A 57,671-nucleotide genomic window follows, 5' to 3' on the forward strand; every position below is an offset into this window, starting at 1 on the left:
TGGAGGCCAATTACGGTAAAAACAGACCGGTATTCGGTGGACAGAAAGTCACATCGCTTCCTGCCGAGCAGCGCGCGCACAGGCTGCCTTATTGGCTCCCGTGCTGCAGGGGCTGGCTTCCTCCGAAAAAGAAGTAATTCGGTACCTTCTCCAGACACCGAGGTGGTATTGCAGTTCATCAATTCCAACGACCTTAACAAGCTTGCACCCATGGGCACCTCCTGTCCGGATCACTTCCACCACGTACCAAGATATCCTTTGGTGCTCGACATCCCAGCAGATGTGGATCTTTCCGATCCCGCTACACCGAGCTGAACTGGAAGTGGAATTCCAGAAGTACAGGGAGATGTATGCCGATTACTATGAAAAACACAAGCACCCCAATTCCCCTGCCATGCGTGAAATCCGGTCATCATCCTGTGGCCGGAGTGTAGGTCTTTTCTCCTTTGCCAAGGACAAGCAGACTTCCAGGGTAGCTTCCGGAATTCCTATATCAACGCCATCAACGTAATGAGAGGGGCAGAGGCCGTATCCTCTTATGTTTCCCTTCCCCTTCAGGAAACTTTCAATATTGAATACTGGCTGCTTGAAGGGGAGCCAAGAAGCTTCAGCGCATGCCAAAGGAAAAACCGCTTAGAAGGATCGCACTGATCACAGGGGTGCCTGGGGGAATCGGCAAAGGCATGCCGAACGATATTTACAGGAAGGTGCCTGTGTGGTGGTCACCGACATCAATGCGGAAAGACTTTTCCAGACCGAAACGGAAATGCAGAAAAAATACAGAGGATGTTTTCTGGGCGTTACCCTGGATGTCACCGATACGAAAGCCTCAAAAGCCATGCAGGAAATTTGCCTGAAGTTCGGCGGACTGGACATCATCGTCAACAATGCGGGGATCCTCATCTCAAACCTTTGGTAGAACATACCGAAGCCGACTGGAACAAACTGCTGGACATCCTGGTCAAGGACAGTTTGATGTCCCAGCCAGGAGTCAAGATCCTCAAGCAGCAGGGACTCGGTGGGGACATCGTCAATATCGTCAGCAAGAATGCTTTGGTGGCAGGGCCTAAAAACGTGGCTTATGGCACCGCAAAGGCTGCACAGCTGCATGTCAAGATTGATGGCTGCCGAACTCGGTGAGGACAAGATCCGCGTCAATGTGGTCAACCCGGATGCAGTCATCGAAAACTCCGCTCAACATCTGGGAAGGTGGATGGGCCGAAAACCGGGCAAAGGCCTATGGAATTAGTGAAGGACCTTCCTGCTTATTATGCAACAGAACCTTACTCAAAGAAGCCGTGAAAACATCCGACATCGCGGATGCAGCTTTTGCTTTCGTTTCCGGAATGCTCAATAAATCAACCGGAAACATAGTCAACGTGGACGATTGGACTGGCTCCGGCTTTCCTAAGATAGAAAACAATGAGTACCCAAACCCAACATAACCCAGAACGCTATGCTTGTCGACAAATCGGAAAGAATCCTTACGGATTCAAGGACCCCTAAGTATTTACAAGTAGTGAATTTGATCCTCGATGAAATTGAAAAAGGAAAACTAAACATCGGGGATCGAATTCCTTCTATTAATGAAACTAGTTTTGACTTCTTACTCTCCCGGGATACCGTAGAGAAAGCTTATAATGAGCTAAAGGACCGAGGTATCATCACATCGGTGAGAGGCAAGGGCTTTTATGTCAGTTCAACAAATGTTGAAAATAAACTAAAAGTTCTCCTTTTGTTCAACAAATTAAGCTCTTACAAGAAAATCATCTACTATTCCATCATAGAGACTCTAGGAGAAAATGCTACGGTAGATATGCATATTCACCATTATAATGTGAACCTGCTGGAAGATTTGCTTCATCAAAGCATGGGGAAATACAATTATTATGTTGTAGCCCCTCATTTCTTTGACAAAGACACACACCCTGTGACTGGATACGAGCTTTTAAAGAAAATTCCAAAGGATAAGATGTTGATCATGGATCGAGCTGTAAAAGGTCATGAAAACGAATTCCCAGGGATTTTTCAGGATTTTGCAAAAGATATTTTCGCTGCACTAGAATCTGGGCTAAGCCATTTAAGGAAGTATAAAAGAATGATCTTGGTGTTTCCAAAAGGGGATATGTATCCTGTGGAAATTGTGGATGGATTCAAACGTTTTTGTTTCTTCCACGATTTTGAAAACCTGATCTTGGATGGGATTGATGATGAGCCTCTTTATGAAGGTGATCTTTTCTTGGTATTAGCTGAGTCAGATCTGGTGAATATCATCAAGAAGTCCAGAGAACAAGGTTTGAACCTGGGACAGGATGTGGGTTTGATTTCATACAATGAAACTCCATTAAAAGAGATTTTAGACAAAGGAATTTCTACCATTTCCACAGATTTTATCCATATGGGAAGGTCTATTGCCAACCAAATTTTAGGAACAGAAGATCGAATGCCAATCAAAAATCCTTTTAGGCTTATCGTCAGAAGATCTCTCTAACAATTATTCAATTTAATGGGTCTTGAACATTCATGAATAAAATTTCAGTAACCGCTATTTTCGATATTGGGAAGACCAATAAAAAATTCTTTCTATTTGATCAAGACTTAGAAGTAGTATATCAAACTTACCACAGACTGGAGCCAGGGGTAGATGAAGATGGTTTCCAATCTGAACCAATTGACGAATTGAAAAGCTGGATGATTGATACATTCAACAAAGCTCGTCAAATGGAAGAGTTCGAAATTACGCGAATTAATTTCACAAGTTATGGAGCTACACTCGTTCATACAGATGAATATGGGCAGCCTGTCACTCCTTTATATGATTATTTAAAACCATTCCCTGAGGAACTTTTAGATCGGTTTTACGAAGAACAAGGGGGCAGAATGGAGTTTTGTACCACTACAGCCTCTCCTCCTTTGGCCATGCTGAATTCAGGTCTTCAGCTTTATTTCCTTAAGATTGAAAAACCTGAACAATTCAAAAATATCAAACATACGTTCCATTTACCTCAGTACCTGAGTTCCATCTTTACTGGAAAATTTGTCTCAGATTTCACCAGCATTGGATGTCATACGGGCCTTTGGGATTTTAGAATGCAAGAGTACCATAAATGGTTGAAAGAAAATGAGGTTCTGGATTTGTTGCTTCCAGCAATGAACAGTTCCTCTATTTTCAAAACATTACCACAGTTTGGAGAAATCCCTTCAGGCATTGGAGTCCATGATTCTTCTTCCGCACTTCTACCCTATTTGAAAAGGGAGAATGAGCCATTTATGCTTTTGTCCACAGGAACTTGGGCGATTAGCATTAACCCTTTCAACAAAAGCCCTTTGACTGAGTCGGAATTATTGAAAGATTGCCTTCAGTTTATCGGGATTACTGGTGATCCCATCAAAATCAGTCGACTATTTATCGGAGAAGAACATAAATACCAAGTAGAAAAGATGTATGAGTTCTTCAAAAAGCCATTGGGTACCTATAAGAAATTGGCCTTTGAAGAGGGTAGATTTAATCAGGTAAAATCTAAACCTAACCGGGTTCGGTTCCATTACCTAAAGCCTGAGGCCTATGGATTAACGCAAGCCGAATCCATGAATTTTGAGGAATTCGAGGATTTTGAAGATGCTTATTACAGCTTTATTCACGAGTTGACGGACCTCCAGATTGCAGCACTTAAATTAGTTTGGGCAAATTCTTCGGTCTCAAGAATGTTTATAGATGGAGGGTTTAATGCCAATGAAATATTCGTAGGAATGTTGAGAAAAATTACCTGAATTGGAAATTCTGACCAGTGATTTTGCCTTAGGAACCGCCTTAGGAGCAGCTTTACTTGTTCAGCCAGATTTTAAACCACCGGTAATTTAATTCTTCCCAAAGCTTAAAAATACTCCTAACTTCATTCTTTGCGATTCTTAAATTCCAAAATTATTTGAATCAATTAATAAAATCCATGGAAGTTGCCCTTTTTATACCTTGTTACATTGACCAGTTCTATCCCCATGTAGGAAAGGCTACTTTAGAATTATTGGAAAAATTGGGGTGTAAAGTAACCTATCCGATGGATCAAACTTGTTGTGGACAGCCTATGGCAAATTCAGGGTTTGAGAGAGATACAGAGGGAACAACAAGGCAGTTTTTAGAGACTTTTAAAGGCTTTGATTACATCGTAGCCCCTTCTGGTAGTTGTGTCTTACATATCAAAGAACACCAACCAGAAATGGGAGATTTGATTGAAACACAAAAGGAGGTTCAATCCAAAATTTTTGAATTAAGTGAGTTTCTCACAGATGTATTAAAAGTAGGCACTATCAAAGGATCCTTCCCTCACCGAATAGGTTTTCACTCCTCTTGTCATGGACAAAGAGGATTAAGGTTAAGCTCCTCCTCAGAATTGAATGAAACTCCATTTAGCAAAGCAATGGACCTTTTTGCAGGAATTGAAGATCTTGAAGTAGTCAATCTTACCAGAAAAGATGAATGCTGTGGTTTTGGTGGAACCTTTGCCGTCTCCGAAGAAGCATTGTCTGTTCAAATGGGAAAAGACAGGCTTTCGGATCATTTGGAACATCAAGTAGAAATCATCTGCGGAGGAGACACCTCTTGCTTGATGCATTTACAAGGAATTGCAGAAAGAACCCATAAACCTGTCAAGTTTATGCATTTGGCAGAAATTTTAAATCAAGCCATCTCATGAGCCATCCAAGTCAAGCCGCAAATTTCTTGAAGGACGAAAAAAGAGCCCATTGGCATGATGAAACTCTTTGGTTTGTCCGTGAGAAAAGAGATCTCGCAAGCAAAAATATCCCTGAATGGGAGGAGCTTAGAAACCTTGCTTCCGGAATCAAAAACCATGTTTTGTCCAAATTAGATGTCTATTTGGAGGAACTGGAAGAAAAAGCCACAGCCAATGGCGTCAAAGTTCATTGGGCCAAAGATGCAAAGGAACATAATGAGATTGTTTTGAGCATTTTGAAGGAAAAGAAATGCAAGGCAATCGTCAAAAGTAAATCCATATTGACCGAGGAATGCCACCTCAACCCCTATTTGGAAGGACATGGAGTAGAAGTAGTGGATACTGACCTTGGAGAACGGATTGTTCAATTTTTAAAGCAACCTCCAAGCCATATTGTCCTCCCGGCCATTCACTTAAAAAAGGGGGACATCTCAGAAATTTTCCATGAGAAACTCCATACAGAGAAAGGAAATGAGGATCCTGTATATTTAACTCATGAAGCCAGACAGCATTTAAGAGACAAGTTTATGGCAGCTAAAGTGGCTGTCACTGGAGTGAATTTTGCCATTCCTGAGACTGGCGAATTTGTAGTATGTACCAATGAAGGTAATGCAGACATGGGAGTTCATTTAGCAGATGTGCATATTGCCTGTATGGGCATTGAAAAAATCATCCCAAGAAGAGCAGATTTAGGTATTTTCTTGAGATTATTAGCCAGATCTGCTACTGGACAATCTATCACCAATTATAATTCTCATTTTAGAAGTCCAGCTCCAGGCAAGGAAATTCATTTGATTTTAGTGGATAATGGAAGAACCAAACAACTGGCTCGGGAGAAATTTAAAAATTCATTAAAGTGCATCCGTTGCGGAGCCTGTATGAATACATGTCCCATTTACAGAAGAAGTGGAGGTTATAGTTACGGAAGTACGGTGCCTGGTCCTATTGGGTCTATACTTTCGCCGGGAATTGATGTAAAAAAATACAGTACATTACCTTTTGCTTCCACCTTATGTGGAAGCTGTTCGGATGTCTGCCCAGTGAAAATCAACATTCATGAGCAATTGTATGAATGGCGGCAAGAAATCACCAAAGCTCAAGGTTGGACTGCTAAAGGAATGTCTATGAAGATGGCTAATGGCATATTCAAAAGCCCTTTGGCTTACAAAATATCAGGGAAATTGCTTCGATCCACGTTGAAGACCCTTCCAAATTCAGTGATCTATAATCCTCTGAATGCCTGGGGTAAAAACCGAGATCTACCTGAAGTCCCCAAAGAATCATTTAAAGAGTGGTATCAAAAAAACAGATCATGAGCAGTAAAGAATTGATACTATCCAGCATTAAAAAGCTTTCGCAAGAAGAGCAGCCACTACCTGCTGTCCCTTCATTTGATGCGGCAGAAAATAATTTAGAGACTTTTCAGCAATCTGTAAAAAACAATAAGGGGACTCTTATCTCCGAGTTGGAATTGGTGGATTTAGTAAATTCAGGAGCCTATCCAAAAGTCTATTCAGGCTCTAAATTAATTCCTGATTTAAAATCTTTTGAGCTACCTGAAAAGGGTACAGATTTAAATGATTTGGACCTTGCAATTATTGATGGCCAACTGGGCGTTGCAGAAAATGCAGCAATATGGCTGGAAGATGAAAACTTAGGTTTAAGGGCTGTTCCATTTATCACCCAGCACTTAGTCATCGTACTGGAAAAATCTAAATTGGTAGGAAACATGCATGAGGCCTACTCTCTCATTGGTCTGCATTATTCAGGTTTTGGAGTATTTATCGCCGGACCTTCCAAAACTGCTGATATAGAACAATCCCTGGTAATTGGTGCCCATGGTGCTAAAAGCCTCAGGGTTGTTTTGGTTTAGATTAGGGGTTTTCGACGATGGTTCGAAAAGTCAGGTTTATTCTGGCTTCAGAGACCTTTTTGGTTGGAGGCAAACGATGAAGCCAATTGCTCTGTGTCTCATCCTTCATTACCAATAAACTGCCATGCTCCAACATCATTTCCACCTTTTGCTTGGTTTCTTTGTGTTTGAATGCAAATTTTCTTTCAGCCCCCAAGCTTAGAGAACCAATTGCTCCATTTCTTTTTAAATCTTTTTCTCCATCACTGTGCCATGCCATCCCTTCTGCTCCGTTATGGTAGAGGTTTAGCAAGCAGGAATTAAAAGTTTCTCCCGTCTTCTCCTCTACTTTATCTTTCAACTCTAATAATGCCTTAGTCCAAGGCAAAGCAGTCTTGGTACTATTGGAGTAGGTATATTCATAGGGATTTTCTGCATACCAGGCTACTTTTCTTTTTGTTATGATTTTTTTACCAAATATGATAGCCTCATCATTCCTCCATTCAATCTCATTTAATAAGATCTGGAAATATTGATCAGCCTCCTTTTGATTGAATAACTTCCCATAATAATGAACCGTACCTCCTTCTGGAAGAAGATTCTTAGCTGGATCAAAATCTAAATCAAACAAACTCATTATTCTATCTATTGAACTTCACTCATTTTCATTCAGGCAAAATAAAACCCCTGAATTCAAAAAAAATCAGGGGTTTGTTATCTTTTAACTTCTAGAGTGAATCGCAATCCTATTCCCCTCAGAATCACTAAACACTCCCATATATCCAATATCTGGAGCGATCATTCTCTTGGGTATCTGAACTTTTCCTCCCGCATTCTCTACTCTTCCTAATTCTATGTCGCAATCATCTGATGAAAAATAAATCAATGGACCAGCTAAATCGCTAATGGCATAAAACTCCTTATGATATACCAAACTGCCACCTGCCCCCTTTTCCATATCCTCCCATGGAAACCAGGCCATTTGAAAATCTCCCATGACTTGCTTATTCAACTTACAATCAAAAACTTTTTCATAAAAAGCAATGGCTCGATCCATGTCAGCAACAGGAATTTCAAACCAACCAACAGTTACATTTTTCATAGGAATTGGATTTAGAATTATGGATATATTACACTCTTGTCAATTTAATCGGATAGGTTTTTCCAGCATTCCACTGGCATACATAGATATTTTCATCCTGATCAATGCACACATCATGGCAATGCTTGAAAATTGGTTGAGACTGAACCATCAACTGTAATTTACCATCCCGATATTCAGGGGCGGTACCTCCTGGATTTGAAACCACTTGATTCTCTTTATTGAGGATGGTCACAAAACCTGAATCTGGAGTTTGCTCCAAATACCTCAATCTTGACCAACATACACCAGCATAGAGGTTATCACCATGAATTACAGGCCTACAAACAAAAGCCCCCGGTAAGAATATAGTCTCTTGGTATTCTCCATCTAAACTGAACCTCTTGAATGAATTATGTCCTCTTGAAGTACATAGAAGGGTAGGTGTTTTTCCACCACGCTGGTCCACTGTAATTCCGTGGGCAGTACTAAATTGAGAATCTCCAGAACCAGGTCCTCCAAATTTTCTTTTAAAAACACCATCCTTATCGTATTGAAGGAAATATTGAGAGCCATACCCATCTGCAATGTACAAATCTCCATTGGGACCTATGGTCGTTTCTGTTGGCACCCAAGACATTTTTTCGGTATAGATCTCTTCTTTCACAGGAGAAACAATCTCACTGACGATGGTTCCATCCAACGTGGTTTTGACCACTCTGCCTCCATTATCACAAATCCATAAATATTCCGCATCTCCCTCATCCACTAAGGTCAACCCATGTGCGCGATCCAAGCCTAAGGTCCAAGTTTTTAAAAGCTTGCCGGATTGATCATAAATGATCACATTATTTTTTGCTTCATCAGTTAACATGATCATTCTACCCTTTCGGTCCATGACCATCTCGTGGCAGTTCACTACTGGCACCTTGGAGGGGTCTAACATACCCCATTTAGCATCTACTTTATATTGAAAATCACCGTGTCCGATAATTTCATCTGTATTGAATCCGAAAGAAAATGAAGGTGTAATACTGATGGCTAATCCCGCAAGGGAGGTTTGTTTGACAAAGTCTCTTCGACTTGTTTTCATAGTTTTAAGTTATTGTTTAATAATTTGAATCCGTACAAAGCCGAACATTCTTCGTAATTTACGAGAATCAATACATTAAACCCATATGAAAAAGCTGATTTATACTATTGCCTTGATAATTTTTGGTTTCCTTCCAATATCATCAAGCTATTCTCAAGAAATAGCCCTTCAACTCTACTCGCTAAGAAACGAAATGAAGGAAGACCCTGTCAAATACCACCAATTAATTTCTGAGTGGGGAATTGAAAACCTCGAAGGAGGTGGCAATTATGGAATGACAGACTTGGAATATGAGAAACTATTAGAGGACAATAATTTAAAATTCGTTGGAGTTGGTGCCGACTATAACCAACTGAGTCAATCATTGACACCTATTATCCAAGAAGCCAAACGGTTTGGAGCAAAATACGTGACTTGCTACTGGATTCCGCATACAGAAGGACCGATCTCCTTAGACGAAATAAAAGTGGCTACAGCACTTTTTAACCAGACTGGAAAAGAATTGAAAAAGAAGGCTTAGTGTTTTTATACCACCCACATGGTTATGAATTTGCTCCCGACCCGGAAGGAAAAGGAGTAATCATGGATTACATGTTGAAAAACGCAAAAGATTTTAAATTCAACATGGATGTTTTTTGGGTTAAAATGGGAGGGGAGATCCATTGAAAATCATGAAAAAACACAAAGGAAAATTCCCCATGCTACATTTGAAAGACCGGTCAATCGGAACACCCGGATCCAATGATGGTCATGGAGACGTGGAAACGAACGTGGTACTAGGAACGGGAGATGTGGATATCGCTGGCATCATCAAAGAGGCCAAAAAGCAGGGCACCGAATACCTAACCATTGAGGATGAAAGTAGCAGGTCAGTGAGTCAAATCCCATTGAGTATTGCTTTTATTAAATCCCAATTAGAAAAATAAACTTATTGATTATCTAACCAATAAGTTTTTAAAAAATGAGGATTGAAACAATCCACTAAAACCAAGGTTAAATTTCATCATCAATTATACACCAAATTTAAATTCAACATCTATCTCATGAACAACAAATCCTATTGCTTGGCAATGATCTTATCTATTTGCCTTGCATTTACCACCCAATCCTTCGCCCAATTACAAGCTCCAGCACCAAGTCCTGCTGCCCATGTTTCCCAAGTCGTTGGTTTTACTAAAATCAGTATTGATTACTCTTCTCCTGCTGTGAAAGGCAGAAAAGTATTTGGAGACTTAGAAAAATTCGGGGTTACCTGGAGAGCTGGCGCCAATAACCCTACCATCATCGAGTTTAGCACTCCAGTAAGTGTGGCAGGAAAAACCTAAACGCTGGAAAATATTCACTATTTATTACTCCCATGGAATCCGGAGAATGGACTGTCCATTTGAACCCAAAAGCAAATGCTGTGTTCGCCTACATGAAAGACGGCAAAATTGATGAAGCTGCAGTGGCTGCTGACGACGCCGTTTCTTTCAAGGTAAAGACCATGACTCCTCCAATGCCCCATGAAAGAATGATGTTTATGATTTCTGCAGAGGACAATAAAGTAGCAAGCATTCATTTTGTTTGGGACCAAACCATGTTTGCATTCCCTGTTGATACCCAGGTAGACCAAAAGATAGAGGGTTTTAAAGGCGTATTTTAACCTTGCTTGATACAAAGACCTTTGAGGTTTTAAACACCTTGAAGGTCTTTTCATTCTTTTAATTTCGAATCTTTGGAAATATATCCTTTTTGATACCCTTTTAAGCAACCCAACCCCTGTCCATTTTTTCCGATAATCGACCAATTTTTCCTAGAGGTTCTTATTCCCCTCCATGAAAGTTTTAGAAAAAAACAAACAAGACACCCCCTAGTACAGGATAGGATTTCTCATAGATTGACTACCTAGCAATACAATTTCCCTTAAAATCCTAAATAGCATCCAATTGACATTTTTAGCTTGTTTAAGCTCCGAATTCTGGCTAAACTTATATTGGATGAATACTTAATTATGAGAAAAATTAATTCTTTTGCGCCAGTGCTGGCTACAGCAATTGGACTTTTAGCTTTTAGCTGTACCCAAGATCAAATAATTGAAGTAAAAAAGGACAGTCACATCATGATGGTCGGAAATAATCTCGGCTCCAGAATGATGAATTTTGGCTATTTCGAAACAGAACTTTACGAAAGATTTCCAGACAATCAACTCATCATTCGAAATATGTCCGACCCAGGGGATACACCTGGATTCAGACCCAGATCTGCCATCAATGACCCATGGGCTTTCCCTGGAGCTGAAGATTTTCAAGAAGAATATGCCACGCCATCAGGAAGTATTGGCTTTTTTGAGAAACCTGACGAATGGTTGACCCGATTAAAAGCAGATGTGATTATCGGTTTTTTCGGTTTCAATGAAAGCTTTCAAGGAGAGGCAGGTTTGGAGAATTATAAGGCTGAGCTAGATGCTTTTATTCGCCATACTCTTGCACAAACCTATAACGACAGCACCGCTCCACAATTGGCAATCGTGTCCCCAATAGCATTCGAGGACTTATCGGACCAATTGGATGTCCCTGATGGAAAAGCAGAGAACAAAAACCTATTGCTTTATACCGAAGCCATGGAAGAAGTGGTGGCCAAGCATGAAAACGTATTATTTGTGGACGCATTTGGCCCTAGTGAGAAATGGTACGCCTTAGAAAACGAACCCTTAACCATTGATGGCTCTCAATTGAATGACAAAGGTTACCGTATGTTTTCTGAGTTTTTGGCTGATGAAATTTTCGGCGGAACCCCAAAAGTCCCAGAGCACGAAGAGCTGATCCATGAAGCTGTGATGGAGAAAAACTGGATCTGGCACAATGATTACAAAATTCCAAATGGAGTACATGTCTTCGGTCGTAGATATGATCCGTTCGGTCCTGACAACTACCCATTTGAATTGGAAAAAATCCGTCAAATGACGGCAATTCGAGACACAGCCATTTGGATGGCGACCAAAGGAGAAAAGAAAGATTTGGCTGCAGCGGATGCATTGACCCGATCACTTCCAGAGGTGAAAACAAATTACAATCCAGATGCCAATGGAGACTTGGAATACAAATATGGAGAAGATGCGTTAAAAACGATTTCAGTTCCTAAAGGATATAAAATCGAATTATTTGCCTCAGAAGAAGAGTTCCCTGAACTAGCCAATCCGGTTCAAATGTCCTTTGATAACAAAGGCAGACTCTGGGTAGCAGTCATGCCAAGTTACCCTCATTACAAGCCAGGCGACTCCAAACCAAATGACAAACTGCTGATATTTGAAGACACAGACAAAGATGGCAAAGCAGATGAGGTGAAAGTTTTTGCAGACGGATTATCCATTCCTGTTGGGTTTGAAATAGCGCCTGAAGGAGTTTATGTTTCTCAAGCTCCAAATTTGGTTTTATTGAAAGATACCGACGGAGATGACAAAGCGGATGAAAAAGAAATCTTGCTGAGTGGATTTGATGATCACGACACCCACCATGCCATCTCTGCCTTTACGACCGACGAAAGTGGCGCGATACATATGGCAGAAGGGGTGTTTCTACATACCAACGTGGAAACTTCCTATGGACCTGTAAGAGGTACAAATGGAGGATTTTATCGGTATGAGCCCAAACGACATAAGTTGGAGCGAGTAAACCAAGTAAGTATTCCAAACCCTTGGGGAATTGCTTTTGATGAATGGGGGCAGAACTTCTATGCAGAAACCTCAGGACCAAATGTCAACTGGATGCTTCCAGGTTCCGTGTATCCTCGCTATGGAAATGCCAATTTCAAAGGCCCAAATTTGATTGAGCAGAAACACATGGTTCGTCCTACTTCAGGCCTGGAATTTATTTATAGCCGACATTTCCCAGAAGAAATGCAAGGAGACTTGATTATCAATAATACCATTGGTTTCTTGGGTACCAAGCAACATAAAGTACATGAAGACACAGTAGGATTTACCACGAATTGGGCTCAGGATTTAATCAAATCTACAGATGGGAATTTTCGACCAGTAGATATGGAAATTGCGCCTGATGGTTCATTGTATGTGGTGGATTGGCACAATATCCTGATTGGGCATATGCAGCACAATGCAAGAGATCCTTTCCGTGACCATGTCCATGGAAGGGTTTACAGAGTAACCTACCCTTCAAGACCTTTAGTTGAACCTGCTAAAATCGATGGAGCAAGCATTCCTGAATTATTGGAAAATTTAAAACTGCCTGAATACAGAACTCGATACAGGACCAGAAGAGAGTTGAGAGGAAGAGATGCAGATGAAGTATATGAAGCCGTAAATAAGTGGCTTTCTGAATTGGATCCTTCTGATCCTAGATATGAACACCATAGACTAGAAGCACTTTGGGTAACCTGGGGAATAAATAAAATCAACCAAGACTTACTTAGACAACTCTTACAATCTGATGATTATAGGGTAAGAGCTGCCTCTGTAAGAGCTTTGAGGTATACAGGACATCAGGTGAAAGACCAGCCGGAATTATTGATGGCCGCAGTTAAAGATCCCCATGGTAGAGTGAGAATGGAAGCCATCGCAGCTGCTTCTTGGCTGCCAAAAGAAATTGGTGTTCCGATTTTAGCAGAGGCAGAAAAACAAGAAAAGGATAATACCTGGATTCCAAGAACCTTAGAAACTGCCATTGCCCATATCAATGGACTATCCGTAGAAGATAAAAAAGTAGAAGACATTAAATCCTCACTGACTGGTTCAGACCGAGAACTCTTTGTATTAGGAAAAGAAATCTATGCTAGAGAAGGATTTTGTAGCACCTGTCACCAGCATGATGGCGGGGGACTTTCTGCTTCCCAATTCCCTCCATTGGCAGGAACTCCTTGGGTTACTGGGAACGAGGAAAGATTAATCAAAATTGTCTTAAAAGGATTATTGGGTCCAATCACCGTATTGGGTAAAGATTATCCAGGACAGGTTCCTATGACGCCATTTGAAGGCATGTTGGATGATTCAGAAGTAGCGGCAGTTCTAACCTATGTAAGAAATTCCTTTGGGAACCAAGCTTCACCTATTTCACCTGAATTGGTCAAAAAGGTAAGAGAGGAAGTCAAAGATTATGAGGGATTCTACAAGCCTGAAGATTTATTGAAAATGCATCCTTTGGAAAAGTAATCCAGAAGTCAGTGGTCAGTCCCGAAAGTTTTCGGATGCAGTGATCAGTTGAGTTTGGAATGATAGCTGTCACCCTGAGCGCCTGCCTGACTGTAGTCAGGGAATCGAAGGGTGATTCACTCTACTCAGCTTGATTCTTGGATTATAAAAAATAAGGGTCATTGCCAGGCAAAGAATGAATCCGTGGTAATGTTGATATCTCAGTTTTTAGACTTCTGACCTCTGACCTCAAATTTTCCATCAATTCTTAGTACTTGGTACTTTGGATAAAAATCGAATAATACCATGAACCCTATCAAACACACGCTTTTCATCCTATTTGCCACAATACCCATGATGGTTACAGCGCAAGAGATGACTGTCAAATTCAAAAAGCAGGTAATCGCTTTTGAAAGCACGGAATCAGTAGGAGTATTTGATGTGAATAATGATGGGATTTTGGATTTGGTCTCCGGTAGTTTTTGGTACAAAGGCCCCGAGTTTATCGATCGATCTCTGATCGGACAGGTGAAACGCTATGGGGAATATTATGAGGATTTTTCCACCATCCCCATGGACGTCAATGAGGATGGGAAAATGGATTTTGTAACGGGAGGATGGTTTGAAGGAACATTGATCTGGAAAGAAAATCCTGGAGATGGGTCTGAGTGGCCCATTCATGAAATTGCAAAAACCGGTAATATAGAAACCACCAGAGGTTGGGATATTGATGGAGATGGAGTATTGGAAATTTTCCCAAATACGCCTAGAAAACCACTCGCTTTTTTTAAGAAAACCGGCCCCGATCAATTTGAAAAGTATCCTGTTACGGACATGCATGGACATGGATTGGGCTTAGGTGATATCAATGGAGATGGAAGAAAAGATTTAGTAATTTCTGAAGGATGGCTAGAAGCTCCCAGTGACTTGAAAAATGGAAAATGGACATTGCATGAAGACTTCAATTTAGGGGATGCCAGTATACCCATGATCATTGCAGACGTCAATGGAGACGGGCTTAATGACATTATAGTAGGACAAGCCCATGCATTTGGCTTGTTTTGGCTGGAGCAACAAAAAACTGGAAATAACCTCAATTTTGTCAAGCATCAAATTGATCCTTATCAATCCCAATACCACACCATGGAGTGGGTGGACATAGATAATGATGGACAAAATGAACTAGTCACAGGAAAACGTCACCGGGCACATAATGGCAAAGACCCAGGAGGTAAGGATTATGTGGGATTATACTATTTCAAATGGAACGGAGAATCTTTTAGTAAAAATATTATCAGTTATGGTCCAGCTGGAGAAGGCAAAGGAAGTGGACTGTATTTTTCAGTTGCTGATCTCAATAAAGATGGCTGGAAGGATATCGCGGTGGCGGGAAAAGATGGTTTGGTGGTATTCCATAATTTGGGAAATGGGAAAAAGTGAAAGGAACATTTAAATCCCTCTACTAATTCTAACTAACTTTTAATAACATCAGGAAACTTTAAATAGGTATCTTTTATCAGAGATGCTTTTTTATATACCTAGACCACAGGACACTTTTTTAATCGGAAGATTACATATTCGAACTTCTTAGCATTCTTAAGATGATCCGTATAAGCCTTTTTTCTATTATTTTCCTGTTTTCTGTTCAGCTCTTTGGACAAACCCCTTCTGTTTCAAAACCACGAGTATTAATCAGTACCGATATAGGTGGCACCGATCCAGATGACAATCAGAGTATGGCACATCTCCTGATGTACAACGATCTTTTTGATTTGGAAGGGTTAATCTCCTCCCCTTCATATGGAAGCGGTAGTACTGCGGAGATTTTTAGGATGATCAATCTTTATGAACGAGACTTACCTCAATTAAAAAAACATAAAGCTGGATTTGCTGAACCATCCTACTTAAGATCTATTACCAAGCAAGGAAGGAAGGGTGGAGCTCCTTTTAAAGGATATACTACCTCCACAGAGGGTTCGAATTGGATAATAAAAGCAGCAAGAAAAAAAGACAGTCGCCCTCTTTGGGTTTTGGTTTGGGGAGGTTTGGATGATTTGGCGCAGGCACTTCATGATGCACCTGAAATTCAAAAAAACATCAGAGGGTATTGGATTGGAGGGCCTAATAAGAAATGGTCTGCCAATAGCTATGCCTATATAGCTGCCAATTTCCCAGACCTCTGGATGATTGAAGTCAATTCCAGTTACTATGGTTTTTCTCCAACAACCAAACACCAGATGTTGTCAAAACCACTGACTACTACCAAAAGAGTATTCAGGGAGCCGGACATTTGGGGGAAGATTTTAAAGATTATTATAAGGGAGAAATTAAAATGGGAGACACTCCTTCTCTCCTTTATCTGATGAATGGAAACCGGAATGAACCTACGAGTGAAAGCTGGGGCGGAAGATTTGAAAAAATCAAAAGAAGCGCCCGTGTAGTTTTTGATAGAAACACTTCCCTTTCCGATTCTGTGGCTTTTTGTACAATTGTGGAATATCGCTTCCAAGGGCCAAAAATCAGTGTTCCATCAGATTCATCAGTATTTCAAATGGAAGTGCCCTATGGGGATAGCAAGCAAATCTGGCCAGGATACTATTTAGGTGATGGCTTATATTGCCTTCGGTATGCTCCCAAGCAAGCAGAGGTATTGAAATTTAAGTTCACTTCCGAAATTCAAGGATTCCCAACTGGAGAAGCACAACTTGTAGTTACCAATCTTTGGCCAGGAAAACCTAATCCCACTGATAATCTTTTGGGAGAAAATTGGTTTTCAGACTCTACTAAACCTAGCGATTTTGATGGAAGATTGCAAGGTGGAAAGACAATTTTTAAATGGAGAAATGAGGTGCTTTCCGATTGGGCGGAGCGTTGGAGTTGGTTGAAATAAAATAGCAGGCGCAATTCTAGATGAATTGCACCTGCTACTTATTCAATCAAGGGTTGGTAGAGAAAATCGAACCATTGGCAATTAAAGCACGACGGTTCATTTTTAGAATATCTCTTACCCATTCTGCAAAATCTTCCGGCTGAAGTACTTTATCCGGATTGCCATCGGTCAAACCAGCTTGAATACTCATATCCGAAGCAATGGTACTAGGAGTCAAGGTTATAACTCGAATATTTTGTTTTCTCCACTCGGCCATCATGGATTGAGAAAGTGAAATCACTGCCGCTTTTGAAGCAGCATAAGCTGACATATGTGCTCCGCCTTTCAGCCCGGCAGTAGAGGCAACATTGATCATATCACCCTCCCCTTTATCTTTCAGGTATGGATATACCGCCATCGCAGCATAATACACCCCAAACAAATTTGTCTGGATCACCTGCTGCCAATCTTCTGAGGACATTTCTTCCAAAGTTCCAATTTTCCCGATCCCCGCATTGTTGATTAAAATATCCACTCCACCTAGCTCAGCTACCAAGGCATCGATTCCTTTCTTTACTTCAGTTTCATTGGACACATCAAAAGCAGCATAAGCAACTTTAACACCTACCTCCTTCAGCTCTTCAGCCACAGCTTTTAATTTTTCTTCATTTCTGCCTGTAATTCCAATATTCACACCTTCCTGAGCTAAAAGCAAGGCCATGGCTTTACCTAGTCCACGGCTTCCACCTGTGATGATTGCTGTTTTATTTTTTAATGAAATCATAATTCTAAAATTTATACAAAAAGAAAATTCATAATTGATCTTTAAAACCCCAAGTTTTCAAAGTCAGTTTCACTGTTTGATCTTTTTTGTAAGGCAATTCCTTATTTTGACACATGTAGCAAACCATTCTCCAAAATTATTTAACTTAAAGAGGATTGATTTCAGTTATAAATTTTGACAAACCCTTTGATTAACAAAGACCATTTTTAAAAGTTACCAAAAGAGAATATTTAAATTTTAAGCATCATGAAACATCGAATTTTAGGATTGTTTTTAACAGTTTTTACAATTGATATTCTTCATGCACAGGAAAAAATCAGTGTGTTTGACGAAACAGTGGTAGTCAAAGACAATTTGGAGCCTGTTATTCCAAGACCCTTGCAAGAAAATATTGCAGATAAGAAACTGGCCTCTCTTGAAAGCAGAACTGGAACAAAGCCCAATATCCTTATCTTCTTGGTCGATGACCTGGGTTAGGGAGACATCGGGGTAAATGGGGGTGGCGTTGCAGTTGGTGCACCTACTCCTTATGTAGACCGCTTAGCTCGAGAAGGCAAGCAGTTTAAATCATTTTACTCCACGCCTACCTGTACCTCTTCCCGTGCGGCAATGTTGACAGGTCGACTCCCCATCAGAAGTGGATTAACACGTCCGCTATAGAGTGGAGACAAGGTGACAACCAATCCATGGGAAATAGAAGTCACCCAAGCCTAATTACTTGCAAATGCAGGATATAAATCTGCACTGATCGGAAAATGGCATATTGGAGAGGCTGAAAATATGCTTCCCCATGAAGTAGGGTTTGATTATTTCTATGGGCTTCCCGCCGTTCAATCTGACTACACGCAGTTCTTGGTAGAAAGACAGTATGCAGATATGATCCGTAACAAAGACCTCCATGACAAAGCATTCCAATTGCAACCAGAAGGGTTGATCATGGGACATAAAGGTGGGCCTAGTGAAGTTGGCTTTGAGATTTCTTCCATTGATGAATTAAGAATGATCGATGAAAAACTAAAAGACGAATCCATCAAATTCATTAATGAAAATGCTGGAGAAAACCCTTTCTTTTTGGTGCATTCCTTCACAGCCATTCATAATGACACATATTCTGGAAAAGACTTTATTGGAAAAAGCCCTGCTGCTATGCCAGTGAAAGATGCCATTGTGGAAATGGATGCCATCGTAGGAGAAATTATGGATGCATTAGAAGCTTCTGGACAACTGGAAAACACACTGGTAGTCTTCACTTCGGATAATGGAGCAAACGAAGACGTTTTCCCTGATTCTGGTTACCATCCTTGGAGAGGAGGAAAAGGAACCACATGGGAAGGTGGGGTAAGGGTTCCTGGAATTGCCTATTGGAAAGGTATGATTGAACCTGGTCAGGAAACCAATGAATTGATTGATCTTACTGATTTATATATGATCTCTTTAAGGTTAGGAGGAGTGTTGGATCAACTTCCATCTAACCTCTATTTTGATGGAATCGATCAGACAGCCTTTCTTTTGGCTGAAAATGGTCATTCCAAAAGACAAGCTGTTTTCTTGTGGAATAGCACTGATTTCTGTGCGGTGAGATGGAAAGATTATAAAGTTCATTTCCAGATTTTTGAAACCCATGTCCCAAGAAGAAATTTGGATGCCACCACCTTGACAAGAGTGGGAACCGCACCATGGGTATTTAATCTCAATGTAGATCCTAAAGAAATGAGCAGTGAAGGACATCGCTATTTCGAATGGGGAATGCCGGCGGTCATCGCTTTCCAAAAAAGACACTTGGCAACCATGAAAAAATATCCGAATACGGATTTGGGATTGGGCTTTTAACAAATCTTAAACTCTAAACATACCCCTACTTATTCCTTGTAATCAGTAGGGGTATTTTTTAACTTAGTGTCCAAACGGATTTCCTTATGCCTAAAAACGATCAATGGAAAGAAGCCTTAAGCTTACTCAATCAAATAATTTCTAAAACAGAATTGGTAGAAACCACCAAATGGGGCATGCCCGTATTTACCCTCAATGACAAAAATGTAGTCGGGTATACAGGTTTTAAAACTCACTTTGGCCTTTGGTTTTACAATGGTGTTTTCCTTTCAGATCCCTATCAGGTATTGATTAATGCACAGGAAGGAAAAACCAAAGCCATGCGGCAATGGCGTTTTGAATCCATAGAGGATATCGATGAACAAAAAATCCTTGAATACTTGCAGGAGGCTATTCAGAATGAAAAAGATGGAAAGTCCTGGAAAGTCGAAAAAAGTGGAGAAATAGAAATTCCAGAGCTTTTGGAAGGAAGACTTCAGGCAGATAAAACATTAAAAACATCATTTGAAAGGCTGACTCCTTTTAAACAAAAAGAGTATATCGAGTATATCACGGAAGCTAAAAGAGAAGCTACAAAAATGAATCGTCTTGAAAAAATCATTCCTATGATCTTGGAAGGAAAAGGCCTAAATGACAAATACCGATAATACCTAACCATACTTAATCCTAGAATAAAAAAGCTACCAAAAAATCATGGTAGGTGCAACCTATTTTTCATAGTTTTATTCCATGAATTTATCATCTTTTATTTCAAAGATTTCCATTTTCTTTTTTGGATATTTTGTAGTCACTCTTGCGGCTTTTTCTCAAGAAAGAAAGCCGAATATCATCCTAATCATGGCAGATGATCTGGGAGTAGAAACCATTAATTCTTACGGAGGAACATCCTACTCCACTCCTTTTATCGATGAAATGGCAGCGCAGGGAGCAAAATTCGAAAATGCTTTTGCCCAGCCTTTATGTACTCCTTCTAGAGTTCAATTGATGACTGGCCAATACAATGTCAGAAACTATACGGTATTTGGTCAGCTCGACAGAAGTCAGACTACTTTTGCCACTTTGTTGAAAGAAGCAGGGTATAAGACTGCGATCGCAGGAAAATGGCAGTTGGGGAAAGAACAAGATTCTCCTCAACATTTTGGCTTTGACGAATCGTGTTTATGGCAGCATATGCTTGGAGCAACCAACAAAGACGGATTTGACACCCGGTACTCCAATCCAGTGTTGGAAATCAATGGAGTCCCCAAGCACTTTACTGGAGGCCAATTTTCCACTGACATTACAAGTGACTTCCTGATTGACTTTATCGAAAAGAATCAGGATCAGCCATTTTTTGCCTATTACCCCATGATCATTACCCATTGTCCCTTTGTGCCAACACCAGATTCTAAAGATTGGGATCCGACTAGTCCCGGCTCTCCTACTTATAAAGGCAATCCTCAATATTTTGGAGATATGGTTGCCTATATGGATAAAATAGTGGGTAAAATCATCGCCAAAGTAGATGAATTGGGATTGAGTGAAGACACCATTATCATTTTTACAGGTGACAATGGAACCGATGAACCTGTTGTTTCCATGTATAGAGGGAAGGAATATCCTGGAGGTAAAAAATACACCACTGAAAATGGGATTCATGTCCCTTTAGTGGTCAAATGGGATAATCATATCAAACCAGGAACCCTAAGTGATGACTTAATCGACTTTAGTGATTTCCTGCCTACTTTGATGGATGTAGCTGGTGTCAAAGCTCCAAAAAACCTTCCATTAGATGGCGTAAGTTTCCTGCCACAATTATTTGGTAATCATGGGAAATCACGTGATTGGGTGTATAGTTGGTATACTCGAAATGGAGATCTGGAGAGTTTAAAAGAATTTGCTTGGGACAAAGAATATAAGCTGTATCGCACAGGTGAATTTTACAATATTCAAGAAGACTGGCTGGAAGAAAACCCTATCTCTTATGAAGAGCTAGACCAAAAAGGGAAAGAATCCTATAAGTATCTGCAATCCGCCTTAAAGAAATACGAGGGATTGAGATAATCACTATTCAGGCAATGCTAAATCTATTTCACTTGAGCTTCTTGCAATAAATCTATTTGTCGTTGCAATACCCCTCTCAACTCTAATAGTACTTCCTGAAATTTAGGCTTTTGAGCAAGATTATTTATCTCCATGGGATCTTTTTCTAAGTCATAAAGCTCCTCATGATCCATATCATCTTGATACCTAAAATATTTCCAATTTTGGTTCGGATCCCCTCACTAGCCGCAATAATATTTACCTTCCAAAGGTGTTCGACTACGAATTCCTTCCGGTCTGCAGCAGGATTCTCACCAACAACATAGCTAGAAAGATTCTTTCCTTGCCACATTTCAGGGATATCGGTTTTGGCAAAACCTAGAATTGTAGGCGCAATGTCAATATTTAACGTCATATCAGGGACAGTTCTATGACCTGGATTTCGAGGATCATAAATAATCATCGGAACCCGGATGGAATTGTCATACATCAGCCATTTTCCAGCGAGTTGACGTTCCCCTTGAAAATACCCATTATCACCCATCAAGATGATGATGGTATTTTCCGCAATTCCCTTGTCCTCCAACACTTTCCTGATTTTTCCAATTTCTAGATCCACTTCAGAAATCATTCTGTAGTAGCCTTTCATACTATGTTGAAATTTTTCCGGAGTATCATACCTCCAGTACCAACGAGTACGATTTTCGCCAGTTTTCACATACTCTGGCTGTTCTTCAAAATATTTTTTGCTACTAATTTGGGCTTTAGGAAATTTCTGCTTCTCGTACAATTCATCTACATCATCTGACCAGAAATATTGGTCTTTCGCAGGATCATGTGCATGAGGAGCACTAAAACTCAGGGAAAGCATAAAAGGCTTTTCCTTGGATGAATTCCTAATAAACTCCTGTGCCTGATGCGAGGTGTACTTGGTCAAATGTACGGTATCTTCATTAATGGTTTTATAAAAATACCCACGACGATCGTCAAATTTACCGTTTCTATCATAGCTATCCGAAACATCAAATAATTGATCTAACTGGGAATAATTGACTCCGAACTTCCCAAAAAAACCTGTTTGATACCCATTTTTTCTTAGGATAGAAGGATAGGAGTTTTCCGCATAAGCTTCCTGAAGGGTTTGTCCAAAGGTGTATCCATGGGTACGTTCGTATAATCCCGTCAATACACTGGCTCTACTAGCTGCACAAATGGGAGTGGTAACAAATGCATTTTGAAAGTAAATCCCCTCACCAGCTAATCGATCCATTTCAGGTGTTTGAATAATCCCATTTCCTGAAAACCCTAACGCATCCCAGCGCTGATCATCTGTAAGAATGAAAATTATATTTGGCTTCTCCACTTGTGCAAAAGAAGTATTGCGAAAGAAAAAACATACACAAAAGATTGTTCCGAAAAAAGTCGTAATTGTCCCATAGCATTAAAATAAATTAAAGAAATGAAAAAGCCTATCCTGCTCAGTCCGTAGCTGACAAGTAATAAACCAACACCTCTTCCAAAAGTTTAATCACTCTTATTTCCAACCTCCAAACCTCCCGACTTCTCTCCCCCTACTTCCCTACTTCTACTACAAATCTCTGATAACGAGTCATAGGGTGCACACCATTATCTGTTACCTCGGCAATGACATGAAGTTGGCCGAGAGAAGAATCATCTAAAGAAACGATCACTTGATTTCCCTCCCCATTAAGAATCGCATCTCCCTGATAGGTACCCACTTCCTGATAGATCCAGAATTTAACTTCCAATTCGTCTCCATCCGGATCAGAAGTTTCAATTTCCAGAGTCAAACTTTCTCCAAGACTGGCATTTACTAGATTAGGACCAACAGCTTTGACAACAGGTGAATGGTTGGCCTCTGCATAATCCATCACACACCAATCTGCTCTGGCAGCAAAATCATTTTGAATTGCTTCTACCCATCGGATCTGAGGGTAAGTGGCGTCGAGCTTTTCTGTAAAAGGATTGTAATCCAAGACATTTTGCCCGTCTTCCCAACGGTTGGGTAGCGAGTCAGACTGTACCAACCTTCCTCCCCAACCACCCCATTCGGGATGATTGAGGTTATTCAGTCCCACATCAATCAAATGTAAATAGGCCGGGGAATCACCTTCAGAAATAAAATCATACACTCCAAAGGTACCCCATTGTGCATTTTCCAATTTAGTGGGATCTCCATGGATATGTTCATCGTCTCCTTCCTGTTTTTGTCCATCTCCATAACTGTAATATTGCTTTAATAATGGCCCATGGTTATTAATGATTTCATTGCCCATAAAGTCCCCTTCAAAAAGGTAATGTTGGACTTCTGGAACAGAGGATTTCCAAGGATAGGCAAAACACCAAAATTGGTTGGAGTTGTAAAAAATCTTCAAATCCGGCCAGTTGGGAGCAATGTATTTTCTATAGGTAGCATCCTGATCCAGAATTGCATAGATAATGGCCTTATCAATTACTTTTTGATAAACAGCATTCCATTCCGGCTTGCCTTTGTATTCATCTTCTATGGACTTCAAAGCTCGGGCAATAGTATTCGTACCACCCCAAACCTGTAGGTAGATGGGGACCATCTCATCATCCAATAATTTGGATTTGATAAAATCCGATCCCTCAGTATCTACTTCCATTTCCCCTTCAAAATCAATATTTCCCACTTTGCCCAAGCTTCTCAAATAATCAGCTGTAGGAAAACCGGCTGCATGCTGACTCAATTTTGGGTACACCTCCTCATAAGCATCCAACAAGGGGTTCATCCACTTTACTCCCGGCCACCTTAGATCCGTTTTTGCTCCATATAGATTTTTGGTCATCTCCATTTCCGATGTGAACAAGGTCCCATTCCCGTCTCCTTTGTAATGCCACATGGAACTGCTATAAATCAGCCCTTCTATTTGAAATTCATTGGCATATAAAAGCATTCGAATAAAAGAATCCACGTCGTCAATCTCTCCATCGGTCGTGACGATCGTTCGAGGCTTTTCCGTTGCCGGAATAGATTCCTCCATGAACTCTGCCTTAGGTTCACAGGAAACTAAAATCAAAAAAAACAGGAAGTATTAAAGAAGGTATTTCGGAGATTTTCATATGTTTGGGCTAAAGAAAGATCAAATTATAAAACCCGGGGAAAATTCCGAAATAGGATCGACGAAATACGAGACTCGCCAACCCACAACATTTACAACTCAAAAAACGAGATTGCCACTCCCGATTCTCGGGATCGCCCGCCTCCCGTAGGGCAGGCAAGGTCGGACTATAGTTCAATTCACATAAAATCATTTCCAATAATCCCTAAATTCCAGTAGTTTAATAGATAGATTAAACTCACAATGAACCTGAAGAATCTAAGTCTTTTTTTCATCCTATTACTTTTTTATTCCTGCACTCCTGATCTTCCGGAAGAAGTGCAAGTAGCATACAATGAATTGCCAGAAACTTTGGATTTCAATATTCATGTCAAACCCATCTTATCAGACAAGTGCTTTGCCTGCCATGGCCCTGACCTCGCCGCACAAAAAGCCGGTTTAAGTCTTCATAATCCAGAAATGGCTTTTGACTTGCCTAATTCCTCCCGGCAAAAAAGCCATTACGCCTAGGAATCTTCGGAAAAGCGAATTATTTCACCGGATTATTTCAGAAGAAGCAGATTATCAAATGCCTTCGCTGGAATCCAATCTTACTTTATCCCCAAAGGAAAAAGCAATCCTGATTAAGTGGATCGAAGATGGTGCAGCGTACAAAGAACATTGGGCATTTATCAAACCTGAGAAACATACTCCTCCGAGTGTAAAAAATGAAAACTGGGCCAAGAACCCCATCGATCAATTTGTCCTCCAAAAACTCGAAGAGGAAGAAATATCCCCATCCCCAGAAGCGGATAAAGAAACTTTATTAAGAAGATTAAGTCTGGATCTAATCGGATTGCCTCCAAGTAAATCCGAAATCGAATCCTTTCTCGCTGACAATTCTGAAAATGCCTATGAAAAGCAGGTAGAACGACTTCTTGAATCCGATCATTATGGAGAGAAAATGGCCTTCCATTGGATGGATATCGCCAGGTTTGCGGATACACATGGTTACACCGTGGATCGCTATCGAGATGCCTCTCCTTACAGAGATTGGGTGATCAATGCTTTTAATACCAATCTTCCCTATAATCAGTTCATCAGAGATCAGTTGGCAGGAGACCTGCTTCCCAATCCCACCAAAGACCAACTCATTGCCACGGCATTTAACCGAATTCATCCCCAGAATATGGAAGGAGGAATTGTCGAGGAAGAATTTCGAGTGGAATATGTGGTAGACAGGACAAGTACCATGGCACAGGCATTTTTGGCTTTGACGGTTGGTTGCGCCAGATGTCATGACCATAAATACGATCCCATCACTCAGAAAAACTTCTACGAGCTCAGCAGCTTTTTCAACCAAGTGGATGAAGCAGGTCAGATTTCCTGGGACAATGCCATGCCTGCTCCCACCATGCTGCTGACGGATGACAAAAAGATCAGATGCTGGATTACCTGCAATCCCTGCAAAAGAAAGAAGAGGAATCGCTTGAAGAGGTAATTGAATCCGAAGAAAAAGCTTTTGAAACTTGGTTGGCTTCCAAAGCCTATCAATCCTATGCAACAAGAGAATTTCCAGCCACTCAAATTGCGTATTATACTTTTGACCAATCTAGCATACAAAATCAGTTAAACCCTGCCCAAAAAGGGTCGATGGAAAGCAGTGAAGTAAAAAACCAACCTCCCAACTATGTGGAAGGAGTACGGGGAAAAGGGATCAAACTCAATGGGGATATGTGGTTGGAACTCGGAGGTCCTGGCGCATTTTCAAAATCCGAACCTTTTTCTGTTAGCATCTGGGTCAACATTCCCAAAAACCTGACTACGGGAGCGATTTTTCATAGCGGATCGGGAGCAGTGCTTTACAACTGGCGGGGATATCATCTTAGCCTAAAAGACAACAAACTGGAACTCTTGATGGCCCATTCCGCTCCCTACAATGCCATCACCAAAATCAGTGACAAGGATATTCCCAGAGATGAATGGATCAATCTTACCTTGACCTATGATGGCTCCTCCAAAGCGGAGGGCTTACAGGTTTTCCTCAACGGAAAGCCTATTTCTACCCAAACCACCCATGACAATCTCTATAAAGATATTCTGCTCGCAGGAAAACAACCGGGATTGCAAGTGGGGGCCGTATGGAGAGGAAAAGGCATCAAAGGAGCGATTGCGGATGAGGTCAGTATCTATAGTCTCGAACTTTCAGAACCTGAAATTCTTCAGATCTACGATCAGGAACAGTACAAAAACCTCTTGAGTAAGGCTCCGGAAAATTTAAGTGTGAATGAAAAGGCACAGCTTAAATCCTTCTACCTTAATAACCATTCCCTTCCTTATCGGAATAAGTTAAAATCCTTGATCGCTGCCAGAAAAGCCTATGCAGATTCGGTGGAAAATATTCCTGAAATGATGATTATGCAGGATAAGACTGAACCACGCCCTACCTATATCCTGACACGGGGCGAATACAACAATCATGGAGAACAAGTTTTTCCAAATACGCCTAAAAGTGTTCTCCCCATGCCAGAGGACTTACCCAAAAACAGGTTAGGATTGGCGCAATGGATCATTTCCCCAGAAAACCCACTCACCGCCAGGGTGGCAGTGAATCGATTTTGGCAAAATTACTTCGGAAGGGGTCTAGTTGAGACTTCCGCAGATTTTGGAAATCAGGGGCAATTGCCTTCCCACCCGGAATTATTGGATTGGTTGGCTTTGAAGTTTCAAGAATCGGAATGGGATGTCAAAGCGATGCAACGCCTGATCGTCACTTCCGCTACCTACAGACAAACTTCCCAGCAAAGAAAAGAATTGAAAGATATTGATCCAGATAATGTCTTGTTGGCGAGAGGCCCTTCGGTGAGACTTCCCGGCGAACTCATCCGTGACAATGCGCTTTTTGCCTCGGGATTACTAAATCCAAAAATCGGAGGAAAAAGTGTCTTCCCTTATCAGCCGGAGGGATTGTGGCGGGTGAATTCTGCCACCTACGTTCAGGACAAAGGCAAAAACCTCTATCGCAGAAGTTTGTATACCATCTGGAAGCGATCTGTGCATAACCCTACCCTATCCATGTTTGATGCGCCGGACCATAGCGAATCCATCAGCAAAAGACAGGAAACCAACACGCCCCTACAAGCACTTGCCCTGCTCAATGACCCCACCTTTTTGGAAGCTTCCAAGGTTTTGGGGGAACAAATGGCCTCCTATTCCGGAATTTCTGAGGCTATTCAAGATACCTTCCAAAAACTTACCGGAAGGAAACCCCAATCCAATGAGCTAGAAATTCTACTGGAATTACGGGAAAGCGAGTTCCAAAAATTCACCAAAGACCCAAAAAAACTGAAAGGCTGGCTGAGTGCCGGAGAATATGAAATCAATCCCAAACTGGATCCGACACAGGTGGTAGCAAATGCAGTGGTCGCCTCGGTGATTATCAATTCAGATGCTGCCATAACCAAAAGATAACCATGAGCCTACACCATCACCACGCCCCACTTCGATCGAACCATGCAGATCTTCAAGAAATAGAAAAGAAGATGGACAGGAGAAGGTTTCTGACTAAAACTTCCTTGGGGATTGGCTCTTTGGCATTAGGGTCCCTGATGGGGATGGGGAAAATTTTTGGACAAAATTCAACTTCTTTCCCACCTCTTTCGAATTCAAATCTGGGTTTGGGACATTTACCGCATTTCGTCCCCAAAGCCAAGCGAGTGATTTACCTCTTTCAAGCGGGTGGCCCTTCTCAACTGGATCTCTACGATTACAAACCAAAGCTACGCGATTTACATGGTCAAGAACTGCCAGATTCAGTGCGCAATGGACAGCGTCTCACTGGCATGAGTGCCGATCAAAGTTCCTTTCCTATGACTTCCTCTGCCTTTAATTTTAAGCAGTATGGAGAGAGCAGAGCTTGGGTAAGTGAATTGATGCCATATACCGCAGAAGTAGTAGATGAATTGTGCTTTATCAAAAGCATGCAAACCAGTCAGATCAACCATGACCCGGCCATTACTTTCTTCCAAACGGGGCATCAACTTCCCGGCAGACCTTCCATCGGCTCTTGGCTAAGCTATGGTTTGGGTTCGGATAATGAAAACCTTCCTGCTTTTATCGTAATGGTTTCCAAAGATGCCGTGCGGGATCAACCCTTGTATGCCAAGCTTTGGGGCAATGGTTTTCTTCCTTCCCAGCATCAGGGGATTCAGTTCCGCTCCGGAAAAGACCCCGTGCTCTATCTGGGAAATCCTGAAAACTACGATGGAAAAGATCGGCGGGAAATGCTTGACTACCTCAAATCACTCAATGAAGTTCAGCTCGATACCTATGGAGATCCAGAGATCAATGCCCGTATCGCACAGTATGAGATGGCATTTCGTATGCAAACATCCGTGCCCGAGGTGACCGATCTATCTAAAGAACCTGACTGGGTGTATGAGATGTATGGAGAAGAAAGTCGTGATCCGGGCACTTATGCGGCTAACTGCCTCATGGCTAGAAAGCTGATCGAGAATGATGTGAAGTTCGTGCAACTCTACCATCAGGGTTGGGATCATCATGGCAGCCTTCCGAATGGAATCAGAAACCAGTGCCAAAAAACAGATCAGGCCACTGCAGCCTTGATCAAAGACCTCAAACAACGAGGTTTGCTGGAAGACACCTTGGTGGTCTGGGGAGGAGAATTCGGTAGAACCGTTTACTCTCAAGGCACACTATCACCAGATAATTATGGTCGGGACCATCATCCCAGATGTTTTACCAAATGGATGGCAGGAGCTGGGGTCAAACCTGGCTTTAGCTATGGGGAGACTGATGATTTCGGTTACAACGTGGTAAAAGATCCTGTATCCGTTCACGACTTACAAGCAACTTTGCTACACTTATTCGGCATCGACCACGAGCGACTTACCTTTAAGCATTTAGGCAGAAGGTACCGACTGACGGATGTGGAAGGGGAAGTGGTGAAGGGGATATTGGGTTGATTAGATAGTTTAAGGACTGGGTGTAGTTAGATTGTTTTTGGATCCCGTCTGGGTGTAGTCTAACCGTTCTTGGACCCGGAAATAGTTTGTAACTACATCATAGTGACTTTTTCATAGCAATTTTACTAGTCACCAATAATTAAACTTAATAAGTCCCCTTCTTGGCGTAATCAGATCGCCATCTAATTGTTTTGCCCTACTCCCAACAATTGTCCTGAATAAAAATTGTTAAGGATTTGTAATTCCAACCAACCACTCAAGAAATCCTGATGGTATGCTTAAAAGGCGTAAAACCCGTCAGGTAAACCGTAGGCGAAGACATATGAGGTAAGGCTCCTCGAAGTTGGACTCCTTTGTGTTCTGCCAGTCCCGGCCCGAAGGTCAGCGTGTCTCCTTTTAGCGTATAAATTCCTACTTCGTCTGTGTTAAGGAGATAGGAGTCATTTTTAGAATTTAAAGCCGCCACATTTTTGAATACCCCCCTTCTCGGAAAATAAGTTCTATCGAAACCGGTACGTTATCGGTCCCTATGATTTCGATATCACATTCTACTCCGTCGTTGCCTTCCCGAATCCGAGCCGTCGAGGTGAGGTACTGTATTTCACTTTGTTCTCGATTACTTCGGGGCATTTTTTCCCAATCGCCTCCTGGGTCGATGGAGTCTTTAGGGTAAGGTTGATAATAGGGCCCAGCAAGTTTCTGTCCATAACATAATCCTTGCCTTCCTGCCGGATCTCGCCACCTTGGAATTGTCCTTTTCCAAAAAAGGAAGCTGAAAAGCGAATGCCCTGCAACACAGCATTACCGGAATGAAAAGTCAGAAAAGTTGGATTTTGGGAAATAACAGTGGAATCCCAGTTTCCTCTCCGGATGCGAACCAGACCCGAGTACGGAAATGTTTTGGCGTAGCTCGTAGGCAATGAATTGGGCTTGGGTAATTCCCTCCAAAGCGAGGTATCTTCTAGAAAATAAGATAATTGGGAGACGGATTTCTCTAGTACTGTAGTCTCAATTTCTTTGCAGATTGCCGAAAAAATGCCATTCTGATCCTTTAAGGCCATAAAGCGGTAGGGATAGTAATAGCCTTCCATCGTACCTACTGCTGCCTTATCCTGTCGGCCCGAGGCTTCAGTGGCTATCTCCCCGTTAGGATGGATGTAGTAGGTAGTCATCATCAGATTTCTACGCACAAATTCGTACAGTTCCGGCTTTTTGCGCCCTTAGCGATTGTAATAAGCACCCGATCAGTGAGAGGCGAATAGATGAGGGTGCTTTTCTCATTGTACTGCCCGTCGGGATCCATGTCGATATGCTCGCTGAGCCATTCGTCAATGCGAGCTTCGTAGCGCGGATTGGGCCACAGCTCGTTCAGCTTTGTCAATGCCCCCGATACCACCCAGCGGTGGTTTGGCGTATGAATACCGCCTACGATCAAGCATTCTCCAGCCCTTTGCAAGAAGGTTTTTAGGAGTTCCAACTGGGTGGAGTATCTATTACCTTCTTCCCTCAAAACAATTATGTACACTGGCACCAGCCATTTGACTATAAATCCCGTATCGGGCGTTGAGTGAAAATTGGTAGAAAGTAGGTCGATGGTACCATCGGAATGCTGAATTTTCAGGAGGTAGTTTATTGCCTCTTCAAGTTCTTTGGCTATGGTTTCGGAGCGATAGTACCTGCTCTCGGAACTCGCTAGGGCGCAGCCCGCCGTACGGATATATGCTACCGTAGAATGCGCATTTGGGATTTCTGCTCCGTCTAGGAAGCCTCCGTAAGCCGAACTCTTAATATCAGAAACACGGTATCCGCGTTGCCGATCAAGCTGATTATCATTGGCTTTGATTAATCTTAGCAGCCAGTCAGGCTTGCTTTCATCTTTTGCGCGGGAGCGAAAACCATCGAAGTTAACATCGGAGCGGCACAAAAAGCTATCGAGCCATATTGGACAAATTCTCTTCGTTTCATAGATCGTAAAGCTGAAAAGGTTTTAGGTTATTGCTTACCTAAACTTATGGATTAAAACGGCGGATATCAAAAGTCGAAATTGCTCTTTTTTCAACTATCTGAGTGTAGTCAGATCATTCGTCTAAGCCTACTAATTTACCCTCCCCCTTCTGGGTGTAGTCAGATCGTCGTTGGGTCTGGGTGTAGTTTGCCTGCCCTAAAACCCGGCCCAAGGCTTAAAACATTCACTGGATGTTTTAGGCCTTGTCCTACCCTAATATCTTTTTGATAGCAATTTCACTCGTCCCCAATAATCAACCTCAATCTTGCCCTTCAAGCCCTATGAAAATATTAAATCGTATTTGGAAAGGGTAAATCAATCACTGGATCTAGACACTATCTTTTAAATTAAAGCTCTTTATTTCTTTTCTTCGTCTGCGTTGCTATAAAGGTTATTTTCTTCATCTTCAGAGCCAATTCTTTCCTGCTCGTCGTCTAATTCACTTCCTGGAACGTCCAATTGATCACCGGAAAAATCGACTTTTCTATTTCTTTCTATCAATTGCTCATCATCTCCACCATCATGACTCAGATTTGCATTCTTTGGCCCCAAAGCCTGTAGATCTTCCTTCGTCACTTTAGCTTCTTTGGCTAGTTCCTCGGCAGTTTTATCATTAGAATTCTGTTGGTTTTGTGCTTTATTAGTTTTCATGATATTTCGTTTTTCTTATATAGGTGCAACTTGCCTGCCTTTTAGGGGCTAGTCCAAGGAAAACCCCTTCAATCCCATTTTAAGGGGAGTAATAGCACTTTGTGTAATCTGGTAAAGTCTCGAAAAATATTAAAACCAAAGTTGAGGTGAATAAATCTTCCCAAAATGGGTAGCTGAGCCTGTTATGGATGTTAAAAAGTTGGGAGGTAAAAGCCTTTTTGATTCTCCTCCTGAAGAAATAAGACTGGAATTGCTTCCCTAAAGATGACCTTCGTTGTCAAAGCAAACGATTCCGTAGTATTGGCAAAACTCAGGGCCTCTCTTTGCTTTGCATTTGCTAAATTGGCTGACAATAACTCCTAAAATAACGCTATGAAATTATCCTTATTAACCCTTTTGTTTGCATTCTCCCTGATGGTTTGCAAAGCCCAGGAAAGCAGACCAGGACCACAGCTTCCGCCTGAAACTGGTGAAACATTTAAAGTAGGAATTGCGGGCTATACCTTCGTGAAATTTGACCTGGACAAGACACTCGAAACCTTGAACGCCTTGGATGTACATTATCTATGCATCAAAGATTTTCATTTGCCGATGACAAGCACAGATGCTGAAATTGCTGCTTTTCATGAGAAATTGAAAGCCCATGACATCACAGGATATGCGGTTGGTCCTATCTATATGAAATCCGAGGCCGAAATAGATCGGGCATTTGAGTATGCCAAACGAGTTGGTGTAAAGCTGATCGTGGGCGTTCCCAATGTGGAATTGCTTCCTTATGTAGAAAAAAAGGTGAAGGAATATGATTTTAAGTTCGCTATCCACTTACACGGACCAGATATCAATATTTATCAGGATGCCGATGATGTTTGGATGCACACCAAAGATCTCGATCCAAGAATTGGAATGTGTCTGGACATTGGACATGACACGAGAAATGGAAAAGACCCGGTTGCGGATATGGAAAAATATCACAGCCGCGTGTTTGACATGCACATTAAGGACGTGACAGGACCATCAAAACAAGGTTATTCACTAGAAGTAGGCCGAGGTATCATCGACTTCCCTTCCATGGTGAGGATGATCAGAAAAGTGGGTTACACCGGAGTATGCAGTTTGGAACATGAGCGGAATATGGATAATCCATTTATGGGAATTGCCGAATCCCTCGGATATTTCCGTGGAGTTATTGAGACGACCAAGTAATAGGTTCCGATTTAACCACCCTTTGAAAAGGCTGAATTCTTATGAGTTCAGCCTTTTTCATTTTTAATATTTGCACAGAATACTGTTTGGAATGGCGCGGGGGCTGGCGCAGCAGCGAGCCAGCCTCCGGACTTGTGCGGTTGAAGCTTCCTACCCACAATCTGTCTCAAAAACTTCCATTTTTGCCCTGTCTTGACCTTTTGGTCTTTGTTTCAAGACAAAAGAACAAAGAAGAAATCAGGATAGAATTTAAAAACATAACTATTTCACATTAAAACAACACTGTCAATTCCAGCTGTACCAAGGGCTGCATTTTAGTCTTTCAGAAAATTTTAACACTCAGTTTAAATACAAGCTTTACCTAACACAAGCAATTAAGCTGGAATGTGGAATAGCGAATGTTGAATTTTGAATTAAGAAAAGCAAAGTAAAAAGCCATTTTGACAATGCAAGTCATTGTTTAGGACAGCTTATAAAACAAACTTCTATCGCTCAATGGTATTAGGTTTTTGTTAAGCTTTGGTTTTACATGCATGTCTGATTCCTCATTATCAGCTTCAATACTTATATTTCTTTAGTGAACCATCAAAATGCAATTGAAAAAGCTTTCCACTTTAGTCATTCTAATTCTGATTTTTTCAAGTTGTGACCCAGTTTCAACTTTGGAGGCAAACATTACAAATCTAACAACTGAAAACCTTACCATTGAATTTATATCGGCAGATGAAAGTTCAAGCAAAATCATACAAATAGCTTCTGGAGAAATGGAACTCTTTCAAGAAGGTTTTGATATTGGTGGAACCGACCTTGAACCTTCACTTTTCGATTATGATTCTGTAGTTATTAAAAATCAAGCTGGACAGATTCTTAAGGTGTATAAAGAAAGCGAAGCAGGAAAAAATATTTATACTATTAATAGTTATTGGATAGTGGATGTACCGTCCAGAAGATTTTTCAAATATTATTATGAAATAGAAAATCAAGACATTAAATAAAATCCTAAAAGGGGTTTAGAACCAATTTCATAAGCAAGTCCTTGTCAGTTTATTGGGTAGCTTTACAAAAGCCAATAGGGACTTTCATAAATTTGGAAATGCAGATATGAAGCGAAAAACTTTCATTAAGAGTTTATTATTCTTAGGGACATTCCCCTCTTTGCTGAGCGCAAAACCCGTTCCCTTGAAGAGCACATCAAGCATCAGGCTTCTGAGACATGCTACATTGATTATGGAGATGAATGGAAAAAAATTACTAATAGACCCCATGCTTTCAGAAAAAGATGCCATGGATCCGATTAGGAATTGCGGGAATGATATAAGGATTCCTATGGTCGATTTGCCCATTCCCAAATCAGAAATAAACACCTTGATTTCTGAAATGGACGCAATAGTGATTACCCACTTGCATCGAGACCATTGGGACGTTCCAGCAAAAGATTTAATCTCTAAAAGCAAACTTATTTTTGTTCCCCGAATGATGATGAACCCTTGAGAAAGCAAGGCTTTGAAAATGTCCAAAGCATTGAGAATACGTTCAGCTGGCAAGGAATCGAATTTCATAGAACAAGTGGACAACATGGGACTGGAGATATTGGAAAAAGTATGGGGCCAGTTTCAGGGTTTGTTTTCAAACACCAAAAAGACTCCATCTATTTGGCAGGTGATACCATTTGGTGTGAGGAAGTGGAAAATGTACTTACCAAACATCGTCCAAAAGTCACAATTCTAAATGCAGGAGGAGCAAAGTTCTTAACTGGTGATCCGATTACCATGACTTCCAGTGACATTGTAAAAGTTCATGAAAAACTTCCGGACACAAAGATCATCGCAGTCCATATGGACACCATTAATCATTGTTTTGTAACTAGGGAAATCCTATCTGCAGAATTAAAATCCAAAGGTTTAGAATCCAAAATAAGGATACCAGAAGATGGCGAATCAATTGAGGTTTAAAATTTAACTACTCATTCTATCTTTGCTGATTATGGCGGTAGTTTATTGCGATAACTGTAGTAATCTCCAACTTCCTTCCCCAAAGCAATTTGAAAATGCTTTAACAAGGTCAATCATCAGTAATCTCGGCACGGGATATAGTTTGTCCAGACAATTGTCGCGGACCACACCCTAATATCCACCTCAATCAAACCTTTCCATCCAGAATAGCCCTGGCTGGGTGTAGTTTGTCCCGACAATTGTCGCGGACTACACCCTATTATCCACATCAATCAAACCTTTCAATCCCAAGCATTACCTAGAATTAAGGTAAACTTCAGGCTATTCTACAATTTCTTTCTAACAGGATCAACATAAATATACCCCCTCTCCCCAGTCTATATACCCCCCTGGGGGGGTAAAAGAATCTCGCGAGACTCTTTTTGTATCTCTGGAGGTCCTTTTAATATCAAACGAGACTCTTTGAGTACCTCCCGAGGTCCTTTTTGGTTTAATGGAGATTCTTTTAGTATCTCGTTATATTCTTTTTGAGTGTCGTTTGATTCTTTTTGCATCAAACCAGACCCGAAAAGGTTCATGATTGGTTCTTTTTGAGTATCGCGTGATAGTTTTTGAGTCTGAGGAAATTGTTTTATATCATCATTAGCAAATTAGAGGAGGTATAAAACGGGGATCTGATACTACCTAATCAAATACCTTTTCAATAATTTTTGTCTTTGTTGAGCTTTCAAAAAATGTGAACTGAACATAGGAACTAGTTAGTATTGGGCATTTGGAATCATACAAACCCTGAATGAATGGGGAATTCTATCAATTCTACCAAAAAGGAAAAGTATATTAGTAAGGAAAGTAGCTACAAACTAATTGTACACCAGCCAGATAATCACCCATGATCAATTTCTTCAGAAAAATTCGTCAACATATGTTGGTTGAAAACAAGTTTACGAAATATCTACTCTATGCATTTGGAGAAATTATCCTAGTAGTGATTGGGATTCTAATTGCATTATCTATCAATAATTGGAATGAAGCGCGAAAAAACAACCTGGAAGAAACCGCCATTCTAGAAAGTCTGGATAAAAATTTAATTCTGGCAAAAAAACAATCCGAGGCCTTAGTTTCTGCTGAAAGAGAAACAAAGGGCGTTCTGTTAGTGGTTCTAAGGCTAGATTCAATCAAGTCAAATTTAGATGATCTTACGATTACAGATAAGATTTTCAAAGATGCTTTTTGGAATTTAGAAAATGACATACCTGTCATTAATACCTATACTGACCTCAAAAACACCAATAAACTCGGACTTATCAAGAATCAAAAGATTAAAGAAAAATTCACCAGCTTGGAAGTAAATTTAAATGAATTGAGAGGCATGCTAGAAGACCGATTAAATGTGCAACAAATTCGAATTGATGATATTGCTGAAAACGAGATCAATTTTATTCCTCTTATCAAATCAGCCATCCCCTCAATCAACATTACAAATGAAACCCAAAATGATTACAAGAGTATCCTATCCGATCAGCGCATCAGAAACTTGTTAGGTATCAAATTGAATATGACTCAAGATGTATTGGACTACCGAGTGAATTTAGACAATGACATCAGTGAGTTGACTATGCTGATCGAATCAGAATTGCAAGAAACCAATGAAAGAGGTACCAAACCATGATCAACTTTTTAGAAAATTCCGCCAAAAATTAATATCTGAAGATGTTTCCACCTTGAAGTCCGATAAAATAGTCAGGTATCTTTTATATGCAATCGGAGAAATTTTGTTGGTCGTAATCGGAATTTTGATAGCTCTTTATATCAATACCAGCCGTGAGGATTTTCTAGAAGACCAATACACCAAAAGTGTATTCGAGCAAATCCGCAAGGATCTTCAAAATGACAGAGTAAAGCTGGCACTTGATATTGAGAATATCGAGACTACCAATCAATTTATTCTCGATATACTGGGAAATAAAATTCCAGATTCCTTTTATGCCAGCATCGATTCAGTCACTTATGATGCCCCTAACATCAGGCCCATCCGGAGTTTATGTACTGACTTTGTGGCTTTTCTACCAAATACCAAAGGATACGATTTGCTCAAACTCCTTAACAATAAGGATTTGGTCAATGACTCATTAACCAATGACATCATCAGCTATTATTCACAGTTGGGAACTGTTCTTCCAGAATACAACAAAGTTACCGTGGAGATCTCCATAAGAAACATTCAAGAATATAAGCAATACGATTGGTTTGAAAACTGGTCAATTGGCACCTATGACCCAAGTTTCATTGAATATCTCAAGGAAAATAAAGACAACAAAAAGCGCCTGGCTGAATTTTATTCCTACAATTCTGTCAACGAAACCTATTGGAATGAACTAAAGGAAACCACAGATGAATTGATCAACAGGATCGAGAAAAATTAGAAACTCACTGAAGAATGTTAATAGAATTATCCAGAAAAATGATCACTTGCCATCCTAGATATAATCATTTGAATTTCATGCCTAGAAGTATTTTTTAACTCTTCCTAGTGCTGTTTTTATCGTAAAGGGTCCATTCCTGTCAAAATTCTCAAGAAATCCTCGAACTTTACCACAACCATTAACCTAAACCACCACCATGCTTATTATTCCAGATGCAGAAATCATTCAATTGCTGGATTACAAAAAATTGATTGAAGCACTACGAGAAATTTTCAGTCTGATTATACCATGCCTGTTCGACATCATCATTTTTACCAAACGGCAGAAGGGGATGAAAATACTTTGATCTTGATGCCGGTCTGGAACCAAGATTACCTTGGGATGAAACAAGTCACTGTGGCCCCAGCGAATGCTTCCAAAAACATGCCTTCTATCTATGCCCAGTACATCTTGAGCGATTCCAAAACTGGTGAGCCATTGGCGATGATGAATGCCACAGAGTTGACGGCCAGAAGAACTGCTTGCGCATCAGCTTTGGCTGCCTCTTACTTGTGTAGAAAAGATGCGGAACATTTACTGGTAGTAGGCGGAGGTAAAGTAGCCCAGCATCTGGTGCAAGCTCATTCAGCGTTACGTGATTTTAAGAAAGTTAGCGTTTGGATGAGAAACCCCACTAAACTGGAAGATTTTGTTTCGGATTTAAAAAAGCAAGGAATCCTTGCTGAAGGCGTGACCAACTTGGAAGAAGCTGCTCGCCAAGCAGACCTGATTTCCTGCGCCACACCTGCAAAAACACCCATCATTAAAGGTGGGTGGGTAAAACCTGGTGCACATCTGGACCTAATCGGCTCCTACAAACCCGACACAAGAGAAACAGATGATGTGGCCATCCAGAAAAGCTCCATTTTCGTGGATTCAAGGGCTGGTGCCTTACATGAATCGGGTGAGCTTGCCATCCCTATTGCCAGTGGTATTATCTCCAAAAATGATGTAAAAGCAGACATCGTGGAACTTGTAAAAGGTATTCATCCCGGAAGAACTTCCGAAGATGAAATCACACTTTTAAATCCGCTGGATTAGCTGTGGAAGATTTAGCTGCTGCCTTATTGGTGTATAAATGTTATACCCCAGCTAACAGTTAATCGAGTAATTCTGGCAAGGATAAAAATCAATTATCAGCCCCAATTCAACATAAAGCCCGGTCTATTCAGACTGGGCTTTGGAATATTAAAACCCATTATACCAGGCCCAACCGATATCTCCTGGGTCAATGTATTCTTCCGAAACCACGATCTTCTCCAAGTATTTCATACTCTTGAATCCAATCTGTCTTTCCAATCTCAAACGAACAGGAGCACCATGGGGAATGGACAGATTTTTCCCATTCATTCCATAGGCCAAAATCGTCTGTGGATGAAATGCATCTATTAAGTCAATGCTGTCTAACCAACCATCATAGGAATAAAAATTCACCCATCTTGCTTTGGGCATTATCCCGGCATGTTCCAATACCAAACGAAGTGGTACTCCAGTCCATTCTGCAATGGCGGTCCATCCTTCTTCACAGGTATGCCGAGTAATCTGAGTACGAGGAGAAAATCGCTTGAGTTGATTTAGAGAATAACTCCCGAACGTGCTACTAATCCTTCCACTGGTAATTGCCAGTTTTCAAAACCAGTTCGTAAATGTTTGTCATAGTTCTCACTAAAATATTCCTTGGAAGTGTCGGCAGGGTTGATAGTACCTGTAGCAGGCATGGAGGATATATTGCTGAAGCTATATTCTTTGGCTAAGGATTGTTTGGAAAGCAAAGCTCTATGGGCAGCATAAGTAAAATTATCTCCCATTCGAAGGATATTCCCATAGTTGGGAGGCATGGGTTGTTTGCATCCAGGAATCAATAATGCGCCCAATGCTGCCACCCCTGTAGTAAGGGCTGCTCGTCTTGTAATGATTTCTTTCCTCTTCTTCATAGCTATTTACCTAAAGTCATATATTTCAATTGGGCTTTAAATCCTGATAAAATAATCATCAGCACATGCACGATCAGAAAAACCTCTAAAGACAAAGAGGAAAAGAAATGGATCGTACGAGCAGATTGATATCCTCCAAAAAGGTCCAGCAAGAACGGATAAGCAGCTGTAATCGCTGGAGACATGGTAAAACCAGTAATGATTGCCATGGGTAAACCAATGAAAATGATTCCCATGTAAGAAAGCTTTTGTAAGAGTCCATATTGTGGGCCACCGGTAGGAGGTGAAACTTTCAATCGGAAATGATCTTTCAAATCCCTGAAAAACTGTGTTGGAGTCAACTCTTGGATTTTAGGCCAAATATGTTTTTGAAAGTGTCCGCTAAACAACCCAATGATCAGGTAAAAAAGCCCTGTTAAAACCAGGAACCAAGCAGCTAGGAAATGAAGACTTCTCCCCCATCCATTTTGGTTAAACAATTCTTCTTCTCCTCTTCTTCCCGCACTGACTGGAGAATCTTGGGCATCAAAAAGAAACCTCTTCCTCCCAATCCGACCATTGGTGGTTTCTGCTGATAGGAAGTTCCAAAAAAGCTGGAGTCAAATCATTTCCCACTTCTCCCCAATACAATCGAGGATGAACCATCAGAATTTCAATTCCGGTAAACACCAAAATCAAAAAGCTCATGGTTATGATCCAATGGGAAGTTTTAACCCATGGCTTATGTTTTACTGGTTCAGACATACTCGAATTGTCAACATCAATCTTTAAAAAATAGGTAAGAAAACAGCTAACTCCCTGTATTTAAATGTACTATTTTATTTGAATATCTTAAATTCAATATGTTTCGGAAAAACGTCAGGAAATTGGCAAAGAAAGAATATGGGTGAAATAATATTTAAAATAAAAAAGGTGAAGGCACCTTTCGTGCCTTCTTTTTATATCCCTATAAATTGAAAATGAAAGGAGCTTTTTGAATAAACTGACCAGAATGGATTTGGTCTGCTAGAAAAGCCGCCAAGGAAGTGGCACTTATACTATTGCCTTTGCAATCCTTTAAATCTGTTCCAACTGGATTTTTCTGGTCACTAAGCTCAATCATAGGGAGCCTCACCATAGTCCAGTCTAAACCTGAATTCAAAATAAGTTCATATTCATTTTGCTTGCTTTTGGTGGAAATTGGGAACATTTGCTCCATCCAAGCAGTGGCTTGCAAAATCTTTTCACTTTTTGATCTGAAGGAGTAGTTACATTCAATCCTGTGGTAAGAATATAACGTTTGATTCCAAAAGAACTCATGGTCTTCAGGATGATCAAACTTGCCTTCTCAAATAAATCCGGAGTACTTGCTGGAATTCCTAAACCTAATGTGCTAACTACTGCATCACAACCTTGGATTAATTTCTCAACCTTATTCTCCATTAACACATCACCTATGATCACAGTGAGATTATGGGAATCTTCAGGGATTTTCTCAGGATTTCTTACGAGTAGATTTACATGGAAATTTCGGGAAAGAAGCTCTTTGACTAAATAAGTCCCGGACTTTCCTGTACCTCCTATAACTGCAATTTTTTGATTTGATTTCATGGTATTCTCTATAAAGTGTGGACATTAAAAAGACAGCCTTACATTTAAGAATGAAAGCTATTTTGGATCTGGGAGATCTTCATGCACTATTTATAGAGAGATTCTAATAGGTGAAAGGTAAGAAATTTATTTCATGTAAAATTTTTCTGAATTGGTATTTAAAGGGTAAATATGCTTTTGCACTTGATATCCATTTTTAATGAAAGATTCCTGCTTAAATTCCCTATATGAAATCAGCCACAATCATAGGTTCAGGAATCATTGGTTTGACTTCAGCAATCGCCTTGCAGGAAGCAGGATTTCGAGTGAAAATCATCGCGAAAGAACCTTTTCAGATAAGCCTTTCACATAAGGTAGGTGCGATCTGGTTTCCTTTTGAAATTGCTCCCAAAGAAAAAACAAATACTTGGGCTACTAATTCCTATATCCGCTATTTACAAGACCTGACTTTTCCATCAGGCGTTTCCATTATTCCTTTTATCAATGCCTATATCGAAGGCTCTAACACAGATTGGAAGGAGCAATTACCTCCTGGAACCGTCCGAGAAGCCAAAAAGGAAGAACTTCCCAAAGGAATTGATCAAGCCTTGTATGCGGAAGTACCTTTGGTAGAACCTGGAATCTATCTGCCTTATCTTTTCAATCAATTTCTTACGTATAAAGGGCAATTTGAATTAGCTAAGATTTCCTCTTTAGAAGAAATATCAGAATTGGATGGACTAGTGGTGAATTGTACTGGATTAGGCGCTAAAGAACTATGTCACGATAAGGAACTCTATCCGATTCGTGGGCAGATTTTAAGGTGCGAAAAACTAGACTCAATTTCTTTTGCGGATCCAACAAAAAAAGGGGCTTTGCGATATGTCATCAATCGGAGTTCGGATACCATCATAGGAGGGACAGACTATGAGCATGATTGGAACCCTGAAATAAATCCGGAGGACACCACTTTAATTCTGAATCGGATCAAGGATTCAGGAATATCAGAACCCCCGAAAGTTCTAGAGGAATTAGTCGGCTTACGGCCTAAGCGAACGGCTGTTAGGTTCGAGTTTGACGAAGATTACCCCAACGTTTTTCATAATTACGGACACGGGGGAGCGGGTTATACGGTGGCTTGGGGATGTGCGCTGGAGTTGACTGAGGTATTAAAAGAGGGATAAAAATGGTCTGAAAAGGCACAGACCAAAGCAGAAGAGAAAATAGCTTTTAAGCCCTTTTGCCTGAATTCGTTTAACTTGGTAAGGAATATTCATTCCAAAAATTATGATGAAGCACTTTTTCTCATTTGTTTTTCTTGCTTTCCTATCCATACTCCAAGCTACCGCTCAGGAACGCTTTGTAGAAATGGATCAATCGAAAATTTGGATCAAAACATTGGGGTTAGAACAAAGAGAAGAAGGTCAGCCCTTGGTGGTTTTTGAAAGCGGTCATGGAACACCCATGGGAAATTGGGATAAGGTAATCGGAGCAGTAGCTGAATTTGCCCCTACCCTAACCTATGACAGACCCGGAATAGGTAAATCTGAAGCAAAAGACTATATACCTACCCTAAAAAACGTCTCCGAGCAATTGGTGAACCTCTTGGATAAATTGGAGTTAGCTCCTCCCTATATTTTGGTCGGACACTCATTGGGAGGAGTATATGTCAGAGGATTTGCCAATTACTACCCAGAAAAATTAGCCGGCTTAGTGATCATTGACCCTGGGGATTTCACCGAAACCCAAGAAAATCGCAATGAGTATTACAATATCCTTGATTGGGAGTCCTCAAAAGTTGATAGTTTGGTTCAGTCATTTATTGACATCAGAACTTCCAGAAATAAGGATTCTCCAGCACCAATCAAGAGGGAAGGACAAGTGTTGGAAGAATTAAGGGAACAAGATTTCAAGGAAATAACCAGTACCCCACTCCCGAATATTCCTGTTCACATGGTCGTCGGAGGAAGATTTGATATGCCAGCAGAATTTCAATCCAAAGAATACGATGATGAAGCACTGTTCCGATCCAAAATCAAGCACCGAATATCCCGTTGGACGGATGTGATCCAGTCAGTGGAAAAAGGCATGTTACTTTATAGCGGGGATGCAGGACACTTTGTTCAATGGGATGATCCTGAATTGGTGATTTCTAGTATTCGTATTGTGATGCAGGATTACTTTACACTTCAGTAAGAAATGCAGCAGAAGTAATCTTTTTTAACGGGTTTTCATTAACATCCTGTAAAGACTTCCAATGTTTTACTAATTTAATAGGCTAACCACCAACCCTATGAAAACCATTTTTCTTTTTTGTTGCACTATCCTTATTCTTGGAAGTTGTTCCAATCCACAAACTTTCGATGTCCTAATCAAAAATGGACAGATTGTCGATGGTTCCGGCAGTTCCTCTTATATAGGAGATGTTGGCATCAATGCCGACACCATTGCTGCTTTAGGAGATCTACAAGGAGCCAAAGGAACTTTAGAAATCGATGCGACTGGGCTAGTAGTTGCTCCCGGCTTCATCAATATGTTGAGTTGGGCCGTGGAATCACTGATCGAAGATGGAAGGTCTATCTCTGACATCAAACAAGGAGTCACTCTTGAAGTTTTTGGAGAAGGAAATTCAATGGGCCCATGGAATGAGGAAATGAAGAATGAGGAATTGAAAATGCAGAGTGACATTAAATTCCCGATCAATTGGACAAATCTCAGTGAATACCTTGATTATCTAGTAGAAAAAGGGATTTCTACGAATGTTGCCTCATTTATAGGAGCTACTACGGTTAGAATCCATGAACTAGGATATGAGGACAGAGCTCCGACTCTTGAAGAATTAGAGGCCATGAAAAAGTTGGTTCGGCAGGCTATGGAAGAAGGAGCTTTGGGAGTAGGATCTTCGTTGATTTATGCCCCGGCATTTTATGCAAGTACGGAAGAACTTATAGAACTTTGCAAAGTGGCTGCTGAATACGATGGTCTTTATATTTCCCATATGAGAAGTGAAGGGGGAAGATTGTTGGAAAGCTTGGATGAATTGATTCGGATTGCTGATGAGGCAGATATCCGAGCAGAAGTATACCACCTCAAAATGAGTGGTCGTGATAATTGGAACAAATTTGATGCAGTAGTAGCCAAGATTGATTCTGCTAGAGCAGCTGGGTTGGAAATCACCACTGACATGTACAACTACGTGGCGGGAGCCACAGGATTGGATGCTTCCATGCCCCCTGGGTTCAGGAAGGAGGCTATGAAAAATGGGCGGAACGTCTTCAAGACCCTGCCATTCGAACCCGCGTATTGAAAGAAATGACTACTCCCACCAATGAATGGGAAAGCCTGATGCAGGCAGTGGCGGGACCTGATAAAATCATTTTGGTGGGTTTCAAAAACGACAGCCTCAAATACCTAACAGGAAAAACGCTGGCAGAAGTAGCGGCCATGCGAAATCTTTCTCCTGAAGAAACCGCAATGGATTTGGTCGTTCAGGACGGCAGCCGAGTGGGCACAATCTATTTCTTGATGTCTGAAGATAACGTAAAAAAGCAGATTAAGCTTCCCTACATGAGTTTTGGTTCGGATGCAGGATCCTACTCCATTGAAGGGGTATTTTTGAAGTCCAGCTATCACCCCCGAGCTTTTGGTAATTTTGCACGAGTACTTGGAAAATATGTTCGAGAGGAAAAAGTGATTCCTTTGGAAGAAGCCATTTACAAATTGACCACTTTGCCTGCCAATAATTTAAAAATCAAAAAAGAGGAGCCTTAAAAGAAGGCTACTTTGCAGATTTGGCAATTTTTGACCCGAATGAAATCCAGGATCATGCGACTTTCGAAGAGCCGATGCAGTATGCCACGGGGATGGTACACGTATTCGTCAATGGTACCCAAGTGTTAAAAGAAGGGGAACATACAGGAGCATTTCCAGGGCAAGTGGTGAGAGGACCAGGGTATCAAGGCAGCCATTAAAAAACTATCTTTTTCTAGCATCTTTTTCGCTAAAACAGAACTTTCCACCCGAAATTCAAGTTCTAAACTTGATCGTATTATCACGATTAATTAGCTTTGAACCATGGGACTCGCAAAAACTGAAATATTCAACCAGCAGCAAAATGAAATTGCTTCATTGGCCAAAGCGCTAGGCCACCCCGCCAGAATCGCCATCCTTCAACATCTATTTAAAATCAACGCATGTGTTTGCGGGGATTTGGTAGAGGAAATCGGATTGGCTCAGGCTACCATTTCCCAGCACCTGAAAGAATTAAAACAGATCGGACTCATCAAAGGAAATGTGGAAGGCACCAGCGTTTGCTATTGTATTGACAAAGAAAACTGGGCGAAGATGAAGGGACTACTCTCAGAGTTTTTGGATCAAGACCTTCGCAACTCCACTTGCTGTTAAGAACCCTCTAATCATTATATACCATGAACAAGGAACAAGAATTAAAAAATATCGTCAAAGAGCGATATGCAAAAATAGCGGAGCAAGGAAAAGCTGAAAATGCTGCTTCCTGCTGTGGGGCTACTACCCCATCCAATAAGATTTACAATATCATGATGGATGACTACTCGGAAACTGAAGGATATTTAGCCGATGCAGATCTAGGCTTAGGCTGTGGTTTACCGACACAGTTTGCCAAAATCCAAAAAGGAGACACGGTAATAGATTTGGGTTCAGGGGCAGGAAACGACTGCTTTGTGGCCAGACATGAGACAGGTGTAGTAGGCAAAGTGATCGGGATTGATTTTACTCCTATCATGATTCAAAAGCCCGAGCCAATGCAGAGAAATTGGGTTACAACAATGTGGAATTTAGAGAAGGAGATATTGATAATATGCCAGTCAACGATGCCGTGGCTGATGTGATTGTTAGTAACTGCGTTTTGAACCTAGTCCCAAATAAGCAAAAAGTGATTTCTGAAATCCATCGAGTTTTAAAACCAGGTGGACACTTTAGTATTTCTGATATTGTATTGGTAGGTGATTTGCCTGAAGCATTGAGAGAAGATGCAGAAATGTATGCAGGATGTGTGGCGGGAGCCATTCAAAAATCAGAATACTTGCAGTTCATCCAAGATCAAGGGTTCCAAAACATCACAATCCAAAAGGAAAAACCAATTGTAATCCCGGATGATATTTTAAGCAAATACCTATCTGAGGAAGAGGTGAATGAATTCAATAAAGGAGCAACCGGAATTTTCAGTATATCAGTATTTGCAGAAAAGGCTGGAGCTAAATCTTCTAAACCCAAGGTTAAGCTTTCGGAAATTCAAGCCGGATCATCCTGCTGCGAGCCAAGTTCAGGATGTTGTTAATATTTATAGCCCATGGTTGAAAACATGGGCTATCTTTTTCTTTTTCAACTTCGTGGAATCAAAAATTTTCAACTACTTTTCTGCACTTTCAATAGAATACTTTAATCATATATCACCAAAAGAGTCTTTTTTATCCCCAGCTGAATTTGAGAAACCGGATCCTTTTACTCATCATTTATCTGGCATTTATCAGCCTTGGTTTACCGGATGCCTTGTTGGGTTCGGCTTGGCCTGCGATGTTTGAGTTCTTAAAAGTACCCGTTTCTTATGCAGGAATCATTTCTATGATTGTTGCTGGTGGAACTGTTATTTCAAGTCTGTTCAGTGGTTATTTAATCCAGAAATTTGGGGAGGCAAAAGTCACAACTTTCAGTGTATTTCTAACAGCAATTGCTTTGATGGGCTTTGCCTATTCCCATCATTTTATATTCCTCTGCTTGCTAGCAATCCCTTTAGGTTTGGGAGCAGGAAGTGTAGATGCTGCATTAAATAATTATGTAGCCCTACATTATCAAGCAAAGCATATGAACTGGCTCCACAGCTTTTGGGGAGTTGGTGCAGCAATAGGACCGATGATCATGGCAAGTTATTTGGCAAAAGGAGGCCTTTGGACGCAGGGATACCATACTATTGCCTGGATTCAAATAGGTTTGGTTATCATTTTTCTGCTTTCCTTGCCTTTATGGATTTCTTCGAAAGAGGATGCTTCTGAAGAAAAAAAGACTCAAAAAGCCTTTTCAGTTTGCTTAAAACCATACCGGGTTTGAAGCAATCGTTACTGATCTTCTTTTGCTATTGTACCATAGAGGCAAGTTTTGGATTATGGAGCGCTAGTTTTTTGGTTTTTGAAAAAGGCTTTCCAGTCGATAAAGCAGCGAGATTGGTCTCCCTTTATTACGTCGGAATTACGGCGGGAAGATTTCTTTCGGGTTCTTAACCCACTATTTCACCAACCGACAATTAGTCTTTGCTGGACAGGGAATTATTGGGTTAGGGATTATTTTATTATTGCTTCCTTTTGAATCAGTATTATTACCAGGCTTTTTACTCATAGGCTTTGGATGTGCTCCTATTTTTCCAAGTTTACTTCATGAGACTCCTGTGAATTTTGGCAAAAAACATTCTCAAAAAATTATGGGAATGCAAATGGCCAGTGCCTATGTAGGCATCACCCTGATGCCCTTTGTTTTCGGTGAAATATCCATATTTACTGGCTATTCATTTCTATTACCATTTCTGGGAGTGTTCCTGATCTTCATGATCATCCTCACTAAAATGCTTCTTCAAAAAACAGCTAAGTTAAATTTGACTACTCAAGATCAATCATCTGGCTGACTAATTTCAGGCAAGATCTTGGAGAAGCCATTCGGTTTAACCAACTAATTACTTCCATACAACTGTCCAAAATTGAGTTCACCTTACCCTTTTAGAAAATCCAATTCTTTCATTCTAACTCTTATCATCCTGTGTTTTTTAAACTGAAGATTTGAAGATATCTTGGGTGGTAAACTTTCAATATATCTATGTTTAATAAACCCAAATTTTTGTCCCTACTTATACTTATCATTTTGCTAGGGAATATAATACCCAACTTTGCCCAAACAGCTTCTAACCAATTTATCTACGGGGATTTACTTCCCGATGCCCCAGAATTGGCTGCAAGAGGAAATTATGCTGTAGGTGTACAGACACTGGATTTGATTCATGAAAATCAACTGGACATCCTAAACTATGGGAAAGGTGGAGATTCATTATACAACCGACCTTTGAAAGTAGAAATTTGGTATCCATCGGAATCTAAGGAAGGATCCAATGAAATCATTTCTTACGAAGAAGTTATGGGGCAAAACGGGGTGTCGTCAAGGCCAATCATTCCTTTTACTTTTTTGGGAAGAGCCACAAGAGATGCAAAACCTGCCTATTCAGTCTCTCCATATCCACTGGTGATCGTATCCCATGGTTATACTGGGTCTCGATATTTAATGACATATCTGACGGAAAATCTAGCTTCCAAAGGGTATGTAGTGGTAGCTATAGATCATACCGAAGCAACATTTAGAGATGCGGGAGGCTTTCAAAGCACGCTGCTAAATCGGTCCTTGGATGACCTATTTGTTTTGAATGAAATGGCCAGGTTGGGACAAGATCAAAGTTCCTTTCTAAATGGTTTATTGGACGCAAACAATACCGCTTTGATTGGATACTCCATGGGAGGCTATGGGGCAGTGAATGTAGCAGGAGGTGGATACAGCCCTCAGGCAGCTCAACTCTTTGGAGGAATGACAGGGGGAAGCAACGCTTTATTGAAAAGGACTGTAGGCAATCCGGAATTTGAGGCATCCATTGATCCTAGAATAAAAGTCATCGTAGCTTTTGCTCCTTGGGGCATGCAAAGAGGTGTTTGGAATACAGAAGGATTGGCTGGAATCAAGATTCCTTCATTCTTTATTGCTGGAAGCAAAGATGATATTTCTGGATATGAAGATGGCACAAAGGCGATTTATGAAGGTGCGGTAAACGCAGAAAGATATTTGCTGACTTTTAAGGAAGCCCGACATAATACCGCTCCTAACCCGGCTCCTTTAGAATCTTTAAATCCAGGTTTGAATATTGACGAGTATTTGAGGTATGCTGATTCAGTGTGGGATTCAAGAAGAATGAATAATATCAATCAACATTTTGTCACGGCATTTTTGGGATATTATTTGAAAAACCAGGAGGAGTATAAAGCTTATTTTCATTTGAATCCTGATTCCGTGGAAAAAGAATGGCCGGGCTTTAAGCCTAGAACTACAGTAGGATTAGAATTGGAGCACCAAAGCCCAAGAAATTAACTTTTGCTGATACAGGAGATTAATACAGTCAAATTAATTATCCATCAGTTCATCGCATTGCTAATAACTTATCATGAAAAGAGGTTTTGAATTTCTAAAACTGCTCCAGGAAAATAACAATCGTGAATGGTTTCAAGTGCATAAACCTGAATATGAATTGATCAAAGAAGAGAATTCAAAATTTTTCAACAAGATCTATTCTGAACTTCAAAAACATGACAGATTAAATAAAATCCATATCTCTAGAATCTACCGGGACATCCGCTTTTCAAAAGATAAAACACCTTACAAAACCAATTTCGGAGCAGGATTCTCTCGGGTAAAACCCATGTTGAGAGGCGGTTACTATCTCCAGATTGGGCCTGACAGTAGTTTTGTAGGAGGAGGCTTCTGGGCTCCCAATAAGGATGATTTATTCCGTATTCGAAAAGAATTCGAAATAAATCCAGATGAAATCCAGCAGATCACTTCAGACAATAATTTCCTGAAATACTTTGGAAAGCTAGAGGGAGAGGATGGTGTAAAAAATGCTCCTAAAGGCTTTGACAAAACCCTTCCTGCGATTGATTTGATCAAGAAAAAGCAATTTGTAGTAAGAAGAAAATTTTCTGATCAGGAGGTCTTGGCTGACAATTTCCAGAAAGAGGTGCTTCTGACATTTTTGGCCATGCGACCTTTCTTTGATTACATGAGCGAAGTGCTAACTACTGACCAAAATGGAGAGTCGATTTTAGAATAAATGATCTTGAGGTTACATACCATGCCTTAGATTTTCTACATAGCTGCTGAGATTTCTCCTTTCAGTCGAAATGACCTTAAAACAATTTCCTCCTCGGTTTGTCTCCTCACAAACATAATAGCCCATGGTTTAAACCATGGGCTAGGAATTTACAATCCGTATTTCTCCCCCATCTCCCGAATCATCTTATAGCCGTTCTCGGCCATATCCCAAGGTTCGGAGAAATTCCTCCACACCCCTATGGAATTGGCAAATGCTGGGTCATTTCGGGTAAAACCCTCAATGGTCAACCAGCCTTTGTATTTCACCTCAGCCAAGGCTTGGAAGGTTTCATCGAAATTGACATGCCCTGAACCCGGGGTTCCTCGATCATTTTCAGAGATATGAAAATGGCCTAATTGAGGTGCAATAAATTTGATGGCCTCTCCCAATTTTTTTCCTCAATATTTGCATGGTGCGTATCAAACATGGCCTGTACATTGGAGTGATCTACTTTTTTAGCAAATACGAAAGCTGTTCCATGGTATTGCAGAGATAGCACTCAAATCTATTCAAGGCTTCCGGCGTCAATAATACTCCCGCTTGTTGCGCATAATCTCCCATTTCATGCAAATACTCGGCTGACCAATTGTATTCATCCTCTATAGGCTCCCTTGAAGCAAAGACAGTGAATGCCGAATGGTATGGACCACATAATACCTGCGCATTCAAATCGACTGCACGGTCTATCACCCACTTTAAATGTTCGCTGGCAGCAGCACGGATTTTGGCATCTGGTGAAATCGGATTTTGTTCTGGACCCATCACAGTCACAGCAGTTACTTCCAAACCGATATCTGCACAATGCTTACCGATCATTTTAAAGGATTCTTCAGGAGATCCTCCAATAAAAAATTCTGCCCCATCGTACCCGATTTTCTTTAATCGATCTAATACAGGCAACAAGTTCTCTGACATCTCCGCAGACCATGCCAGTACATTAAATCCTATTTTGTTCATTGTTATTTGGTCAACAGACCACTGACCAAGGTCCACTGCCGAATCTCGATCGACAGTTGACTGTGGTCCGTGGACTTATTTCATTTAAAATCCTCTACTTTCATTCCTTTTCGGAAGCTATCAAAACCAAACATGGTTGGTTCATAGGACCCAACAATCGCTACATTTAATTCAGGAGTAATCACCTCAGGCATATCCAATAACCAAAATGATGCATTGACAATAAGTCTTCGCATATCCTCCGCTTGGAAATCCAAAGAAGATCCTAATGTACTTCCCAATACTTTACCGCTTTTTCCACCTTCCATTTTGTACTCTTTTGTCCAAGCAATAGGCATGATGGATTTATCCCACATCAAGGGAGCATCCGGAGTCATTCCTGCAGTTGATTGCCCGAAAAGTAGCACATTGGCAGAAGCAGGAAGATTTTTGATAGAATAAACATCCGTAGGTGCCCAGATATCATCCACTCCTCGAAGAATCGGATGATCAGCATCACGGTCTACTCCATCTACCAAGGCTCTTGTTCCTTCAGATTTATGGATTCCATGATGAGCAACCCAAGTTTCACCGACGATCTGCTGACCAAAGCCTCCTTCCCATCCAGGAACTTTACTATTCCAATTCCATTTGAAATAAGGAGAGTTTTGATCTTTTACTGCAAATGGGTGTGTAGAAGTTCTCAATGCAATAAAAGGCTTACCAGATTTGAAATAATCCTCCAACTGTTTCATTTGATCCATTGGAAGGTCTCTAAATCGAATCAACATAATCACGAGATCCGCATCTTGTAGATGTTCCAATCCTGGAATATTTTTTTGATAGCTAGGAACGATATCTCCTGTTTCAGGTTCAATCGGAAACAACACAGTAGTATTGAAACCATAGGTCTCGGAAAGAATTTTGGCCATCATTGGCATGGATTCTTCAGATCGATATTCATCATCGCCTGAAATCAGCACCACATGTTTACTTTTCCCAGGTCCAGTTTTCCCTTCAAATTGAAGAAAAGTTTTACCGTTTTGGGCGCAAGCCACAGAAATTGAAAAAGAAAGTACAAGAGCAAAAACAATTGCCCATTGACGATTAAAGAGAATTTTCATAGATTTTTTGGGTTGAAATGGGAAGAAATAAAAATATTTTCCTCCCACCAAACAGAATATGTTTTACGGCTATTTTATTTCAAAAATTTTAGGGAAAAACTTACCTTCCATTTTTTCCCTTTGGAATAATAGGTACACCCTTCAATAATGGATCATTGGTATCAGAAACTGTACCATCTGCAAAAACATTCAACACAAACGCTCTTCTAGCATTCTCGGAATAATTTGCAAAACTTCCATGTACCATCAAAGGATGATGAAAAGTAGCATATCCAGCTTTCAAGGGAACAGCTACCGGGTTAAATTCTTTCAATTGCTGCTCATTAAGCATGGCCTTTAACCCATCCATCTCTCCTGCTAAGGCCGGTTTTTCCAGCAATCCCCAACGGTGACTCCCCGAATATAATTCAAACATCCATTCGCTTCTGTTGCATCATCCAATCCACACCAACACGTCAGATGTTGCATCACAACGGTCCTTGTCCAGTATGAATAATCCTGATGCCAAGCTACATTGCCCCCATGCTTTGCGGGTTTACAGAAAAGCTGATCATGCCAAAATCTCACCGATTTATCGCCAAGCAACTGACTGGAAGCCATCAAAAAAGCTGGATTCCAAATTACATCATGAAAGGCGGGGTGTATCCTCCAATGACCTAATGAATGAAATAAAACCTGATTAGGGTCTGAGGACTCATTGCTATGAAACTCATGAAACAAGTGATTCATGGGATGCTTTGGATTGGAAACCTTCTCCAATGCCTCTTTTAAAACACGAATCTGATCTTCATCCAATAATTTGATTCCAGACAAGTAGCCGTTTTCATGAAAGAAATCAACCTGATCTTGGCTAAGTCGGTATTTCTCCCATTCAGCTTCTGTTTTGGGCTGTTCAAAAAGGTCCGTAATTGGATGAGAATAAACCGATAGATCTCTCATTTTTGGGTGCGTTAAGTTGACATGGAAGTTAGCAAAATCCTGATTTTGATCTGTCATTACTTTCTGATTTTTCGCATAATTATTGAAATTCATTGCACTTCAAATAGATTTATTCAACTGAGTTGACCTGAAAATTCAAGAAGGCTTTGTCAGTTAAGACAAAACCTTCTTAGGAGGATACATACATTTTTTTGATCAAGAATTATAAAAAAGTAATTAACCACCCCTTATTGGCAACCCATCCCTTCTATCTTTATTATTCCCAAATAGGATTTATTTGGGATAAAATGTCGGAAAATTGTTAAAAAAAATTAAAAGCATGCTCATCAGTTTTTGATACCTGCATCCAGCATAATCACGAAATCCATTCCGTTAGTTTTCGCTTGAGAAGCCTATTTCTAAAAAATACTTAGGAAAGATTTTCTTACTTTTTCAGTTCAATTGATCCGATAATCCATAAATATCCTGATATGAATAATAAAAGAAGAGATTTTATAAAAACCAGTGCTCTTGGAATGGCAGGAATTAGCTTTCTCCCATCCTCAGTTTTTGGAAAACCATTAGGTCATGTTGCCCCTAGCGATAAAGTGGACTTGGCTTGTTGTGGAATTGGAAATAGAGGAGCTCAGATCATCAATGCCCTTTACGATACAGGCCTTTGTAACATCGTAGCTCTTTGTGATGTAGACATGGGCGCTCCTCATACTTTGGAGATTATGAACAAGTTTCCAAATGCGAAACGGTTTCAGGATTTTAGAGAGCTATTTGACCAATTTGGCCATGGCTTTGAAGCCATCACCGTAGGTACTCCTGATTTTTCTCACTTCCCAATCACCATGCTGGCAATGTCAGAAGGAAAGCATGTTTATGTTGAAAAACCGATGGCACGAACTTTCAATGAAGTTTCCCTGATGATGGACTGTGCAAAAAGACATAATGTGGTTACTCAAATGGGGAATCAAGGACATTCCGAAGGAAACTATTTTCAGTTTAAAGCCTGGAAAGAAGCAGGTATAATAAAGGACGTTACTGCTGTTACTGCCCATATGAATAGTCCAAGAAGATGGCATGGATGGGATGTGAATATGCAAAGCTTCCCAAAAGCAGAACCTATCCCTTCCACCTTGGACTGGGACAACTGGCTGATGGCGAGAAGTCAACACGATTATAATAAAGACTTCATTAATGGACAGTGGCGCTGTTGGTATGACTTTGGAATGGGAGCTCTTGGCGACTGGGGTGCACATACCATGGATACTGCTCACGAATTTCTGGAGTTAGGTCTTCCTTATGAAGTAGATCCAGTGATGTTGAGAGGGCACAATAATTTCTTCTTCCCTATGTCCACTACGTTGGCATTTAAGTTTCCTGAAAGAAATGGAATGCCTGCCCTGACCTTGACATGGTATGATGGAGTAGACAATATTCCGCCTGTTCCTGAAAATTATGGTGTCTCAGAACTGAATGCAGATATTCCTGCAGCCAGCAATGGTCAAATCCAACCAGCTAAACTAAATCCAGGTAAAATCATTTACGGAAAAGATTTGACCTTCAAAGGAGGTTCACATGGAAGTACATTATCCATCATAGGAGAAGAAAAAGCCAAAGATATGGCCAGCAAACTTCCAGAAGTTCCAGAGAGCCCTTCTAACCACTTTGCAAATTTCTTGAAAGCTTCCAAAGGTGAAGAAGAAACACGTTCTCCTTTTTCTGTTGCAGGCCCTCTAAGCCAAGTTTTCTGTTTAGGTGTTTTGGCCCAGCAGCTTAATTCCAAGTTAATTTTTGACAGGGAAACGCATCGCATCACCAATAATCCTCTAGCCAATCAACTTTTGACTGGGGAGGCACCAAGAAAAGGATGGGAAGAGTTTTACACCCTGTAATCTTCTATTCTGTAAAAATGAAAAAGCTGAAAGGTCTACTTTCAGCTTTTTTAACTAATCCGAAGTCTGCTTAAAATTTCGGACAAGGTAAAATGGTATCCCTTCGATTAGGTTTACCCTCATATTTATTAGGCAGCGTCCAGGACAAACTCAATTCATGCGCACCTCCAGATTGAATCCCCAACTGTGAAACTGTGTAGTCGAAACTATATCCAATATTCAATCCACTGAGTAGATTTAAACCTACCATCATTACGATCGCATCTCGATTACTTTGATTTTCTACGGGCTTGTAAGGTAATCCTCGATACCAAAGTCCAAAAACAACAGGTTCTACATAGAAATAAGCTCCTACATCCAACTGTTCAAATGGTCCTTGGCGTTTATAATTAATGGTTGGAGTTAAATATCGCTGACGACGCATATGAGTAAAATCCTGTCTCATTCCTCCTTCACCAAGATTAAATCGGTATCCACCATGGAAGGAGATTTTTGCAGGCAACTTGCTGACTCCATCCAAAAAAGATTGGTTGGGTTGATTCACATGGTGAGCTGAAACGCCAATCCAAAAATCTTCGGTAAAAAACATTCCTCCTAAAGATAGGGACAACATACTTACGGGATCTCCCAATCCTGGTAAATCAGTCCCTGGCAATATGGGTCCAAATGGATCATTGGGGTTGATTTGGTTGGCAAAAACTAGATTTTCATAAAACCCTATTTCCCGTCGAATATAGGATGCCTGAAAGCCTGGACGAAAATACGCGTTGTCACTAATTTTTAATTCGTAAGAATAGAGTGCAGAAATCGTAGTGGACCTTAGTTTTGAAGCTCCTTCGGTATCTTGCATTACCATAACGCCAATTCCTGAATTATAATTTGGCAGGTAGGTATCGTAGTATGCCGAGAAGGTAGTAAACTGAGCATCAATGCTTGGCCACTGGTTGCGATAGTTGAATCCTATTCGTCCCGTTAACTCTCCCCGGTCATTGCAGGGTTTAGGTAAAGGGGCGCTGCATAATATTGGCTATATTGGGGGTCCTGCCCAAAGGCATTAATCTGAAGTCCTAAACAACAGATTGAAAAAAAACAATAAGAGACAGAGACCGTAACAAGGATTTGTTCGTTTATTTGATTATTCAGTTGGCTTTTAAAACGTTTTACTAGTTTGGTTGTTTTAAAAGCGATTCGAAAATTATGAAAAGCAACCCTAATTCCATAAGGATCAAGTATATTTTTACCTTTTCGCTTCTATTTGCCCTCTTTGCGATAGAATCAAATGTCCTATCTCAGGGGTTTAATGAAAACGAGTGGATTTTCGGAAGTTGCGACACAGGAGAAAGCAATTACTTATCATTTGGTAAAGGCAATACTCCCACGGTACAAACTCTACCAAATACCGTGCTACTTGGCAAAAACAACAGTGCGATCGCCATTGATCCAATTACAGGACAACCGCTTTTTCAAACAAATGGTGAACTAGTTTATGATTTCAGTCAATCTCCTATTGAAGGTTCTGCTCCAGGGCTCAACGGCAATGTAGATGGTACTCAGCAAGTAGCTACAGGTTTTTTGGAATACGACCCAGAGGGCAATAAATTATTCTACATTTTTTACATATCCCTATCCGGGGAACTCCAATATTCCTTGGTTGACATGAACGCACCTGGTCAAGCGACAGGAAATGAAAGACCGTTGGGTGAAGTTGTTTCCAAAGACAACAGTATGGGGAATGCCTCAGGAGCAATCCTTGTTGTAAAAATTCCTCCTCTCCCTCTTATTTAATCAGTTTTGACGGAGGGAACTTGGTTTCCCAAAGATTAGAGGATGGGGAAGGGAATTTTAGTACTACGGATAATCAAAGCTTACCATTCACACCAGAAAGGATTATTTTCAATGAGGAGTCTGGTCAATTGATATTAATTCCTGAAACGAGCTCTGATCCAATTCAAGTTCTAGATTTCGATACTGGTAGCGGAAGCTTTAGCAATCCAACTCCAATTTCATCGATTTCTGGCACAGGGAATTATGGAGGAGCAGATTTTTCTCCTGACGGAAGCTTTATTTATTATTCTCTGGGAGATCAATTAGTAAGAGTTCCATCAAATGACCTTTCTGCTACGCCAGAAATTATTCCACTTACGAATCCAGTAAACTCAATTTATGATGTAAAAGTAGGTCCTGATGGAAGTCTTTATTACATCTATGAGGAAACTGTAGGAGGTCCACAATTAATTGGTAAGGTAGAAAATCCAGATGAACCAGATCTAACCTTATTGACGCTGGATGAAGACCCATTTATGGGAGCAGATTTTTGCGGAAGAATATTCCCAGTTTTTGCCCCGAATGCAGACATTTCACCTTCAGTAGATTTCACATGGGACCCTGAAATGCCCTGTTCCAATAATCCTGTTCAGCTAACCAGCACGATTACTCCAGAAAATTACAGTCCCGCTACCTATACCTGGGAATTTACTCCTCCATTGACTGATTCGGACGGTAATCCAATAGAGGCTGATTACAATCAGGAACATTTTTTAATTCCTGCTGATGCTGCTCAAGGCACTGACATTACTGTGACGTTGACAGTTGAGTATGAGGATGGAGAAACCCAATCCTCCACGCAT

55 protein-coding genes and 8 pseudogenes (2 of these 63 only partly in view) are annotated in these 57,671 nt (G+C 40.7%); 43 read left to right on the forward strand and 20 right to left on the reverse strand.

What is annotated here, in order from left to right; genetic code table 11:
- From V8V91_RS09795 to V8V91_RS09820, 6 genes and pseudogenes are all read left to right on the forward strand, one after another.
- Positions 1 to 1,445: pseudogene (locus V8V91_RS09795) on the forward strand (bifunctional rhamnulose-1-phosphate aldolase/short-chain dehydrogenase); it begins 687 nt to the left of the window's first position.
- 11 nt (positions 1,446 to 1,456) lie between these two features.
- The gene (locus tag V8V91_RS09800; protein ID WP_373399901.1) at positions 1,457 to 2,491 is read left to right on the forward strand and encodes a GntR family transcriptional regulator; all 1,035 of its coding nucleotides are present in this window, start codon (positions 1,457 to 1,459) and stop codon (positions 2,489 to 2,491) included.
- A gap of 32 nt (positions 2,492 to 2,523) precedes the next feature.
- A complete protein-coding gene (locus V8V91_RS09805; protein ID WP_373399902.1) occupies positions 2,524 to 3,771 on the forward strand; it encodes an FGGY family carbohydrate kinase in 1,248 nt (415 codons plus the stop codon).
- 176 nt (positions 3,772 to 3,947) lie between these two features.
- Positions 3,948 to 4,691: a (Fe-S)-binding protein gene (locus V8V91_RS09810; RefSeq protein ID WP_373400652.1), complete on the forward strand. Its 744-nt coding sequence runs from the start codon at positions 3,948 to 3,950 to the stop codon at positions 4,689 to 4,691.
- A complete protein-coding gene (locus V8V91_RS09815; protein ID WP_373399903.1) occupies positions 4,688 to 6,046 on the forward strand; it encodes a lactate utilization protein B in 1,359 nt (452 codons plus the stop codon). Before V8V91_RS09810 ends, V8V91_RS09815 begins: the two co-directional genes overlap by 4 nt.
- Positions 6,043 to 6,603, forward strand: coding sequence for a lactate utilization protein C (locus V8V91_RS09820; RefSeq protein ID WP_373399904.1), 561 nt, complete (start codon positions 6,043 to 6,045; stop codon positions 6,601 to 6,603). The genes V8V91_RS09815 and V8V91_RS09820 overlap by 4 nt, the downstream gene beginning before the upstream one ends.
- A 1-nt stretch (position 6,604) precedes the next feature.
- Here the strand turns inward: V8V91_RS09820 and V8V91_RS09825 are convergent, their stop codons facing one another.
- The 3 genes from V8V91_RS09825 to V8V91_RS09835 all read right to left on the reverse strand — a co-directional run bounded on the left by V8V91_RS09825 (position 6,605) and on the right by V8V91_RS09835 (position 8,756).
- Positions 6,605 to 7,219 (reverse strand): alpha-ketoglutarate-dependent dioxygenase AlkB, encoded by a 615-nt coding sequence (locus V8V91_RS09825; RefSeq protein ID WP_373399905.1) that lies wholly within the window; start codon positions 7,217 to 7,219, stop codon positions 6,605 to 6,607.
- Between the two features lie 84 nt (positions 7,220 to 7,303).
- Entirely contained in the window at positions 7,304 to 7,684 is a 381-nt protein-coding gene (locus V8V91_RS09830; protein ID WP_373399906.1) for a VOC family protein, read from the reverse strand.
- Positions 7,685 to 7,712: 28 nt separating this feature from the next.
- The gene (locus V8V91_RS09835; RefSeq protein WP_373399907.1) at positions 7,713 to 8,756 is read right to left on the reverse strand and encodes a 6-bladed beta-propeller; all 1,044 of its coding nucleotides are present in this window, start codon (positions 8,754 to 8,756) and stop codon (positions 7,713 to 7,715) included.
- 85 nt (positions 8,757 to 8,841) lie between these two features.
- On the opposite strand from V8V91_RS09835, the gene V8V91_RS09840 reads away from it, so the two are divergent.
- From V8V91_RS09840 to V8V91_RS09875, 8 genes and pseudogenes are all read left to right on the forward strand, one after another.
- A complete protein-coding gene (locus V8V91_RS09840; RefSeq protein WP_373399908.1) occupies positions 8,842 to 9,276 on the forward strand; it encodes a hypothetical protein in 435 nt (144 codons plus the stop codon).
- Entirely contained in the window at positions 9,276 to 9,422 is a 147-nt protein-coding gene (locus V8V91_RS09845) for a hypothetical protein (RefSeq protein WP_373399909.1), read from the forward strand. The genes V8V91_RS09840 and V8V91_RS09845 overlap by 1 nt, the downstream gene beginning before the upstream one ends.
- Before the next feature lie 5 nt (positions 9,423 to 9,427).
- Positions 9,428 to 9,682, forward strand: a complete 255-nt coding sequence (locus tag V8V91_RS09850; protein WP_373399910.1) for a hypothetical protein — start codon at positions 9,428 to 9,430, stop codon at positions 9,680 to 9,682.
- A 144-nt stretch (positions 9,683 to 9,826) separates the two neighbouring features.
- Positions 9,827 to 10,401, forward strand: a pseudogene (locus V8V91_RS09855) (DUF2911 domain-containing protein).
- Between the two features lie 348 nt (positions 10,402 to 10,749).
- On the forward strand, positions 10,750 to 13,902 hold the full coding sequence (locus V8V91_RS09860; protein ID WP_373399911.1) for a PVC-type heme-binding CxxCH protein: 3,153 nt from the start codon (positions 10,750 to 10,752) through the stop codon (positions 13,900 to 13,902).
- A gap of 285 nt (positions 13,903 to 14,187) precedes the next feature.
- On the forward strand, positions 14,188 to 15,321 hold the full coding sequence (locus V8V91_RS09865; RefSeq protein WP_373399912.1) for an FG-GAP repeat domain-containing protein: 1,134 nt from the start codon (positions 14,188 to 14,190) through the stop codon (positions 15,319 to 15,321).
- Positions 15,322 to 15,482: 161 nt separating this feature from the next.
- Entirely contained in the window at positions 15,483 to 16,244 is a 762-nt protein-coding gene (locus V8V91_RS09870) for a DUF1593 domain-containing protein (protein ID WP_373399913.1), read from the forward strand.
- Entirely contained in the window at positions 16,154 to 16,771 is a 618-nt protein-coding gene (locus tag V8V91_RS09875; protein ID WP_373400653.1) for a DUF5060 domain-containing protein, read from the forward strand. Before V8V91_RS09870 ends, V8V91_RS09875 begins: the two co-directional genes overlap by 91 nt.
- A 46-nt stretch (positions 16,772 to 16,817) precedes the next feature.
- On the opposite strand, the gene V8V91_RS09880 is transcribed toward V8V91_RS09875, so the two are convergent.
- Entirely contained in the window at positions 16,818 to 17,534 is a 717-nt protein-coding gene (locus tag V8V91_RS09880) for a 3-ketoacyl-ACP reductase (protein ID WP_373399914.1), read from the reverse strand.
- 246 nt (positions 17,535 to 17,780) lie between these two features.
- On the opposite strand from V8V91_RS09880, the gene V8V91_RS09885 reads away from it, so the two are divergent.
- From V8V91_RS09885 to V8V91_RS09900, 4 genes and pseudogenes are all read left to right on the forward strand, one after another.
- Positions 17,781 to 18,011: a hypothetical protein gene (locus V8V91_RS09885; protein WP_373399915.1), complete on the forward strand. Its 231-nt coding sequence runs from the start codon at positions 17,781 to 17,783 to the stop codon at positions 18,009 to 18,011.
- Positions 18,012 to 18,017: 6 nt separating this feature from the next.
- A pseudogene (locus V8V91_RS09890) lies at positions 18,018 to 19,364 on the forward strand (sulfatase-like hydrolase/transferase).
- 86 nt (positions 19,365 to 19,450) lie between these two features.
- Positions 19,451 to 20,011 carry a YdeI family protein gene (locus tag V8V91_RS09895; protein WP_373399916.1) on the forward strand — a complete coding sequence of 187 codons (561 nt, stop codon included), beginning with the start codon at positions 19,451 to 19,453 and terminating at the stop codon, positions 20,009 to 20,011.
- 82 nt (positions 20,012 to 20,093) lie between these two features.
- The gene (locus V8V91_RS09900) at positions 20,094 to 21,407 is read left to right on the forward strand and encodes a sulfatase-like hydrolase/transferase (protein WP_373399917.1); all 1,314 of its coding nucleotides are present in this window, start codon (positions 20,094 to 20,096) and stop codon (positions 21,405 to 21,407) included.
- A 23-nt stretch (positions 21,408 to 21,430) separates the two neighbouring features.
- On the opposite strand, the pseudogene V8V91_RS09905 reads toward V8V91_RS09900, so the two are convergent.
- A pseudogene (locus V8V91_RS09905) lies at positions 21,431 to 22,749 on the reverse strand (sulfatase).
- A 208-nt stretch (positions 22,750 to 22,957) separates the two neighbouring features.
- The gene (locus V8V91_RS09910; protein ID WP_373399918.1) at positions 22,958 to 24,412 is read right to left on the reverse strand and encodes a DUF1593 domain-containing protein; all 1,455 of its coding nucleotides are present in this window, start codon (positions 24,410 to 24,412) and stop codon (positions 22,958 to 22,960) included.
- Between the two features lie 321 nt (positions 24,413 to 24,733).
- Here V8V91_RS09910 and V8V91_RS09915 point away from each other — a divergent pair, with 321 nt between their 5' ends.
- The 4 genes from V8V91_RS09915 to V8V91_RS09930 are packed head-to-tail and all read left to right on the forward strand — an operon-like array spanning position 24,734 to position 29,454.
- Positions 24,734 to 25,000 carry a hypothetical protein gene (locus V8V91_RS09915; protein WP_373399919.1) on the forward strand — a complete coding sequence of 89 codons (267 nt, stop codon included), beginning with the start codon at positions 24,734 to 24,736 and terminating at the stop codon, positions 24,998 to 25,000.
- A 58-nt stretch (positions 25,001 to 25,058) separates the two neighbouring features.
- Entirely contained in the window at positions 25,059 to 25,970 is a 912-nt protein-coding gene (locus V8V91_RS09920) for a DUF1549 domain-containing protein (RefSeq protein WP_373399920.1), read from the forward strand.
- On the forward strand, positions 25,913 to 27,940 hold the full coding sequence (locus tag V8V91_RS09925) for a DUF1553 domain-containing protein (protein WP_373399921.1): 2,028 nt from the start codon (positions 25,913 to 25,915) through the stop codon (positions 27,938 to 27,940). Before V8V91_RS09920 ends, V8V91_RS09925 begins: the two co-directional genes overlap by 58 nt.
- Positions 27,941 to 27,942: 2 nt before the next feature.
- A complete protein-coding gene (locus V8V91_RS09930) occupies positions 27,943 to 29,454 on the forward strand; it encodes a DUF1501 domain-containing protein (protein ID WP_373399922.1) in 1,512 nt (503 codons plus the stop codon).
- A 256-nt stretch (positions 29,455 to 29,710) separates the two neighbouring features.
- Here V8V91_RS09930 and V8V91_RS09935 read toward each other — a convergent pair whose 3' ends face one another.
- The 4 genes from V8V91_RS09935 to V8V91_RS09950 form a co-directional block, all read right to left on the reverse strand.
- A complete protein-coding gene (locus V8V91_RS09935) occupies positions 29,711 to 29,920 on the reverse strand; it encodes a hypothetical protein (RefSeq protein ID WP_373399923.1) in 210 nt (69 codons plus the stop codon).
- An 82-nt stretch (positions 29,921 to 30,002) separates the two neighbouring features.
- The gene (locus V8V91_RS09940) at positions 30,003 to 30,644 is read right to left on the reverse strand and encodes a hypothetical protein (RefSeq protein ID WP_373399924.1); all 642 of its coding nucleotides are present in this window, start codon (positions 30,642 to 30,644) and stop codon (positions 30,003 to 30,005) included.
- Positions 30,629 to 31,378, reverse strand: a complete 750-nt coding sequence (locus V8V91_RS09945; RefSeq protein ID WP_373399925.1) for a hypothetical protein — start codon at positions 31,376 to 31,378, stop codon at positions 30,629 to 30,631. Before V8V91_RS09945 ends, V8V91_RS09940 begins: the two co-directional genes overlap by 16 nt.
- 438 nt (positions 31,379 to 31,816) lie before the next feature.
- Positions 31,817 to 32,110 carry a hypothetical protein gene (locus V8V91_RS09950; protein WP_373399926.1) on the reverse strand — a complete coding sequence of 98 codons (294 nt, stop codon included), beginning with the start codon at positions 32,108 to 32,110 and terminating at the stop codon, positions 31,817 to 31,819.
- Between the two features lie 372 nt (positions 32,111 to 32,482).
- On the opposite strand from V8V91_RS09950, the gene V8V91_RS09955 reads away from it, so the two are divergent.
- The 7 genes from V8V91_RS09955 to V8V91_RS09985 all read left to right on the forward strand — a co-directional run bounded on the left by V8V91_RS09955 (position 32,483) and on the right by V8V91_RS09985 (position 38,768).
- The gene (locus V8V91_RS09955) at positions 32,483 to 33,313 is read left to right on the forward strand and encodes a sugar phosphate isomerase/epimerase family protein (RefSeq protein WP_373399927.1); all 831 of its coding nucleotides are present in this window, start codon (positions 32,483 to 32,485) and stop codon (positions 33,311 to 33,313) included.
- Between the two features lie 596 nt (positions 33,314 to 33,909).
- On the forward strand, positions 33,910 to 34,308 hold the full coding sequence (locus V8V91_RS09960; RefSeq protein WP_373399928.1) for a hypothetical protein: 399 nt from the start codon (positions 33,910 to 33,912) through the stop codon (positions 34,306 to 34,308).
- 106 nt (positions 34,309 to 34,414) lie between these two features.
- Positions 34,415 to 34,804 (forward strand): MBL fold metallo-hydrolase, encoded by a 390-nt coding sequence (locus V8V91_RS09965; protein ID WP_373399929.1) that lies wholly within the window; start codon positions 34,415 to 34,417, stop codon positions 34,802 to 34,804.
- Entirely contained in the window at positions 34,801 to 35,265 is a 465-nt protein-coding gene (locus V8V91_RS09970) for an MBL fold metallo-hydrolase (RefSeq protein ID WP_373399930.1), read from the forward strand. Before V8V91_RS09965 ends, V8V91_RS09970 begins: the two co-directional genes overlap by 4 nt.
- Positions 35,266 to 36,154: 889 nt before the next feature.
- Positions 36,155 to 36,934 (forward strand): DUF6090 family protein, encoded by a 780-nt coding sequence (locus tag V8V91_RS09975; protein ID WP_373399931.1) that lies wholly within the window; start codon positions 36,155 to 36,157, stop codon positions 36,932 to 36,934.
- Positions 36,912 to 37,688, forward strand: coding sequence for a hypothetical protein (locus V8V91_RS09980; RefSeq protein WP_373399932.1), 777 nt, complete (start codon positions 36,912 to 36,914; stop codon positions 37,686 to 37,688). Before V8V91_RS09975 ends, V8V91_RS09980 begins: the two co-directional genes overlap by 23 nt.
- Before the next feature lie 288 nt (positions 37,689 to 37,976).
- Positions 37,977 to 38,768, forward strand: coding sequence for an ornithine cyclodeaminase family protein (locus V8V91_RS09985; protein ID WP_373399933.1), 792 nt, complete (start codon positions 37,977 to 37,979; stop codon positions 38,766 to 38,768).
- A 147-nt stretch (positions 38,769 to 38,915) separates the two neighbouring features.
- Here the strand turns inward: V8V91_RS09985 and V8V91_RS09990 are convergent, their stop codons facing one another.
- From V8V91_RS09990 to V8V91_RS10015, 6 genes are all read right to left on the reverse strand, one after another.
- Positions 38,916 to 39,353 carry a molybdopterin-dependent oxidoreductase gene (locus tag V8V91_RS09990; RefSeq protein WP_373400655.1) on the reverse strand — a complete coding sequence of 146 codons (438 nt, stop codon included), beginning with the start codon at positions 39,351 to 39,353 and terminating at the stop codon, positions 38,916 to 38,918.
- On the reverse strand, positions 39,302 to 39,661 hold the full coding sequence (locus V8V91_RS09995; RefSeq protein WP_373399934.1) for a hypothetical protein: 360 nt from the start codon (positions 39,659 to 39,661) through the stop codon (positions 39,302 to 39,304). Before V8V91_RS09995 ends, V8V91_RS09990 begins: the two co-directional genes overlap by 52 nt.
- Positions 39,662 to 39,663: 2 nt before the next feature.
- Positions 39,664 to 40,140, reverse strand: a complete 477-nt coding sequence (locus V8V91_RS10000) for a cytochrome b/b6 domain-containing protein (RefSeq protein WP_373399935.1) — start codon at positions 40,138 to 40,140, stop codon at positions 39,664 to 39,666.
- A 46-nt stretch (positions 40,141 to 40,186) separates the two neighbouring features.
- The gene (locus tag V8V91_RS10005) at positions 40,187 to 40,405 is read right to left on the reverse strand and encodes a hypothetical protein (RefSeq protein WP_373399936.1); all 219 of its coding nucleotides are present in this window, start codon (positions 40,403 to 40,405) and stop codon (positions 40,187 to 40,189) included.
- Positions 40,406 to 40,607: 202 nt separating this feature from the next.
- Positions 40,608 to 40,859 carry an NAD(P)H-binding protein gene (locus tag V8V91_RS10010; RefSeq protein ID WP_373399937.1) on the reverse strand — a complete coding sequence of 84 codons (252 nt, stop codon included), beginning with the start codon at positions 40,857 to 40,859 and terminating at the stop codon, positions 40,608 to 40,610.
- Entirely contained in the window at positions 40,799 to 41,251 is a 453-nt protein-coding gene (locus V8V91_RS10015) for an NAD(P)-dependent oxidoreductase (RefSeq protein ID WP_373399938.1), read from the reverse strand. Before V8V91_RS10015 ends, V8V91_RS10010 begins: the two co-directional genes overlap by 61 nt.
- A gap of 227 nt (positions 41,252 to 41,478) precedes the next feature.
- Between V8V91_RS10015 and V8V91_RS10020 the strand changes: the two genes are divergently transcribed.
- The 11 genes and pseudogenes from V8V91_RS10020 (at position 41,479) to V8V91_RS10070 (ending at position 50,120) form a co-directional block, all read left to right on the forward strand.
- A complete protein-coding gene (locus V8V91_RS10020) occupies positions 41,479 to 42,414 on the forward strand; it encodes an FAD-dependent oxidoreductase (RefSeq protein ID WP_373399939.1) in 936 nt (311 codons plus the stop codon).
- Between the two features lie 103 nt (positions 42,415 to 42,517).
- Positions 42,518 to 43,426, forward strand: coding sequence for an alpha/beta fold hydrolase (locus V8V91_RS10025; RefSeq protein ID WP_373399940.1), 909 nt, complete (start codon positions 42,518 to 42,520; stop codon positions 43,424 to 43,426).
- Positions 43,427 to 43,523: 97 nt separating this feature from the next.
- On the forward strand, positions 43,524 to 44,537 hold the full coding sequence (locus V8V91_RS10030) for an amidohydrolase family protein (RefSeq protein WP_373399941.1): 1,014 nt from the start codon (positions 43,524 to 43,526) through the stop codon (positions 44,535 to 44,537).
- A gap of 5 nt (positions 44,538 to 44,542) precedes the next feature.
- Positions 44,543 to 45,001 (forward strand): hypothetical protein, encoded by a 459-nt coding sequence (locus V8V91_RS10035; protein ID WP_373399942.1) that lies wholly within the window; start codon positions 44,543 to 44,545, stop codon positions 44,999 to 45,001.
- Between the two features lie 20 nt (positions 45,002 to 45,021).
- Positions 45,022 to 45,201, forward strand: a complete 180-nt coding sequence (locus V8V91_RS10040; protein WP_373399943.1) for a hypothetical protein — start codon at positions 45,022 to 45,024, stop codon at positions 45,199 to 45,201.
- Positions 45,202 to 45,304: 103 nt separating this feature from the next.
- Positions 45,305 to 45,634 (forward strand): ArsR/SmtB family transcription factor, encoded by a 330-nt coding sequence (locus V8V91_RS10045; RefSeq protein WP_373399944.1) that lies wholly within the window; start codon positions 45,305 to 45,307, stop codon positions 45,632 to 45,634.
- Positions 45,635 to 45,657: 23 nt separating this feature from the next.
- Positions 45,658 to 46,547 (forward strand): annotated as a pseudogene (locus V8V91_RS10050) (arsenite methyltransferase).
- A 146-nt stretch (positions 46,548 to 46,693) separates the two neighbouring features.
- The gene (locus V8V91_RS10055) at positions 46,694 to 47,314 is read left to right on the forward strand and encodes a sugar MFS transporter (RefSeq protein WP_373399945.1); all 621 of its coding nucleotides are present in this window, start codon (positions 46,694 to 46,696) and stop codon (positions 47,312 to 47,314) included.
- A gap of 217 nt (positions 47,315 to 47,531) precedes the next feature.
- Positions 47,532 to 47,882 (forward strand): hypothetical protein, encoded by a 351-nt coding sequence (locus tag V8V91_RS10060; RefSeq protein ID WP_373400656.1) that lies wholly within the window; start codon positions 47,532 to 47,534, stop codon positions 47,880 to 47,882.
- A gap of 188 nt (positions 47,883 to 48,070) precedes the next feature.
- Complete coding sequence (locus tag V8V91_RS10065; RefSeq protein WP_373399946.1) at positions 48,071 to 49,381, forward strand: alpha/beta hydrolase family protein; 1,311 nt, start codon at positions 48,071 to 48,073, stop codon at positions 49,379 to 49,381.
- Positions 49,382 to 49,454: 73 nt separating this feature from the next.
- On the forward strand, positions 49,455 to 50,120 hold the full coding sequence (locus tag V8V91_RS10070) for a DUF2461 domain-containing protein (RefSeq protein WP_373399947.1): 666 nt from the start codon (positions 49,455 to 49,457) through the stop codon (positions 50,118 to 50,120).
- A 149-nt stretch (positions 50,121 to 50,269) separates the two neighbouring features.
- On the opposite strand, the pseudogene V8V91_RS10075 reads toward V8V91_RS10070, so the two are convergent.
- The 3 genes and pseudogenes from V8V91_RS10075 to V8V91_RS10085 form a co-directional block, all read right to left on the reverse strand.
- Positions 50,270 to 51,119 (reverse strand): annotated as a pseudogene (locus V8V91_RS10075) (sugar phosphate isomerase/epimerase family protein).
- Between the two features lie 80 nt (positions 51,120 to 51,199).
- Complete coding sequence (locus V8V91_RS10080; protein ID WP_373399948.1) at positions 51,200 to 52,222, reverse strand: ThuA domain-containing protein; 1,023 nt, start codon at positions 52,220 to 52,222, stop codon at positions 51,200 to 51,202.
- A 100-nt stretch (positions 52,223 to 52,322) separates the two neighbouring features.
- Positions 52,323 to 53,254 (reverse strand): annotated as a pseudogene (locus V8V91_RS10085) (phytanoyl-CoA dioxygenase family protein).
- A gap of 377 nt (positions 53,255 to 53,631) precedes the next feature.
- Here V8V91_RS10085 and V8V91_RS10090 point away from each other — a divergent pair.
- On the forward strand, positions 53,632 to 55,044 hold the full coding sequence (locus V8V91_RS10090; protein ID WP_373399949.1) for a Gfo/Idh/MocA family oxidoreductase: 1,413 nt from the start codon (positions 53,632 to 53,634) through the stop codon (positions 55,042 to 55,044).
- Between the two features lie 70 nt (positions 55,045 to 55,114).
- Here the strand turns inward: V8V91_RS10090 and V8V91_RS10095 are convergent.
- A pseudogene (locus V8V91_RS10095) lies at positions 55,115 to 56,124 on the reverse strand (type IX secretion system membrane protein PorP/SprF).
- Between the two features lie 117 nt (positions 56,125 to 56,241).
- Between V8V91_RS10095 and V8V91_RS10100 the strand changes: the two are divergent.
- Both V8V91_RS10100 and V8V91_RS10105 read left to right on the forward strand, forming a co-directional pair.
- Positions 56,242 to 56,829 carry a hypothetical protein gene (locus V8V91_RS10100; protein ID WP_373399950.1) on the forward strand — a complete coding sequence of 196 codons (588 nt, stop codon included), beginning with the start codon at positions 56,242 to 56,244 and terminating at the stop codon, positions 56,827 to 56,829.
- 20 nt (positions 56,830 to 56,849) lie between these two features.
- On the forward strand, positions 56,850 to 57,671 hold the start of the coding sequence (locus V8V91_RS10105; RefSeq protein WP_373399951.1) for a gliding motility-associated C-terminal domain-containing protein. Its footprint extends 4,077 nt past the window's final position; the window shows 822 of its 4,899 coding nt (coding positions 1–822); the start codon lies at positions 56,850 to 56,852; its stop codon lies beyond the right edge, outside the window.

Origin of the sequence: Algoriphagus halophilus (assembly GCF_041729275.1) — a bacterium.
Classification (GTDB): Bacteria; Bacteroidota; Bacteroidia; order Cytophagales; family Cyclobacteriaceae; genus Algoriphagus; species Algoriphagus halophilus_A.

Coding starts and splice junctions, on each gene's coding strand:
- V8V91_RS09825 (WP_373399905.1), bottom strand. CDS start 7,219: ATGAGTTTGTTTGATTTAGATTTTGATCCAGCTAAGAATCTTCTTCCA.
- V8V91_RS10080 (WP_373399948.1), bottom strand. CDS start 52,222: ATGAAAATTCTCTTTAATCGTCAATGGGCAATTGTTTTTGCTCTTGTA.
- V8V91_RS10025 (WP_373399940.1), top strand. CDS start 42,518: ATGATGAAGCACTTTTTCTCATTTGTTTTTCTTGCTTTCCTATCCATA.
- V8V91_RS09895 (WP_373399916.1), top strand. CDS start 19,451: ATGCCTAAAAACGATCAATGGAAAGAAGCCTTAAGCTTACTCAATCAA.
- V8V91_RS09820 (WP_373399904.1), top strand. CDS start 6,043: ATGAGCAGTAAAGAATTGATACTATCCAGCATTAAAAAGCTTTCGCAA.
- V8V91_RS10015 (WP_373399938.1), bottom strand. CDS start 41,251: ATGAAATCAAATCAAAAAATTGCAGTTATAGGAGGTACAGGAAAGTCC.
- V8V91_RS09900 (WP_373399917.1), top strand. CDS start 20,094: ATGAATTTATCATCTTTTATTTCAAAGATTTCCATTTTCTTTTTTGGA.
- V8V91_RS10005 (WP_373399936.1), bottom strand. CDS start 40,405: ATGTCTGAACCAGTAAAACATAAGCCATGGGTTAAAACTTCCCATTGG.
- V8V91_RS10020 (WP_373399939.1), top strand. CDS start 41,479: ATGAAATCAGCCACAATCATAGGTTCAGGAATCATTGGTTTGACTTCA.
- V8V91_RS09835 (WP_373399907.1), bottom strand. CDS start 8,756: ATGAAAACAAGTCGAAGAGACTTTGTCAAACAAACCTCCCTTGCGGGA.
- V8V91_RS09840 (WP_373399908.1), top strand. CDS start 8,842: ATGAAAAAGCTGATTTATACTATTGCCTTGATAATTTTTGGTTTCCTT.
- V8V91_RS09865 (WP_373399912.1), top strand. CDS start 14,188: ATGAACCCTATCAAACACACGCTTTTCATCCTATTTGCCACAATACCC.
- V8V91_RS10035 (WP_373399942.1), top strand. CDS start 44,543: ATGACTACTCCCACCAATGAATGGGAAAGCCTGATGCAGGCAGTGGCG.
- V8V91_RS10045 (WP_373399944.1), top strand. CDS start 45,305: ATGGGACTCGCAAAAACTGAAATATTCAACCAGCAGCAAAATGAAATT.
- V8V91_RS09815 (WP_373399903.1), top strand. CDS start 4,688: ATGAGCCATCCAAGTCAAGCCGCAAATTTCTTGAAGGACGAAAAAAGA.
- V8V91_RS09885 (WP_373399915.1), top strand. CDS start 17,781: ATGAAACATCGAATTTTAGGATTGTTTTTAACAGTTTTTACAATTGAT.
- V8V91_RS09870 (WP_373399913.1), top strand. CDS start 15,483: ATGATCCGTATAAGCCTTTTTTCTATTATTTTCCTGTTTTCTGTTCAG.
- V8V91_RS09920 (WP_373399920.1), top strand. CDS start 25,059: ATGCCTTCGCTGGAATCCAATCTTACTTTATCCCCAAAGGAAAAAGCA.
- V8V91_RS09800 (WP_373399901.1), top strand. CDS start 1,457: ATGCTTGTCGACAAATCGGAAAGAATCCTTACGGATTCAAGGACCCCT.
- V8V91_RS10070 (WP_373399947.1), top strand. CDS start 49,455: ATGAAAAGAGGTTTTGAATTTCTAAAACTGCTCCAGGAAAATAACAAT.
- V8V91_RS09880 (WP_373399914.1), bottom strand. CDS start 17,534: ATGATTTCATTAAAAAATAAAACAGCAATCATCACAGGTGGAAGCCGT.
- V8V91_RS09980 (WP_373399932.1), top strand. CDS start 36,912: ATGAAAGAGGTACCAAACCATGATCAACTTTTTAGAAAATTCCGCCAA.
- V8V91_RS10030 (WP_373399941.1), top strand. CDS start 43,524: ATGAAAACCATTTTTCTTTTTTGTTGCACTATCCTTATTCTTGGAAGT.
- V8V91_RS09930 (WP_373399922.1), top strand. CDS start 27,943: ATGAGCCTACACCATCACCACGCCCCACTTCGATCGAACCATGCAGAT.
- V8V91_RS09925 (WP_373399921.1), top strand. CDS start 25,913: ATGCTGGATTACCTGCAATCCCTGCAAAAGAAAGAAGAGGAATCGCTT.
- V8V91_RS09830 (WP_373399906.1), bottom strand. CDS start 7,684: ATGAAAAATGTAACTGTTGGTTGGTTTGAAATTCCTGTTGCTGACATG.
- V8V91_RS09995 (WP_373399934.1), bottom strand. CDS start 39,661: ATGAAGAAGAGGAAAGAAATCATTACAAGACGAGCAGCCCTTACTACA.
- V8V91_RS09850 (WP_373399910.1), top strand. CDS start 9,428: ATGAAAAAACACAAAGGAAAATTCCCCATGCTACATTTGAAAGACCGG.
- V8V91_RS09985 (WP_373399933.1), top strand. CDS start 37,977: ATGCCTGTTCGACATCATCATTTTTACCAAACGGCAGAAGGGGATGAA.
- V8V91_RS09975 (WP_373399931.1), top strand. CDS start 36,155: ATGATCAATTTCTTCAGAAAAATTCGTCAACATATGTTGGTTGAAAAC.
- V8V91_RS09915 (WP_373399919.1), top strand. CDS start 24,734: ATGAACCTGAAGAATCTAAGTCTTTTTTTCATCCTATTACTTTTTTAT.
- V8V91_RS10100 (WP_373399950.1), top strand. CDS start 56,242: ATGAAAAGCAACCCTAATTCCATAAGGATCAAGTATATTTTTACCTTT.
- V8V91_RS09860 (WP_373399911.1), top strand. CDS start 10,750: ATGAGAAAAATTAATTCTTTTGCGCCAGTGCTGGCTACAGCAATTGGA.
- V8V91_RS09805 (WP_373399902.1), top strand. CDS start 2,524: ATGAATAAAATTTCAGTAACCGCTATTTTCGATATTGGGAAGACCAAT.
- V8V91_RS10090 (WP_373399949.1), top strand. CDS start 53,632: ATGAATAATAAAAGAAGAGATTTTATAAAAACCAGTGCTCTTGGAATG.
- V8V91_RS09910 (WP_373399918.1), bottom strand. CDS start 24,412: ATGGAGGAATCTATTCCGGCAACGGAAAAGCCTCGAACGATCGTCACG.
- V8V91_RS09810 (WP_373400652.1), top strand. CDS start 3,948: ATGGAAGTTGCCCTTTTTATACCTTGTTACATTGACCAGTTCTATCCC.
- V8V91_RS10065 (WP_373399946.1), top strand. CDS start 48,071: ATGTTTAATAAACCCAAATTTTTGTCCCTACTTATACTTATCATTTTG.
- V8V91_RS09950 (WP_373399926.1), bottom strand. CDS start 32,110: ATGAAAACTAATAAAGCACAAAACCAACAGAATTCTAATGATAAAACT.
- V8V91_RS09965 (WP_373399929.1), top strand. CDS start 34,415: ATGAAGCGAAAAACTTTCATTAAGAGTTTATTATTCTTAGGGACATTC.
- V8V91_RS09955 (WP_373399927.1), top strand. CDS start 32,483: ATGAAATTATCCTTATTAACCCTTTTGTTTGCATTCTCCCTGATGGTT.
- V8V91_RS10010 (WP_373399937.1), bottom strand. CDS start 40,859: ATGGAGCAAATGTTCCCAATTTCCACCAAAAGCAAGCAAAATGAATAT.